Origin of the sequence: Telmatospirillum sp. J64-1, assembly GCF_006980715.1 — a bacterium.
Lineage (GTDB): Bacteria > Pseudomonadota > Alphaproteobacteria > Rhodospirillales > Magnetospirillaceae > Oleiliquidispirillum > Oleiliquidispirillum nitrogeniifigens.
Genome location: NZ_SBHN01000010.1, coordinates 448 through 54,063, shown reverse-complemented (window position 1 = coordinate 54,063; position 53,616 = coordinate 448). Strand labels below are relative to the sequence as shown.

At 63.9% G+C, this 53,616-nt stretch carries 66 protein-coding genes, 1 tRNA gene and 1 pseudogene (1 of these 68 only partly in view); 12 read left to right on the top strand and 56 right to left on the bottom strand.

Features of this window, described 5'->3' with window-relative positions; genetic code table 11:
* Positions 1-831: the 5' portion of an MEDS domain-containing protein gene (locus EPD66_RS11215; RefSeq protein WP_142848598.1), read on the bottom strand. The gene continues 501 nt to the left of window position 1, outside the view; the window shows 831 of its 1,332 coding nt (coding positions 1-831); the start codon lies at positions 829-831; the stop codon falls past the left edge of the window.
* Between the two features lie 78 nt (positions 832-909).
* Between EPD66_RS11215 and EPD66_RS11210 the strand changes: the two genes are divergently transcribed.
* Complete coding sequence (locus tag EPD66_RS11210) at positions 910-1,281, top strand: response regulator (RefSeq protein ID WP_185961366.1); 372 nt, start codon at positions 910-912, stop codon at positions 1,279-1,281.
* A gap of 9 nt (positions 1,282-1,290) precedes the next feature.
* Here EPD66_RS11210 and EPD66_RS11205 read toward each other — a convergent pair whose 3' ends face one another.
* Positions 1,291-2,208: a LysR family transcriptional regulator gene (locus tag EPD66_RS11205; protein WP_142848596.1), complete on the bottom strand. Its 918-nt coding sequence runs from the start codon at positions 2,206-2,208 to the stop codon at positions 1,291-1,293.
* A 103-nt stretch (positions 2,209-2,311) separates the two neighbouring features.
* Here EPD66_RS11205 and EPD66_RS11200 point away from each other — a divergent pair, with 103 nt between their 5' ends.
* Both EPD66_RS11200 and EPD66_RS11195 read left to right on the top strand, forming a co-directional pair.
* Positions 2,312-3,058 carry a class III extradiol ring-cleavage dioxygenase gene (locus EPD66_RS11200; RefSeq protein WP_142848595.1) on the top strand — a complete coding sequence of 249 codons (747 nt, stop codon included), beginning with the start codon at positions 2,312-2,314 and terminating at the stop codon, positions 3,056-3,058.
* Between the two features lie 10 nt (positions 3,059-3,068).
* Positions 3,069-3,608 (top strand): dihydrofolate reductase family protein, encoded by a 540-nt coding sequence (locus EPD66_RS11195; RefSeq protein WP_142848594.1) that lies wholly within the window; start codon positions 3,069-3,071, stop codon positions 3,606-3,608.
* A 156-nt stretch (positions 3,609-3,764) separates the two neighbouring features.
* Here the strand turns inward: EPD66_RS11195 and EPD66_RS11190 are convergent, their stop codons facing one another.
* Both EPD66_RS11190 and EPD66_RS11185 read right to left on the bottom strand, forming a co-directional pair.
* Positions 3,765-4,235: a DNA polymerase III subunit chi gene (locus EPD66_RS11190; protein WP_142848593.1), complete on the bottom strand. Its 471-nt coding sequence runs from the start codon at positions 4,233-4,235 to the stop codon at positions 3,765-3,767.
* 10 nt (positions 4,236-4,245) lie between these two features.
* Positions 4,246-4,638 carry an acyl-CoA thioesterase gene (locus tag EPD66_RS11185; RefSeq protein WP_142848592.1) on the bottom strand — a complete coding sequence of 131 codons (393 nt, stop codon included), beginning with the start codon at positions 4,636-4,638 and terminating at the stop codon, positions 4,246-4,248.
* 622 nt (positions 4,639-5,260) lie between these two features.
* Here EPD66_RS11185 and dctP point away from each other — a divergent pair.
* From dctP to EPD66_RS11170, 3 genes are read left to right on the top strand one after another with little or no spacing between them, the layout of a single operon-like run.
* Positions 5,261-6,289, top strand: a complete 1,029-nt coding sequence (gene dctP, locus EPD66_RS11180; protein WP_185961365.1) for a TRAP transporter substrate-binding protein DctP — start codon at positions 5,261-5,263, stop codon at positions 6,287-6,289.
* 52 nt (positions 6,290-6,341) lie between these two features.
* Complete coding sequence (locus EPD66_RS11175) at positions 6,342-6,854, top strand: TRAP transporter small permease (protein WP_142848590.1); 513 nt, start codon at positions 6,342-6,344, stop codon at positions 6,852-6,854.
* A 1-nt stretch (position 6,855) separates the two neighbouring features.
* Positions 6,856-8,166, top strand: coding sequence for a TRAP transporter large permease (locus tag EPD66_RS11170; RefSeq protein ID WP_142848589.1), 1,311 nt, complete (start codon positions 6,856-6,858; stop codon positions 8,164-8,166).
* 106 nt (positions 8,167-8,272) lie between these two features.
* Here EPD66_RS11170 and EPD66_RS11165 read toward each other — a convergent pair whose 3' ends face one another.
* Complete coding sequence (locus EPD66_RS11165) at positions 8,273-9,244, bottom strand: asparaginase (RefSeq protein WP_221930960.1); 972 nt, start codon at positions 9,242-9,244, stop codon at positions 8,273-8,275.
* Positions 9,245-9,505: 261 nt separating this feature from the next.
* On the opposite strand from EPD66_RS11165, the gene EPD66_RS11160 reads away from it, so the two are divergent.
* Entirely contained in the window at positions 9,506-10,171 is a 666-nt protein-coding gene (locus tag EPD66_RS11160) for a GntR family transcriptional regulator (RefSeq protein WP_185961364.1), read from the top strand.
* 142 nt (positions 10,172-10,313) lie between these two features.
* On the opposite strand, the gene EPD66_RS11155 is transcribed toward EPD66_RS11160, so the two are convergent.
* From EPD66_RS11155 to EPD66_RS11130, 6 genes are all read right to left on the bottom strand, one after another.
* Positions 10,314-11,564: a Xaa-Pro peptidase family protein gene (locus EPD66_RS11155; protein ID WP_142848586.1), complete on the bottom strand. Its 1,251-nt coding sequence runs from the start codon at positions 11,562-11,564 to the stop codon at positions 10,314-10,316.
* 89 nt (positions 11,565-11,653) lie between these two features.
* Positions 11,654-12,811, bottom strand: coding sequence for a CaiB/BaiF CoA-transferase family protein (locus EPD66_RS11150; RefSeq protein WP_142848585.1), 1,158 nt, complete (start codon positions 12,809-12,811; stop codon positions 11,654-11,656).
* Positions 12,812-12,924: 113 nt separating this feature from the next.
* Positions 12,925-15,213 carry an ATP-dependent Clp protease ATP-binding subunit ClpA gene (clpA, locus tag EPD66_RS11145; protein WP_142848584.1) on the bottom strand — a complete coding sequence of 763 codons (2,289 nt, stop codon included), beginning with the start codon at positions 15,211-15,213 and terminating at the stop codon, positions 12,925-12,927.
* 6 nt (positions 15,214-15,219) lie between these two features.
* The gene (clpS, locus tag EPD66_RS11140) at positions 15,220-15,552 is read right to left on the bottom strand and encodes an ATP-dependent Clp protease adapter ClpS (RefSeq protein ID WP_142848583.1); all 333 of its coding nucleotides are present in this window, start codon (positions 15,550-15,552) and stop codon (positions 15,220-15,222) included.
* A 236-nt stretch (positions 15,553-15,788) separates the two neighbouring features.
* Positions 15,789-16,286: a phasin family protein gene (locus EPD66_RS11135; RefSeq protein WP_142848582.1), complete on the bottom strand. Its 498-nt coding sequence runs from the start codon at positions 16,284-16,286 to the stop codon at positions 15,789-15,791.
* A gap of 207 nt (positions 16,287-16,493) precedes the next feature.
* Positions 16,494-17,180: a hypothetical protein gene (locus EPD66_RS11130; protein WP_142848581.1), complete on the bottom strand. Its 687-nt coding sequence runs from the start codon at positions 17,178-17,180 to the stop codon at positions 16,494-16,496.
* A gap of 276 nt (positions 17,181-17,456) precedes the next feature.
* Here EPD66_RS11130 and EPD66_RS11125 point away from each other — a divergent pair, with 276 nt between their 5' ends.
* A complete protein-coding gene (locus tag EPD66_RS11125; RefSeq protein WP_255448449.1) occupies positions 17,457-18,662 on the top strand; it encodes a D-alanyl-D-alanine carboxypeptidase in 1,206 nt (401 codons plus the stop codon).
* A 79-nt stretch (positions 18,663-18,741) separates the two neighbouring features.
* Here the strand turns inward: EPD66_RS11125 and EPD66_RS11120 are convergent, their stop codons facing one another.
* The 7 genes and pseudogenes from EPD66_RS11120 to EPD66_RS11090 form a co-directional block, all read right to left on the bottom strand.
* Positions 18,742-19,257 carry an Hpt domain-containing protein gene (locus EPD66_RS11120; protein ID WP_142848580.1) on the bottom strand — a complete coding sequence of 172 codons (516 nt, stop codon included), beginning with the start codon at positions 19,255-19,257 and terminating at the stop codon, positions 18,742-18,744.
* A 106-nt stretch (positions 19,258-19,363) separates the two neighbouring features.
* Positions 19,364-19,936 carry a response regulator gene (locus tag EPD66_RS11115; protein WP_142848579.1) on the bottom strand — a complete coding sequence of 191 codons (573 nt, stop codon included), beginning with the start codon at positions 19,934-19,936 and terminating at the stop codon, positions 19,364-19,366.
* Between the two features lie 134 nt (positions 19,937-20,070).
* The gene (locus tag EPD66_RS11110; RefSeq protein ID WP_142848578.1) at positions 20,071-20,673 is read right to left on the bottom strand and encodes a 2-hydroxychromene-2-carboxylate isomerase; all 603 of its coding nucleotides are present in this window, start codon (positions 20,671-20,673) and stop codon (positions 20,071-20,073) included.
* A 36-nt stretch (positions 20,674-20,709) separates the two neighbouring features.
* Positions 20,710-21,327: a carbonic anhydrase gene (locus EPD66_RS11105; protein ID WP_142848577.1), complete on the bottom strand. Its 618-nt coding sequence runs from the start codon at positions 21,325-21,327 to the stop codon at positions 20,710-20,712.
* 86 nt (positions 21,328-21,413) lie between these two features.
* Positions 21,414-21,794, bottom strand: a complete 381-nt coding sequence (locus EPD66_RS11100) for a RidA family protein (protein WP_142848576.1) — start codon at positions 21,792-21,794, stop codon at positions 21,414-21,416.
* Positions 21,795-21,799: 5 nt separating this feature from the next.
* A pseudogene (locus EPD66_RS11095) lies at positions 21,800-21,955 on the bottom strand (acetyl-CoA C-acetyltransferase); the annotation flags it as partial.
* 353 nt (positions 21,956-22,308) lie between these two features.
* Positions 22,309-23,472, bottom strand: coding sequence for an isovaleryl-CoA dehydrogenase (locus EPD66_RS11090; RefSeq protein WP_142848575.1), 1,164 nt, complete (start codon positions 23,470-23,472; stop codon positions 22,309-22,311).
* A gap of 173 nt (positions 23,473-23,645) precedes the next feature.
* On the opposite strand from EPD66_RS11090, the gene EPD66_RS11085 reads away from it, so the two are divergent.
* Positions 23,646-25,046, top strand: a complete 1,401-nt coding sequence (locus tag EPD66_RS11085) for a hypothetical protein (protein WP_142848574.1) — start codon at positions 23,646-23,648, stop codon at positions 25,044-25,046.
* Positions 25,047-25,073: 27 nt separating this feature from the next.
* Here the strand turns inward: EPD66_RS11085 and EPD66_RS11080 are convergent, their stop codons facing one another.
* The 4 genes from EPD66_RS11080 to EPD66_RS11065 all read right to left on the bottom strand — a co-directional run bounded on the left by EPD66_RS11080 (position 25,074) and on the right by EPD66_RS11065 (position 29,362).
* Positions 25,074-25,460 carry a MerR family DNA-binding transcriptional regulator gene (locus EPD66_RS11080; protein ID WP_142848573.1) on the bottom strand — a complete coding sequence of 129 codons (387 nt, stop codon included), beginning with the start codon at positions 25,458-25,460 and terminating at the stop codon, positions 25,074-25,076.
* A 23-nt stretch (positions 25,461-25,483) separates the two neighbouring features.
* A complete protein-coding gene (gene mgtE / locus EPD66_RS11075) occupies positions 25,484-26,872 on the bottom strand; it encodes a magnesium transporter (protein ID WP_255448448.1) in 1,389 nt (462 codons plus the stop codon).
* A gap of 4 nt (positions 26,873-26,876) precedes the next feature.
* Positions 26,877-29,159, bottom strand: coding sequence for an NADP-dependent malic enzyme (locus EPD66_RS11070; RefSeq protein ID WP_142848571.1), 2,283 nt, complete (start codon positions 29,157-29,159; stop codon positions 26,877-26,879).
* Between the two features lie 116 nt (positions 29,160-29,275).
* Positions 29,276-29,362, bottom strand: a tRNA-Leu gene (locus EPD66_RS11065).
* A gap of 94 nt (positions 29,363-29,456) precedes the next feature.
* Here EPD66_RS11065 and lipB point away from each other — a divergent pair.
* Both lipB and EPD66_RS11055 read left to right on the top strand, forming a co-directional pair.
* Positions 29,457-30,113: a lipoyl(octanoyl) transferase LipB gene (gene lipB, locus EPD66_RS11060; RefSeq protein ID WP_142848570.1), complete on the top strand. Its 657-nt coding sequence runs from the start codon at positions 29,457-29,459 to the stop codon at positions 30,111-30,113.
* 262 nt (positions 30,114-30,375) lie between these two features.
* Positions 30,376-31,308, top strand: a complete 933-nt coding sequence (locus EPD66_RS11055) for a diguanylate cyclase (protein WP_185961362.1) — start codon at positions 30,376-30,378, stop codon at positions 31,306-31,308.
* Positions 31,309-31,321: 13 nt separating this feature from the next.
* On the opposite strand, the gene EPD66_RS11050 is transcribed toward EPD66_RS11055, so the two are convergent.
* Complete coding sequence (locus EPD66_RS11050) at positions 31,322-31,606, bottom strand: acylphosphatase (RefSeq protein WP_142848568.1); 285 nt, start codon at positions 31,604-31,606, stop codon at positions 31,322-31,324.
* Positions 31,607-31,889: 283 nt separating this feature from the next.
* Here EPD66_RS11050 and EPD66_RS11045 point away from each other — a divergent pair, with 283 nt between their 5' ends.
* Positions 31,890-32,303, top strand: a complete 414-nt coding sequence (locus EPD66_RS11045) for a GxxExxY protein (protein WP_142848567.1) — start codon at positions 31,890-31,892, stop codon at positions 32,301-32,303.
* 161 nt (positions 32,304-32,464) lie between these two features.
* Here EPD66_RS11045 and EPD66_RS11040 read toward each other — a convergent pair whose 3' ends face one another.
* The 33 genes from EPD66_RS11040 to rpsJ form a co-directional block, all read right to left on the bottom strand.
* Positions 32,465-33,160: an ATP12 family chaperone protein gene (locus tag EPD66_RS11040; RefSeq protein WP_370511877.1), complete on the bottom strand. Its 696-nt coding sequence runs from the start codon at positions 33,158-33,160 to the stop codon at positions 32,465-32,467.
* On the bottom strand, positions 33,157-34,665 hold the full coding sequence (locus EPD66_RS11035) for an AsmA family protein (RefSeq protein ID WP_142848566.1): 1,509 nt from the start codon (positions 34,663-34,665) through the stop codon (positions 33,157-33,159). Before EPD66_RS11035 ends, EPD66_RS11040 begins: the two co-directional genes overlap by 4 nt.
* Complete coding sequence (locus EPD66_RS11030; protein WP_142848565.1) at positions 34,644-35,357, bottom strand: HAD family hydrolase; 714 nt, start codon at positions 35,355-35,357, stop codon at positions 34,644-34,646. Before EPD66_RS11030 ends, EPD66_RS11035 begins: the two co-directional genes overlap by 22 nt.
* A gap of 187 nt (positions 35,358-35,544) precedes the next feature.
* Positions 35,545-36,537: an RluA family pseudouridine synthase gene (locus EPD66_RS11025; RefSeq protein WP_142848564.1), complete on the bottom strand. Its 993-nt coding sequence runs from the start codon at positions 36,535-36,537 to the stop codon at positions 35,545-35,547.
* Between the two features lie 58 nt (positions 36,538-36,595).
* Positions 36,596-37,906 carry a replication-associated recombination protein A gene (locus tag EPD66_RS11020; protein WP_142848563.1) on the bottom strand — a complete coding sequence of 437 codons (1,311 nt, stop codon included), beginning with the start codon at positions 37,904-37,906 and terminating at the stop codon, positions 36,596-36,598.
* On the bottom strand, positions 37,903-39,327 hold the full coding sequence (locus EPD66_RS11015; RefSeq protein ID WP_142848562.1) for a DegQ family serine endoprotease: 1,425 nt from the start codon (positions 39,325-39,327) through the stop codon (positions 37,903-37,905). Before EPD66_RS11015 ends, EPD66_RS11020 begins: the two co-directional genes overlap by 4 nt.
* 134 nt (positions 39,328-39,461) lie before the next feature.
* Complete coding sequence (gene rplQ, locus EPD66_RS11010) at positions 39,462-39,881, bottom strand: 50S ribosomal protein L17 (protein ID WP_142848561.1); 420 nt, start codon at positions 39,879-39,881, stop codon at positions 39,462-39,464.
* Between the two features lie 157 nt (positions 39,882-40,038).
* Entirely contained in the window at positions 40,039-41,055 is a 1,017-nt protein-coding gene (locus EPD66_RS11005; RefSeq protein WP_142848560.1) for a DNA-directed RNA polymerase subunit alpha, read from the bottom strand.
* Between the two features lie 113 nt (positions 41,056-41,168).
* Positions 41,169-41,561, bottom strand: a complete 393-nt coding sequence (rpsK, locus tag EPD66_RS11000) for a 30S ribosomal protein S11 (protein ID WP_142848559.1) — start codon at positions 41,559-41,561, stop codon at positions 41,169-41,171.
* Positions 41,562-41,577: 16 nt separating this feature from the next.
* Positions 41,578-41,955 carry a 30S ribosomal protein S13 gene (rpsM, locus tag EPD66_RS10995; RefSeq protein WP_142848558.1) on the bottom strand — a complete coding sequence of 126 codons (378 nt, stop codon included), beginning with the start codon at positions 41,953-41,955 and terminating at the stop codon, positions 41,578-41,580.
* 95 nt (positions 41,956-42,050) lie between these two features.
* A complete protein-coding gene (locus EPD66_RS10990) occupies positions 42,051-42,710 on the bottom strand; it encodes an adenylate kinase (protein WP_142848557.1) in 660 nt (219 codons plus the stop codon).
* A 1-nt stretch (position 42,711) separates the two neighbouring features.
* Positions 42,712-44,061, bottom strand: a complete 1,350-nt coding sequence (gene secY / locus EPD66_RS10985; RefSeq protein ID WP_142848556.1) for a preprotein translocase subunit SecY — start codon at positions 44,059-44,061, stop codon at positions 42,712-42,714.
* Positions 44,062-44,104: 43 nt separating this feature from the next.
* Positions 44,105-44,584: a 50S ribosomal protein L15 gene (gene rplO / locus EPD66_RS10980; protein WP_142848555.1), complete on the bottom strand. Its 480-nt coding sequence runs from the start codon at positions 44,582-44,584 to the stop codon at positions 44,105-44,107.
* 41 nt (positions 44,585-44,625) lie between these two features.
* Positions 44,626-44,808, bottom strand: a complete 183-nt coding sequence (gene rpmD / locus EPD66_RS10975) for a 50S ribosomal protein L30 (protein ID WP_142848554.1) — start codon at positions 44,806-44,808, stop codon at positions 44,626-44,628.
* 6 nt (positions 44,809-44,814) lie between these two features.
* On the bottom strand, positions 44,815-45,438 hold the full coding sequence (gene rpsE / locus EPD66_RS10970) for a 30S ribosomal protein S5 (RefSeq protein ID WP_142848553.1): 624 nt from the start codon (positions 45,436-45,438) through the stop codon (positions 44,815-44,817).
* A gap of 12 nt (positions 45,439-45,450) precedes the next feature.
* Positions 45,451-45,813, bottom strand: a complete 363-nt coding sequence (gene rplR, locus EPD66_RS10965; RefSeq protein ID WP_142848552.1) for a 50S ribosomal protein L18 — start codon at positions 45,811-45,813, stop codon at positions 45,451-45,453.
* 11 nt (positions 45,814-45,824) lie between these two features.
* Positions 45,825-46,358, bottom strand: a complete 534-nt coding sequence (rplF, locus tag EPD66_RS10960) for a 50S ribosomal protein L6 (protein WP_142848551.1) — start codon at positions 46,356-46,358, stop codon at positions 45,825-45,827.
* A gap of 10 nt (positions 46,359-46,368) precedes the next feature.
* Positions 46,369-46,764 (bottom strand): 30S ribosomal protein S8, encoded by a 396-nt coding sequence (gene rpsH, locus EPD66_RS10955; protein ID WP_142848550.1) that lies wholly within the window; start codon positions 46,762-46,764, stop codon positions 46,369-46,371.
* Between the two features lie 15 nt (positions 46,765-46,779).
* Entirely contained in the window at positions 46,780-47,085 is a 306-nt protein-coding gene (gene rpsN / locus EPD66_RS10950) for a 30S ribosomal protein S14 (protein WP_142848549.1), read from the bottom strand.
* A 19-nt stretch (positions 47,086-47,104) separates the two neighbouring features.
* Positions 47,105-47,644, bottom strand: coding sequence for a 50S ribosomal protein L5 (gene rplE / locus EPD66_RS10945; protein ID WP_142848548.1), 540 nt, complete (start codon positions 47,642-47,644; stop codon positions 47,105-47,107).
* Positions 47,645-47,658: 14 nt separating this feature from the next.
* Positions 47,659-47,976: a 50S ribosomal protein L24 gene (gene rplX, locus EPD66_RS10940; RefSeq protein ID WP_142848547.1), complete on the bottom strand. Its 318-nt coding sequence runs from the start codon at positions 47,974-47,976 to the stop codon at positions 47,659-47,661.
* Positions 47,976-48,344 (bottom strand): 50S ribosomal protein L14, encoded by a 369-nt coding sequence (gene rplN / locus EPD66_RS10935; RefSeq protein WP_142848546.1) that lies wholly within the window; start codon positions 48,342-48,344, stop codon positions 47,976-47,978. Before rplN ends, rplX begins: the two co-directional genes overlap by 1 nt.
* 53 nt (positions 48,345-48,397) lie before the next feature.
* Entirely contained in the window at positions 48,398-48,637 is a 240-nt protein-coding gene (gene rpsQ / locus EPD66_RS10930) for a 30S ribosomal protein S17 (protein ID WP_142848545.1), read from the bottom strand.
* Between the two features lie 13 nt (positions 48,638-48,650).
* Positions 48,651-48,848 (bottom strand): 50S ribosomal protein L29, encoded by a 198-nt coding sequence (rpmC, locus tag EPD66_RS10925; protein ID WP_142848682.1) that lies wholly within the window; start codon positions 48,846-48,848, stop codon positions 48,651-48,653.
* A gap of 2 nt (positions 48,849-48,850) precedes the next feature.
* Positions 48,851-49,270, bottom strand: coding sequence for a 50S ribosomal protein L16 (rplP, locus tag EPD66_RS10920; RefSeq protein WP_142848544.1), 420 nt, complete (start codon positions 49,268-49,270; stop codon positions 48,851-48,853).
* 24 nt (positions 49,271-49,294) lie between these two features.
* Positions 49,295-49,972, bottom strand: coding sequence for a 30S ribosomal protein S3 (gene rpsC, locus EPD66_RS10915; protein ID WP_142848543.1), 678 nt, complete (start codon positions 49,970-49,972; stop codon positions 49,295-49,297).
* A complete protein-coding gene (gene rplV, locus EPD66_RS10910; protein ID WP_142848542.1) occupies positions 49,972-50,352 on the bottom strand; it encodes a 50S ribosomal protein L22 in 381 nt (126 codons plus the stop codon). Before rplV ends, rpsC begins: the two co-directional genes overlap by 1 nt.
* A gap of 2 nt (positions 50,353-50,354) precedes the next feature.
* Positions 50,355-50,633: a 30S ribosomal protein S19 gene (gene rpsS, locus EPD66_RS10905; protein ID WP_142848541.1), complete on the bottom strand. Its 279-nt coding sequence runs from the start codon at positions 50,631-50,633 to the stop codon at positions 50,355-50,357.
* 13 nt (positions 50,634-50,646) lie between these two features.
* Complete coding sequence (gene rplB / locus EPD66_RS10900) at positions 50,647-51,477, bottom strand: 50S ribosomal protein L2 (RefSeq protein ID WP_142848540.1); 831 nt, start codon at positions 51,475-51,477, stop codon at positions 50,647-50,649.
* Positions 51,478-51,481: 4 nt separating this feature from the next.
* Positions 51,482-51,790 (bottom strand): 50S ribosomal protein L23, encoded by a 309-nt coding sequence (locus EPD66_RS10895; protein WP_142848539.1) that lies wholly within the window; start codon positions 51,788-51,790, stop codon positions 51,482-51,484.
* Complete coding sequence (gene rplD, locus EPD66_RS10890) at positions 51,787-52,407, bottom strand: 50S ribosomal protein L4 (protein WP_142848538.1); 621 nt, start codon at positions 52,405-52,407, stop codon at positions 51,787-51,789. Before rplD ends, EPD66_RS10895 begins: the two co-directional genes overlap by 4 nt.
* Positions 52,408-52,413: 6 nt before the next feature.
* Entirely contained in the window at positions 52,414-53,145 is a 732-nt protein-coding gene (gene rplC / locus EPD66_RS10885; RefSeq protein WP_142848537.1) for a 50S ribosomal protein L3, read from the bottom strand.
* 10 nt (positions 53,146-53,155) lie between these two features.
* On the bottom strand, positions 53,156-53,464 hold the full coding sequence (gene rpsJ, locus EPD66_RS10880) for a 30S ribosomal protein S10 (protein ID WP_142848536.1): 309 nt from the start codon (positions 53,462-53,464) through the stop codon (positions 53,156-53,158).
* Positions 53,465-53,616 lie beyond the last annotated feature (152 nt).

Sequence of the window (53,616 nt, the reverse complement as noted above, 5' to 3'; positions counted from 1 at the left end):
CTTGAGGGACAGGTCGGAGGAACGCAAGGCCTTCAGGGTCAGCAGGCTGGTGATGACCTGAAGATTGTTCTTCACCCGATGATGCACTTCCCGCAGCAGCACGTCCTTGTCGGCCAGGGCGCGGCGCAGGGAATCGGTGGTCCGCTGCAACTCGCCGAGGGCCGCGGTCAGGTCGGCGGTACGTTCCTCGACCCTTAATTCCAACTCCTCGTTGGCGCGACGCAGCTCTTCCTTGGCCCGCTTCAGCGAACCGTTCTCGATCAGCGCCCAGTCGCCATGGCGGCGGGCCAGGGCGAATTCGTGGTTCTGCACCACGTCCATCACGTTGCCGGCGCTGCTCTTGCTCAGGCAATAGCTGCACAAGGCGATCAGGCGATGATCGCAGAAGCAATCATTGACCTTCGATTCGTATTGGGCGAAGGAATCCCAGTCGTCCGGCGTCAGGAAATAGAGATTGCCGGTCAGGCGGAAGCCGTCATAACCGCTGTTGATGGCGCTTTCCTTGCGCTGGATCCAGCCGTCGATGACTTCCTCGGCCGTCATCGTCCCGGAACGGGTGTACCATTCCTTGTGATCGATGATCTCGATCTGCCCCTTGCGGATACGCGCATCGGCATCCGGCACCGCATTGCGCAGGGCAGCCTCGGCCTCGGTGGCATTGAACGGCGGAGCCGTGACCCAGAGGCATTGCTCATTTCCCTCGAGCCCCGCCTTGAAATAAGGGACAAGGGTATCCACTAAGTCTTCCGCCGTGTCATAAAATTGGCAGAAATGGCTGCCCCAGGGAATCATCCCGATGGCCCCAATGCCGCTATTGGTCAAGTGGCTCATGACAGTCTCCTGTGTAAGGGACTATATTAAAGCGGTCCAAGGCCGCATCCTATCATCCGTATGGGGTAGCTCATCACTGTGCCGAAACGCATACTCATAGTTGAAGACGAAGCCATCGTTGCATTCACGAACGCGACAATGGCGGAACTTCTTGGTTACGAAGTCGTGGGACCGGCACAGAGTTGCAGCGAGGCATTGGCTGCCGCAAAAGTTTCTCCCCCGGATTTGGCCTTGGTCGATATCCGGATCAAGGGCGACGTGGACGGCATCGGAACCGCCCTGCGGCTGCGGGATCTCTGCGATTGCAAGATCGTCTTCGTGACCGGCCAGGGCGACAGCCAGACGCGCCAGCGGGCCGAGGCGATCCATCCATCCGGCTATCTGCAGAAGCCCTTCTCTCCCGAGCAATTCGAGAACGCTATTTCCCAGGCCTTTCTCTCCGGCCCGTGATCTCCAGCCCTATCCCAGTCCCTCCTCCCAATAAGGCTTCGGACCGAAGCGTTCGACCAGGAAGTCGATGAAGCTGCGCAACTTTGCCGCGACCGGGCGGCCGGGGGGATAGAGGGCGTAGACTGCATTTTCCCGGCACGGAAAGCCGCGCAGGATCTGCTTCAGCCGTCCCTGGCGCAGATGCTCGACGACCAGGAAGGTCGGCTGCAGCACGATACCCAGGCCGCGCACCGCCGCCTCCGCCAGGGCGTCGCCGTTATTGGCACGCAGGCTGCCGGTGATGGGGACCTGCACTTCCTGGCCGGTGGCCGGATCGAGAAAGACCCAGCTGTCGCGCAGGCTGGACAGGGAATATCCCAGGCAGTCATGGCCGCGCAGTTCCTCGGGCCGTCCGGGCTCGCCCCGGCGCGCGAGGTAATCGGGCGAGGCGCAGACGGCCAGGCGCGAAGGGGCCAGGCGGCGGGCCACCAAGGCGGAATCCTTCAGCGCGCCGATGCGGATGGCCAGGTCGTATCCTTCCTCCACCACATCGACCAGGCGGTCGTTCAAGGTCATGTCGATGCGTACCTGGGGATAGTGTGCCAGGTAATCCGCCACAGCCGGAGCCAGATGCAGGAAACCGAAGGACATCGGCGCATTGACCTTCAGCAGGCCGCGCGGTTCGGCATGCATGGCGCCGACCAGCCGTTCGGCCTCTTCCATTCCCGCCACCAGCTCGGCGCAGCGCTCGTAATAGGCCGCGCCGATCTCGGTCAGGCTGAGGCGGCGGGTAGTGCGGTTGAGCAACCTTGCCCCCAGCCGGTCCTCCAGTGCCGCCACATGCTTGCTGACCATGGCCCGCGACATGTCCAGCACCCGGGCCGCCGCCGCGAAGCCGCCCTCCTCCACCACCCGCACGAAGACGGCCATGCTCGTCGCCCGGTCCATGCCCATCCTCCCATTGTCAACTCAGCGTAATCAATCTGCCCGGCCCTTGGGGGATTATCAATCCCGCAGGCTTGCGCCATGTTAAGGACAGGAGGTCGCCGTCATGTCCCTGCCCACGCTTTTCATCTCCCACGGCTCGCCGATGCTGCTGATCGAGGACAGCCCGGCCCACCGCTTCCTGGCCGGACTGGGCCGCGACCTGCCGCGCCCGTCCGCCATCCTGGTGGCCTCGGCCCATTGGGCCACCCCTTCCCCCGCCGTGTCGGCGGCGGCACTGCCCGAGACGATCCATGATTTCAGGGGCTTCCCGCGCGAACTCTACGACGCCCGCTATCCCGCTCCCGGCGCGCCGGAACTGGCGGCCAAGGCGGCGGCCTTGCTGGAGGCCGGGCTGGACGAAGGACGCGGCCTCGACCATGGCGCCTGGATTCCGCTGGCGCTGGCCTGGCCTGAGGCCGATATCCCGGTGCTGCAGGTCTCGCTCCAGCCGCATCTCGGCCCGGCCCATCACCTGGAACTAGGGCACCGCCTGAAGCCCTTGCGCGACGAGGGGGTGCTGATCCTGGCCTCAGGCGCGCTGACTCATAATCTGCGGGATTACTTCACCGGCGGCGATGGCGGCGGTTGGGTCGAGGACTTTTCCACCTGGATCGGCGACGCCGTCGAGCAGGGCCGGGTCGAGGATCTGCTGGACTATCGCCGCCGCGCCCCCTGGGCCGAACGCAACCATCCGACCGAGGAGCATCTTCTGCCGCTCTTCCTCGCCCTGGGGGCCGCCTCGGGTCCGGGCCGGATCATTCATCGCAGCCGAGACAAATCCTTGGCCATGGACTCCTTCCGATTCGACTGAGACCACCCATATGATGGGCATCATGATCGGCCCCTGCTTCACCGTCTATATCGCCGCCAGCCTGGACGGCTTCATCGCCACCCCCGACGGCAATGTCGGCTGGCTGGACTCTTTCGAAACCGAGGATTACGGCTTCGAGGACTTCCTCGCCAAGATGGACGCCATCGTCATGGGCCGGACCACCTATGATCAGGTTCTGGGCTTCGGCTGGCCCTATGGCGACAAGCCTTGCTACATCCTGACGTCGCAGCCCCTGGGCCCCGGTGCCCCGCCGGGCGTCGAGGCCGCCGGCGACGCCGCCTTGCTGGCCAAGCATCTGCAAGACTGCCGGAACGTCTGGGTCGCGGGCGGCGCCAAGACCATCCGCGCCTTCCGCGATGCCGATGCCGTGGACCGGATCGAACTCTTCGTCATGCCCATCCTGCTGGGCGACGGCATCCGCCTCTTCCCCACCGCCCCGCACAGCGAAAAGCTGACCCTGGAAGAAAGCAAGACCTATGACAACGGCGCGGTGAAGCTGACCTATCGCGTCAAGGTGAGGGGCATCTGAGTCCCGGTTTTTGAGACACGGATGGACGGGCCATGCTTCGAGACGCCCCTGCGGGGCTCCTCAGCATGGGGTCTGTTTTGCTGATAAAGCTAATGAATTAGCCTCGTGCCTTAAGGAGCCACCTTGGCGGCGTCTCGAAGGACGAGGCGCACCCGCCTATTCTTCCCCCGCCTTGACCCGCGCCTTCTCGACCCAGCCGCCGCGTTCGGTCTGCTGGAAATAGGTCAGGTCGTGGCCGGCGGCCTTCCAGCGGGCCCAGCGCTGGCGGGCTGCCTGGACGGCGGCCTCGTCATTACCGTCGAACAGATCGAGGCAGCGGACGAAATCGCCGATCCGGTCCGAGGACATGCCGTCGGTCAGCACCAGCACGTCGGCGCCGTTGGGATTGTCGTCGGTCATGCCCAGCCAGATCGGCTGGGCCTCGGCATTGCCGTCCTTGGCGCTGCCATGCGGCAGCCAGGAAGCCGGATCATAGGTCCAGAGCAGGTGGTTGAGATAATCCACCCGCTCGGACGACCCGGCCACCACCACCGCTCGATGCCCCGCCGCCAGCACCTTCTCGAGAAGCTGCGGCAGGGCCTTGTCCAGCGGCCATAATTGCAGATGGTAGAAACCGACTCGGGTCATGGACGCGGGATCATTCGGCTTCGGCCTCGACCGGCACCGGGCGCGGACGGCGGTTCTCGTCGATGGCGACGAAGGTGAAGGTGGCCTCGGTCACACGCTGGGCCTCTTCCGAAAAGCGGCTGCGCCGCCAGGCGCAGACCCGGATCTTCATCGAGGTCCGGCCGACCTGAAGGATGTCGGCGAACAGGCTGACCTCATCGCCGACGATGACCGGGTGATGAAAGACGATCCCGTCGACGGCTACCGTGGCGCAGCGCCCCCGGGCCCGCCGGGCCGCCGCATTGCCGGCGGCAAGGTCCATCTGCGCCATCAGCCAGCCGCCGAAGATGTCTCCGGCGGGATTGGTGTCGGCGGGCATGGCGACGGTTCGGATGGTCGCATCACGAGACGGCAAGGCAGCCATCTTTCAATCCTTCTGAATAACTGCACGGGCGGCAAACGTTATCGCTCTTGCCGCGCCCCGTACAGAGGGATTGACGCTAGGCAGGGCCAGACGCTCATCCTCTCTCCGGCGGCCGCGCCGAAACTTTTTTCCCGCACGCGCCGCAGCGAAAACCACCCCGCTCAGCCTGTCCAAATTTTATGCACTCATGAAATTTCCCGAGTTATGACAAATTCTTAGGCAACTTATCTCCACCAAGGCACTCCCTGTCAAACAAAGTTTCGCAAAACTGATTTTTTTGCGCATGAAGATCAAACATGCGAAAAAATCTTGACACATGATTTCCTGACGGTTCTCCTGAGGTGGATCAGGTCACGCAACTGGGGAGAAATATGGTCCAGGTGCAGCCCAGAGAATGTGAAGTCCGCCCAGGAACAGCACGCAATAACCGTGCCGCCGGGCAACACTGTGCAGCAATTCGCGCCGGTGTTTTCTCTGGACGTACCGGCGCCTCTCGTCATTTTTTCTCAAGAAAACTGGTGAGGCGTCAGTCACCGCCTGCAGCACCGGCTGCCAATACATGCCGGGCCGCAACCCAAAGCTGAGAGAGTTACGTCACCAGAGCCAAAGGAGCAGCAATTTCATGCTTAGCAACGTCAGGAAAAAAGCACTGCGTATGGTCGGAATAGCCAGCCTCGGGGCGGCCACCTTGACGGGAGGCGCAAGCTTCGCGGCACCGGCCAGCGCTGAAGAAGTTGTGCTCAGGACGGCGACCGCCCTGCCGCGCCACCACGATCTGGCGAAGAGTTTCCTCGACCTGTTCGTCGAGAGGGTCAACGAAGTCGGCAAGGGCGTCGTCCGCCTCGACTATATCGGCGGCCCGGAAGTGACGCCGTCCGACCGCGCCGCCCAGGCCGTGCAGCGCGGCGTGATCGACCTGCTCTATACGCCGTCTGCCTATCATTCGGGCATCGTGCCTCAGGGATCGGCGCTCATCGCCACCAACCTGACCCCGATGGAAGTACGCGAGAATGGCGGCTTCGACCTTCTCGCCCCCCATTGGGAACAGAGGCTCAATTCCAAGCTGCTGGCCTGGAGCGAGACCGGCGCGCAATATCACCTCTATACCAAGACCGAACCGCCGCTGAAGGATGGCGTCTTCGATCTTTCCGGTTTCCGCATGCGCAGCACCGGTGCCTATCGCCCGATCCTGGAAAGCCTGGACGCCACCCCCGTCCAGATTCCCGCCGGCGACGTCCTCACCGGCCTGGAACGCGGCGTCATCGACGGCTTCGGCTGGCCGACCGTCGGCCTTGCGCCGCTGGGTCTGGCCGGTGTCGCGAAATACCGCCTCGACCCGCCCTTCTATCACCAGGCCGCCCTCGTCCTGATCAACCTGGATACCTGGAACAAGCTTCCCGAAGCCGCCCAGAACGTCCTCAACGAAGTCGCGCTGGAATACGAGCGCACCTCCATCGACCGCATGATCGAGGTCGGCGCGGAAGATGCCGCCGCCGTCCAGGCCGCGGGCATCACTCCCCTGACGCTCGATGAGGAAGGCGCCCGCGCTTATCTCAGCATCGCCTACGAATCCATGTGGGACCGGGTCCGCGAACAGCTCGGCGAGGAAGAAACCGCCGCCCTGCGCGAAAAGCTCTACCAACCCGATTGATCCCATCCAGGGCGTGCCGCCCGACAGAATTCACAAGGATTGAGGTGATCGAATGAAAATCGTGGCGGCAGCCTATGATGTTCTGGTCGCTGCGCTGGCGGTTCTCGCCGGCGTAGCCATCATGCTGGCGTTCGTGCTGATCGTGTTCGAGGTAAGCCTGCGCGGGCTGGGTATCAGGCCCCCGGCCTTCCCCAGCGCCATGGTGGAGTATCTTCTTCTCTACTTCGCCCTTCTGCCGGCGCCCTATCTCGTCCGCAAGAAGGGGCATGTCTATATCGATGCGATCGTCGTCCGGGTTCCGGCCGGGCTGCGGCGTGTCCTGGAATACTTCTCCTACATCACCTGCATCGGCATTTGTCTTCTCTTTGCCTATATCGGCTATCTTCTTGCCGCCGACGCCATCCGCTTCTCGATGATCGACCAGCGGGCGATCGACCTTCCGCTTTACCTGCTCTATCTGCCCTTCCCGATCGTCTTCACGATGGTGGCGATAGAATTCGCCCGGTTCCTCTTCGGCTCCGAAACCATGTACGTCCCCGCCACGCAGCCCAAGGAGAGCCTGTAAGATGGAATGGTACGCAGCCGGAGGCCTCCTCATCGGCACCGTGGTCTGCCTGATGGCGCTGGGCGTTCCCGTCGCCATCGCCTTCATGGCCACCAACGTCATCGGCACCCTCTTCTTCATCGGCAGCTTCAACGGATTGCTGCAGGCCGTCGACAATTCGACGGTGCTGATCACGAGCTTCCAACTCGTCCCCGTGCCCATGTTCATCCTCATGGGGTCGCTGTTCTTCTATTCCGGCCTGGCCGTCCGCGTCTTTGACGCCTTGGACAAGCTGTTCGGCCGCATCCCCGGCCGCCTCTGCTTCCTGACCGTGGCCGGCGGCACCACCTTCTCGACCCTGACCGGGTCGAGCATGGCCAATACCGCCATGCTGGGATCGCTGCTGGTTCCGGAAATGGAACGCCGGGGCTATGCCAAGAAAATGTCCATCGGCCCGATCCTCGGCACCGGCGGCCTCGCCATGTTGATTCCGCCTTCGACGCTGGGCGTGCTGCTGGCCAGCATCGCCGGGGTCGATGTCGGCCGCCTGCTGATCGCGGGCATCATTCCCGGCCTACTGCTGGCCCTGCTCTATGTCGGCATGATCTCGCTGCAGGTCTGGCGCGATCCCTCCTGCGCCCCGCCCTACGACCTGGAACCGACGCCGCTTCGCGAGAAGCTCCTCGGCCTGGTGATGAGCGTGCTGCCCATGGGCGTGGTGGTCGCCATGGTCGTCGGCTTCATCATCTTCGGCATCGCCACGCCGACCGAAGCCGCCGCTTTCGGCGTGCTGGGCGTGCTGATCCTGGCCGCGCTTTTCCGTGTACTGACCTTCAAGGTCCTGTTCGAGTCCCTGCTGTCGACGGTGAAGGTCGCCGGCATGGTGTTCTTCATCATCATGAACTCGAACGTGTTCAGCCAGCTCCTGGCCTTCTCGGGCGCCAGCTCGGGAATGATCGGCTGGGTGACCGGCTTCGACATTCCGGTCACCGTCGTCCTGCTGGCGATGTTCGCGGTCCTGCTTCTGCTCGGCATGTTCATGGACCCGGTGTCCATGATGCTGATCTCGGTGCCGGTCTTCTTCCCGCTGGCCCTGACCTTCGGGGTCGATCCGGCCTGGTTCGCGATCTTCATGCTTCTCGCGCTCGAGATGAGCCAGACGACGCCGCCCTTCGGGCTGTTGCTTTACATCATGCTAGGCGTATCACCGAAAGGCACCACGCTCTACCAGGTCGCCACCGCCGCCTTGCCTTACCTCTTCTGCGACGCGGTGCTGGTCGGACTGATACTGGCATTCCCGATGCTGGTCCTATGGCTGCCCGGCTTCATGTAGCCGCCAGAAAGGAACAAAGCGCATAAGCACAAAAAAGACCGGGCCGCCCAATCATGAGCGGCCCAGTTTTTCTGCGAAATAAGGACGGGTGCCAGAACGTCCTGGATCAGGCAGAGAGGAAATGTTCGCGAATTTCGTTCACGCCAAGGCCGCGCCCCAGCAGCAATTGCAGCAGCAGGCGCGCCTTCACCGGGCCGAGGTCGCCCGCCGGGATCGCCCCCTTGGCAATCAGGTCCGTTTCCGAACCGGCGAAGCCATAGGTATTGGTGAAGACCGGACCGGCCATGACGCGTGAGGACAGCACCACGGGCATCCGTGCCGCCAGGGCTTCGATCTTCGGGGCCAGCACCTGCGGGACATGGCCCGCCCCCATCGCGGCGACGACCGCCCCGCCGAATCCCAGGGACGGCAACGCATCGAGCAATTCCCCCTGGTCCCCCAGGCCGATGGTCAGCAAGGCGACCGGCGGACAGGCCGCTGCCATCCCCTCCGGCAAGGCTGCCTTGCGGAAGGGCGGCACGTGGAACGTCACCCGTCCTTCCGTGACGCAGCCGACCGCTCCCAGCGGAGACGATTGGAAGGCCGAGGTCAGGCCCGTATCCCCCTTGCGGACGAAGCGGGCGGCATGGATCTCGTCGTTCAGGACCACCAGCGTGCCCCGCCCGCCTGCTGCCCCACTTGCGGCCACCGCCACGGCTGCCAAAATATTCGCGGGTCCGTCCGCGCCCGGGCTGGAGGCCCCGCGCATGGCGCCGGTGACCACCACCGGCCGGGACGAACGCACCAGATGGTCGAGGACGAAGGCCGTCTCCTCGATCGTATCCGTCCCCTGCACCACCACGGCGCCGTCATATTCACCGGACGCCAACGCCTTTTCCAGCATCTCCGCGACCCGCGACAGGATGTCGAGGGTCAGGGAAGCGCCCGGCAACTGGAAGGGCGAATCCGCCGTGATGGCGGCCAGCCTGTCCAGCCCCTCGACGGAACGGACGAGATCGGCGGCGGTCAGGGTCGGCACGATGCCCTTTTCCGCCGAGGGCATCATGGTGATCGTGCCGCCGAGGGACAGGACGAGCACTGACGGCTTCACTTTGGAGTTACTAGGCATCCTAAGTTCCTTTTCTGATTTAATTCTTTGTCTCAGTGCGATAGACATCCCGTCATCGCATTGCCGTTGTTTCACTGGGTTTTCGTCGGCAGGCCGCGCTTGCGCGGAATGCGATGTAGACGCGAATTTCCGTCTTGGACTGCACCAAGCGGCGTCTAGAATACAGACGGCTCCGGGGAGGAGCCGCCGTGACAGGAGTGGGGTTTGATGCTTGGAGCACGAGGAAGTCAGATGCCCGTGGGCCTTTCCGTAGCGCCGAAGACGCTGACCGAAGAGGTTCTGGGCAAGCTGCGCGCCGATCTGCTGCGCTGCCGGTTCGAACCGGGCGCGCGCCTGACCTTGGAATCCCTGAAGGAGATCTACGACGTCGGCTTCAGCCCCCTGCGCGAGGCGCTGATGCGGCTGGCCGCCGATGGACTTGTCGTGCGGGAAGGTCACAAGGGCTTCCGCGTCGCCCCCGTGTCGAAACAGGACCTGGCCCAGGCGGTCGGCGCCCGGCTGGCGCTGGAGGAGATCCTGCTGCGCGATGCCATCGCCAATGGCGATGCCATGTGGGAAGCCAACATCATCTCCAATTTTCATGTTCTGTCCAAGACGCCCATCGTTCAGGAGCCGACCGAGCAGCTCGACAACTGGCTGGCCTGCCACAAAGCCTTCCACCGCTCGCTCGTCGCGGCGGCCACCAACGACATCCTCATGGATTTCTGGCTCGTCACCTTCGACCTGACGGAAAGATATCGGCGCCTGACGGGCGGCAATCCCCGCGATGCGGACACCGAACATGCCGCGCTGGTCGATGCCATCATCAACCGGAAGACGGAGCTGGCTTGCGAACTGACCCGCGAGCATATTGAGAAGACCTATGAACTGATCGTCTCCCTGCGGGAAGAGAACTGAGCCGAAGGCGGAAAAATGCCGCTCTCCCTGAAGGAAGGGAGAGCGGCATGCGGTACGGTCTCCTGCCTGGAGAAAATGAGACGGCACCGCACAAACAAAGCGCCGCAGCGGAACCCGATGTTCCGCCGCGGCCTTTTTCTTGTCAGACCACGATCATTTCCGGGGACAGGGGCAGCCCGGTCAGTTCCTCGGGGCCGTCCTTGGTGATCAGGATGGTACGGCCGAGCATCAGGCCGGTATCCTTCTTCCAATTGGGATTGTAGACATCGGACGCCGTGGCGAAGACCATGTTCTCCTGGAACTCCAGCGTCGGAATGCGCGCATAGGCGTGTTCCTCCCAGGCACCGGCGCTGCCGCCATACATGGTGCTGGGGAATTCGGGCGAAGCCAGGCCATGGCCATGCAGCCCGCATTCGACCGAGCCGAAGCCGGCATCGATGATCGGCTTGCGGAAGCCGAGAACGGCGTCGGAGAAGGGACGGCCGAGCTGCATGCCGGCGATCCCGGCCTTCTGGGATTCGACGCAGACGCGATGGATCTCGGCGAATTCCTTGCGCGGCTCGCCCAGCGAGACGGAGACTTCGGCGCCCGTCAGATAGCCTTCGAAGCGGGCGTGATATTCGCAGATGACGATGTCGCCCGCTTCCAGGCGCCGGTCGGTCGCCGGCGGACGCTTGCCATGGGGCGGCGGAAAGGCGCCCGAGCTCATCCAGATCATCTCCTCTTCGCCCCCGGCGCTCAGCGAGGCATGGAGCATGTTGGCGAAGACCTCGTATTCGCGCACGCCGGGACGGGCGGTCTCGACCATGGCCTGGGCCATGGCATTGGCGAGTTCCGCCGAACGCCGCAGCATGGCGATCTCTTCCTCGCCCTTGATCATGCGGGTCTGTTCCAGCAGCCAGCCGGCCTCGACGAAACGGGCATTGGGCAGATGATCGCGGATGGTCGAGAATTGCTGATAGGGCACCACCTCGGGGATCACGCGCGGGCGGGTTTCGCCGAAGCCGACAATGCCGATGGCGGCATTCTGGTATCCGCGGTCCTTCAGCGTCTTCACGATATCCTGGGTGGTCTGCTGACCGGCGCGCACATCGCCGATCCATCCCCCGGCCAGCGCCCCCCAGGGCGTCACGTCATGCGGAAAACCGGACCAGATGACCGGGTCGCCATCAAGCGGGAACAGCAGGCAGCCCGGCGCGACGCGGCCGGAGATATAGCGATTGTTGGCAAGACCCGCCTGCCATTTCGATTCGTTGCCCCAGACAAGCAGGGCATCCAGGCCCGCCAAGTCCATCCGCCATCTGATCTGGCGCCACCGCCGGTCCCTCTCGGCATCGGAAAACCGCGTCAGAGCGGGAGCAAGATCGTTTTCGGACAGGTGGGATAAGGTCATCGGTGGCCCTCCATGTAGAAGCTTAGTCTAGGGCTACGCTCTCCTCATTTTCGAGTCAAGGTCAGATTTGCGAAACTAAGACATCTTTGTCATGATTCTCTTCGGCTATCGCGCGGAAGCCCCCCGGGGACCGAGGGCTTCCCCCACGCCGCCAGCACCGTCTCGACCGCCACCTTTTCCATCGGACGGCGCGGCGGCGGGGGCTGGGAATCGAACAGGGCGGGCAGCAGGATTTCCGCGAAGGGATCGGGGCCGTCGGCCACCTTGACCAGACCGCGTTCCCGCACATGGGGATGGTCGGGGACGTCGGCGGGATCGATCACCGGCTCGAAGCAGCAATCCGCCGGGCCCAGCAGGTCGTCCCATTCCTGGAGGCTGCGACCGGCGAATATCTCCTCCAGCTCGGCGATCAGGGCGGTCTGGGGGAAGGGATCGGCATGGCGGGGCAGCAGGTCGGGGCGTTCGACGGCCTTGCAGAAGGCGGCCCAGAACTTCTCCTCCATGGGGGCGAAGGCGGCGAAGCGGCCGTCCTTGGTGCGATAGATCCGATACCAGGCGGCGGCACCGTTGAGCAAATCGCCTTCGCGGGTCACCGCCTCGCCGGGGCGCCGCCCCAGGGTCAGCGGCATGTATTGCCAGGCCAAGGCGGCTTCGAACAGGCTGACATCGATGCTGCCCCCCTGCCCCGTCACGCCCCGGCGCACCAGCGCGGCCAGGATGGCGACCAGGGCCTGCATGGCCCCGGCATGGTCGGCCAAGGGCGGGAAATTCATCATCGGACGCTCGCGCGGCCCCGTCAGCGCCAGCCCGCCCGACAGCGCGATATAGGTCAGGTCATGACCCGAACGCAGACGGAACGGCCCCGTCTGGCCGTATCCCGACATGGCGCAATGGACCAGCCGGGGATTGATCTCCCGCAGGCGTGCGGCGCCGAAGCCCAGCCGTTCCAGCACGCCGGGACGGAAACTTTCCAGCAGCACGTCGGCCCCGCGCACCAGTTCCTCCAGGGCGGCCTTGCCCGCCTCGGACTTCAGGTCCAGCGTCACCACCTGCTTGTTGCGGTTGAGCAGCTTGTAAAAAGGCGAGACCCCGTCGGAATCGAAAGGCGGCTGGCCGCGCAGGGGATCGCCCGCCGGGGCTTCGATCTTGACCACCTCCGCCCCCAGGTCGGACAGCATCAGCGTGGCGAAGGGGCCGGGAATATAGATGCTGAGGTCAAGCACGCGCAGGCCGTCGAGGCACATCATCGCCTTCTTTCCTTCCCGTCATCGTCAAAGAAAAAGAGGGTCAAAGAAAAAGGGCGCCGGTCCGGACCGGCGCCCTGTCAGGGTCTGATGTCATGGATATGCGGTCAAGCTGGCTATTCGACCATTTCCGGTTCGTGACGGCGGGTGCCGCCTTCCATGTATTCGAAGGCCAGGGCGCCGTTCTCGACCCGCACCTTGACGATGCCGCCATTGGCCAGACGGCCGAACAGCAGCTCTTCCGCCAGCGGCTTCTTGATGTGTTCCTGGATCACGCGGCCCAGCGGGCGGGCGCCATAGGCGCGGTCGTAGCCCTTGGTCGCCAGCCAGCCGCGGGCCTCGTCGGTCAGCTCGATCTGCACGTCGCGGTCGCCGAGCTGGGTTTCCAGCTGCATGATGAACTTGTCCACCACCCGGCTGACGATTTCCTGCGTCAGGTTGCCGAAGGGGATGATGGCGTCCAGACGGTTGCGGAATTCGGGCGTGAACATGCGTTCCACCGCCTCCTTATCGTCGCCTTCGCGGGTTTCGCGCTCGAAGCCGATGGCCGGCTTGGCAAGTTCCGCCGCGCCCGCATTGGTCGTCATGATCAGGATGACGTTGCGGAAGTCGACATTCTTGCCGTTATGGTCGGTCAGCTTGCCGTGGTCCATCACCTGCAGCAGGATGTTGAACAGGTCGGGATGGGCCTTCTCGATTTCGTCGAGCAGCAGCACCGCATGGGGATGCTGGTCGATGGCATCGGTCAGCATGCCGCCCTGGTCGAAGCCCACATAGCCCGGCGGCGCGCCGATCAGGCGCGAGACGGAGTGGCGCTCCATGTATTCCGACATGTCGAAGCGGACCAGTTCGATGCCCATGATCCGGGCGAGCTGGCGGGCCACTTCGGTCTTGCCGACGCCGGTCGGACCGGAGAACAGGTAGCAGCCGATCGGCTTCTCGGGCTCGCGCAGGCCGGCACGGGACAGCTTGATGGCGCTGGACAGGGCCTCGATGGCCTTGTTCTGGCCGAAGACCATGGTCTTCAGGTCGCGTTCCAGGTTCTTCAGCGCATCCATGTCGTTGGCCGAGACGCTCTTGGGAGGAATGCGGGCGATCTTCGCCACGATGTCTTCCACGTCGCGCACGGTCACGGTCTTGCGGCGCTTGCTTTCGGGCAGCAGCATGCGGGCCGCGCCGACCTCGTCGATCACGTCGATGGCCTTATCGGGAAGCTTGCGGTCACCGATATACTTGGCCGACAGTTCCACCGCCGCGCGGATGGCATCGACCGTGTATTTGACGTTGTGGTGCTTCTCGTAATAGGGCTTCAGGCCGTGCAGGATCTTCACCGCATCGTCGATCGACGGCTCGTTGACGTCGATCTTCTGGAAGCGGCGGACCAAGGCGCGGTCCTTCTCGAAGTAGTTGCGGTATTCCTTGTAGGTGGTCGAGCCGACGCAGCGCAGGGAACCCGATGCCAAGGCCGGCTTGAGCAGGTTCGAGGCATCCATCGAGCCGCCCGAGGTCGCCCCGGCGCCGATCACCGTATGGATCTCGTCGATGAACAGGACCGCACCTTCATAGGATTCCAGTTCCGAGACGACCGCCTTCAGGCGTTCCTCGAAATCGCCGCGATAGCGGGTGCCGGCCAACAGCGCGCCCATGTCGAGGGAGAAGATGGTGGCGTTCTTCAGCACCTCGGGCACTTCGCCGTTGACGATGCGGCGCGCCAGGCCCTCCGCGATGGCGGTCTTGCCGACGCCCGGCTCGCCCACATAAAGCGGGTTGTTCTTCGAGCGGCGGCAGAGGATCTGGATGGTACGCTCCACCTCATGGTCACGGCCGATAAGGGGATCGATCTTTCCCTGCTGCGCCTTCTTGTTGAGGTTGATGCAGTAGGCGCTCAGTGCTTCATGGCCTTTCTTCACGACCTTCTCCGCCTGTGCATCCTCGTCGGCACCGTGGACAGGCCGGGACTGGCTGCGCCCGGGGGTCTTGGCGATGCCGTGAGAGATATAGTTGACCGCATCGAGCCTGGTCATGTCCTGCAGCTGCAGGAAATAGACCGCATGCGACTCGCGTTCGGAGAACAGGGCGACAATCACGTTGGCGCCGGTAACCTCTTCGCGCCCGGACGACTGGACATGGATGGCGGCGCGTTGGACGACCCGTTGAAAGCCCGCCGTGGGCTTGGGATCGGTGGCGCGGGCCGAGACCAGGTCGGACAGGCCGCTGTCGATGAAATCGGTGAGGTCCCGTCGTAAGCGATCGAGGTCGACGTTGCACGCACGCAACACGGCCATCGCGTCCTGGTCCTCGGTGAGTGCGAGGAGCAGATGCTCAAGGGTCGCGTATTCGTGGTGACGCTCACTAGCCAGCGCCAGAGCGCGGTGGAGGCTTTGTTCGAGGTTACGCGACAGCATAGGCAGCTATTCCTTTTCTATGGTGCACTGAAGCGGATGCTGATTCTGGCGCGCCAGGTCCATGACCTGGGTCACCTTCGTCTCCGCCACTTCGTATGTGTACACGCCGCAAACTCCGACTCCGCGCTGATGGACGTGCAGCATGATCTGCGTCGCCTCGTCACGGTTCTTGCCAAAGAAGCGTTCGAGCACGTGAACGACGAACTCCATAGGCGTGTAGTCGTCATTCAACATGAGAACTTTGTACATGGACGGCTTCTTCGTTTTCGGGCGAGTCTTGATGACCACGCCAGTATTCGTACCGTCCTCGTTTCTTTTATCAGGCTCGTTATCGCTCATAGGCTTCAGACGCTCGGTGTCGCTAATCGGAACACGCTTATCATATTGGGTTCCGGCGGAGGTGGAAAAGTCCCCTCTTTGCGGGATTGACAGATCTTCGGTCCTACAGCCGAACAGGCAGAGCCGGAAGACCAACGGAACGGCAAAAAGACGAATGGCCCGGAAGCGGATGCTTCCGGGCCATTCTAGGCCTAAGCCGGCCTTACACAAACCAGTGTTTGTGTTCTCGCCGCCAATCAGCGCTGATAGAGCTTCTCGGTAACGGCGCTGACGCGGCTGTTGATCGGAGCAAGGGCTTCCTCGGCGAGCTTGGTGCTCATTTCCGAGAGCTTGGTGCTTTCGGCCAGCAGCTTGTCGATGCTGTTCTTGGCCAGGCTGCTCTGCAGGTCCATCAATTCCTTGAGGGTCTTCGCGCTCATCATCTGCTTGGAGGCGGAGACGCTCTCCTCGATATTGGCCTGGGTCATGCCGACCATGGTCTTGCTCAGGTCCTGCAGGCCCTTGGCGAGGATGCTGCCGGACTTGGAAACGGCTTCCATGTTGTCGCGGCTGAACTGGATCATGTCCTCGTAGCTCTTGAAGGGCGAGGACTGAATCAGGTTGTCGAAGGACTGGCGGCTGGCTGCGACCACCTCTTCCATCTGCTTGGTGACTTGGGCCACGGCCTGCTGCGCGGTGGCGACGGCATCGGGGGTGGGAGTCTCGACAGGGGTCTTGGCTTTGGCGGTGGTCATTGAAAGCGCTCCTTGGTCTTCGCTCTGGTCGGCCTCAGGAACCCACGCAGCCGCCAAGCACACGAGCTGACGGCCGGTCTCCTGCAATGCTGCGTTGCAGCGCAACGGAGCATGCTCGCAAAGTCCCTTCTCCGTCAAGGAGAATGGTGCAATGCAGCATTAAGATATAGGGCATCCCCCATACGGAATAGGGTTATCTCCTTTCCCTCAAGGAATACCGGCCAATCCGTTGGTCCCCACCGTCAAAGTGAACAGGACCCGCGAGTCCTGCGGCGTCTCCCGCATCCAGGCCGGAACGGTGGCTTGCGGCGGACGGAAGGCGACGCCGGTGACGTCCAGCGCCAGCAGGGCCGCGTCGAGCGTCATGCGCTCGTAGCGTTCGGAGGGGTAGAGCCAGGCGGTGAAATGATACTGACCCTGGTGGCAGGCGGCGGCCGTCCAGAAATGCCGCTCGCTTTCCAGATGCAGCCCCACCGGCGGCGGCGCGAACATGCCGCTTTCGGCGAAGGCGGAAATCAGCGTGGCATATTGTGCGTCGCTCAGTTCGACCACCTCGCGGGTGCCGCGCCACGGCCCCATCAGGTCGCCGGTGGTCCAGCCCTCGCTCAGGTCGACACCGCCGCCGCGCACTTCCTGGATCAGGCGCCGCGGCCCCTCGCGGCCGATCTCGTAGACCCTAACCTGTTCTTCATAGTCTCCGTTGTATATCACCCGGTAGCGGTCGGGCTGGCCGGCACCGCAGGCATCGCGGATATCGTTGCCCTGCACGAAGGTGAACCAAGTCACGCGCCGGCTGACGGGATCGTCCATCCCGGGCTGGTAGGTACAGCCGGCCGCCAAAGCGGACAAGACGACGCCGAAAGTGACATTTTTAAGAAATTCGTAGGTTTTCATGGGCGTAAATCCCCTGCTTCCGGCCAAGTTCGAGAATAACGGGCCAGGCCTGATGGGCTAGATAATTCGAGGCTTCCTTGCCGGGCGGTCATATCCGGAAAACAGCCCGCAGGAACGGAAGCGATGTGGACACCCAACGGGATTTTCTCTATCTTACCCTTGATTTCCAGGAACATTTCTTTCTTTCCACCCCTAGGTCCGACACTTCGACGAGCCCAAGGCGATTCTATGCTTGATCCGATGGCCGCCGTATCCAAACTGATTGCCATATTCTTGATGGCCGCGACGATTTTCCTGTCGGTCGCCCTGCCTCAGGCGCAGGCTCAATCCCGGCCTCAATATGCACATCTGGTTATGGATTACGAAACCGGCGAGGTGTTGTCGGCGTCCAATCCCGATACTCCGATCTTCCCGGCTTCGCTGACGAAGGTCATGACGCTTTATTTGCTGTTCGATGCTTTGGACAAGGGGCAGTTGAAGCTCAACCAGCGGCTGACGGTCTCGCGTCACGCCGCCGGCATGGTGCCGTCGAAGCTGGGGCTCAATCCGGGCGAAACCATCGCCGTGCAGGACCTGATCGGCTCGCTGGTCACCCGTTCCGCCAACGACATGGCGGTGGTCGCCGCCGAGGCGCTGGGCGGCACCGAAGCCAAGTTCGCCGAGATGATGACCAAGCGCGCCCGCGAGCTGGGCATGCGCCGCACCACCTTCCGCAACGCCTCGGGCCTGCCCAACGCCCAGCAGAAGAGCACGGCGCGCGACATGGCGACCCTGGCCCGCGCCCTGATCCGCGACCACGGCAAATACTACCATTTCTTCTCCAGCCGCTCGTTCCAGTACCAGGGCCGCTCCTATCAGAGCCACAACCGCCTGATGCTGAACTATGAAGGCGCCGACGGCATCAAGACCGGCTATATCCATGCCTCCGGCTTCAACCTCATGTCCTCGGCCGTGCGCGACGGACGGCGCGTGATCGGCGTGATCTTCGGCGGCCAGACCGCCCAGAGCCGCGACAAGGCCATGGCCCGCCTGCTCGACGAGGGCTTCGCCCGCCTGCGCGGCGTCGAACGGATGGAAATGGTCTCCGCGCCGCGCAAGGACGACCCCCTGGCCTCGGCCACCGTGGCCGCGCAGATCGGCCTGAAGCCCGCCTTGGCCGACCTCAAGACGCCCCAGCCCGCCGCCGTCGCGGCCGCCAACGAGAACATTCTCGGCATCGGCGATGCCGACGAAAGCTCCTGGGGCATCCAGGTCGGCGCCTTCTCGCAATACGACCCGGCCAACAACGCGGTCAACGCCGCCGTCCGCCGCCTGGGCGAAACCATCGCCAATGGCCGCGCCTCGGTGATTCCCGTCACCACCGGCGGCGCCACCCTCTTCCGCGCCCGCGTCATCGGCATCACCGAGGACCAGGCCCGCGCCGCCTGCAAGCTGCTGGAAAGCGACAAGCAAAGCTGCCAGTTGGTCCGCCCCGCCGCCTGACCGGCTCGGCCCCTGACAAGAAAAAGCCCTGCTTCGGTTGAAGCAGGGCTTTTTTGTTGAGCAGAACAAGAAGGCCTGTTCAGCCCTCTTCGGCGGCCTTCTTGCGCTTGAGGTACTTTTCCACCACCAAGGCGAGACCGGCGACCATCTTCTGGCCTTCGGCGCCGCCATCGCCTTCGCGGCGTTCGGCGATGATCAAGCGCAGGGCATCGAGATGGACCTTGACCACGGCCAGTTCGGACTTGCCGGTGACGACCAATTCCTCCGCCGCTTCGATGAAGCGACAGAGATGGTTCCCAACCTGGGTCATCAGGTGATAGTCGAAGCTGCCGCCCTGGCCCTTGATGTCGTGGGCGATGCGGAAGATCTCGCGCAGATTATCCCGCGGATCGCCCTGCCCGGCCAGCGCCCGGTCATAGACCTCCTGAAGCTTGACCAGGTCGTCCTGCACCCATTCCAGGTAGCTGCCCTTGAGCCCCGCGATGACCGCCTCGGCCTTTTCCAGGGCGTCCAGATCGACGCCGCCCGGGCCGTAGGTCACCTTGCTCTTCAAGGTATTCGGGGGCCGGATGATCTCGTGTTCGTCGCCGCTCATGTCAGGCTGGTCTCCCATATAACCCGAATGTTATCGCGGCTTTTCCGCACCAACGCAAGCCTGCAGCCCTGGGCGCCGGAAGAGCCGGACGCGACCGGCTCGCTGCTCAGCCGAACAGGGCGTCCAGTTCGGCCTGGGTCAGCCCGGTTTCCTGGCTGGAACTCTCGGCGGCCGGCGTCGAGGCGGCGGCGGCGCTGTTCTTGCGGCGCTCGCGGCCCTTGTAATCCATTTCCTTGCGGCGGCGGTCGGGGCCGAAATAGGTCGCCGTGCGGATGAAGGGACGCGGCTTCTCGATGATCGAACGGATGCGGGAATAGAGCCCCTTGGCCGAGATGGGCTTGGCCAGGAATTCATGCACGCCGGCATCGCGGGCCTCGACCACCCGGTGCATTTCCGTATGGCCGGTCAGCATGATGATGGCGGCGAAGGGATTGGGGCTGTCCTTGCCGGTCCGCACCAGCCGGACGAAGTCCAGCCCGTCGAGCGGCGACATGTTCCAGTCGCAGATGATGATATCGGCGGGGAAATGGCGCAATTCCTTGAACGCGTCGGCGCCATCGGCGGCTTCCAACACATTCTTGGACCCCAAGGCGTGCAGGATCGTCTTCACCAATGCACGCATGTGCTTGTTGTCGTCGACGACCAGGAAGTTCAAGCGTTCCAGGTTATAGCCGGTCATGGAGCGTCAGCTTCCCTCCAGGCGGAAATTCGCCTTACCACAATGCCCCTCCCCACTTTGGGTGAGGCATCCGTTATATCCGCTTCCATGCATTCCCGAAACGGGAAACTTCCGCAGCAGTACCCGGAGAAGCGTTACCAGCCGCCGGTTTCCAGCCAGCGCTCGATCTCTTCCAGCCGGTCATTCCCCCAGAACGGCTCGTCGTCGACGAAGAAGAAGGGCGAGCCATAGGCGCCGCGCTCCAAGGCCCGCTCGGTTTCCGCCTTCAGCCTATCCTTCCAGACCGGGGCGGTGACAGCGGCCAGGAAGTCATCGCGGGCGATGCCCAGGGCCTCGGCCTCGGGAACGACGACTTCGGGCTTGTCCATGGGCCGCCCCTCGCCGAAAGCGGCGTGATAGACGCGCTTGGCGAAGGCCTTGGCGCGGTCGGGATCGGTCGAGGCGATCCAGTAAAAGCCCCGGCTGGCGGCCAGGGCGATGAAGGGAAAGGGCTCGGCCATCTTGAACGGCACCTTCCAGCGCCGCGCCAGCCGGTTCCAGTCATGCAGGGCATAGGTGCCGCGCATGGGCTGGTTCAGCAACGGAACCTGTCCGGTGCTCTTGAAGGCCGCACCGATCATGAAGGGGCGCCAAGCGACCGACCGGCCGTGGCGCGCCGCGATCTCGTCGATCCGATGCGAGGCGAAATAGCCATAGGGGGACGAGAAGTCGAAATAGAAATCGATGGCTTGAGCCATTCTGTTTCCTCCCTGCGATGTAATGAAGCCCACGCCTTACAGCAGGGGCGTGAACTCCTCGGTGAAGCGGTCGTAGCCCCACAGCATCCCTTCATCCAGTTCCCAATACCAGCCGTGGAGCGAGATCTTGCCTTCCTCCACCATCTCGGCCAGCCAAGGGAAGGTCAACAGGTTGTCCATGGAAATGCGGATCCCCTTCATCTCGGCCAGCCGGTTATGGCCGTCGGTGCATTCGGTGCAGCCATCCCGCAGGATCGACATCCAGGGCGCGATGAAGTCGCGCTCGCGCGAAACCGCCTCCATGTTGTTGACCAAGGCGTTGATGCCGCCGCAGCGCGAATGGCCCAACACAATCACATGCCTGACCTTCAGGTCGCGCACTCCGAATTCCAGCGCCGCCGAGGTGCCGTGATAGGAGCCGTCGGGCTGGTAGGGCGGCACCAGATTGGCGACGTTGCGCACCACGAACAATTCCCCCGGCTCCACATTCATCAGGATAGCGGGATCGACGCGGGAATCGGAACAGGCGATGACCATCACTTCGGGCCGCTGCCCCGACTGGATCAGGCTGCGGATACGTTCCGGCCGCTGCTGGTAGTAGACGGCCTGGAAGGCGCGTGCGCCGGCGACCAGGCGCTTCAAGGGATCCACCATGGGCTCCGTCCTCTGTAACATCGCCGGGAGAGACTATCCCTTCCTCCCGGCGATCATAAAGCATTCCGTCCGGAAAACCTGCCCGGTCAGCCCTGGCGCTTCAGCGCGGTGACTTCGATCTCGACCTTCATGCGAGGATCGACGAGACCGCAGACGACGGTGGTATTGGCGGGCTTGATGCCCTTGAAATGCTTGCCGCAGATGGGGGCGACCTTCTGGAAATCTCCGGCTTCGGTGATGTAGACCACGGTGCGGACGACATCGGCCAGGCTGGCGCCGGCCTGTTCCAAGGCAGCGGCGATGGTGGCGAAGGCCTGTTCGGCCTGCTCTTCCACGCTGTCGGCGATCTCGCCATTGGCGAAGCCGCTGGTACCGGCGACGAAGACCCAGTCGCCCTGGACCACGGCGCGGGAATAGCCCGCGACTTCTTCGAAGGGCGAGCCGGAGGAGATGAGACGGCGGGTCATTTCTGCTATTCGATCCTTTCGAGTGCAATGGCTGTGGCTTCGCCACCCCCAATGCAGAGTGATGCAACACCCCGTTTCATACCGTATTTCTCCAGCGCCGCAAGCAGCGTCACCACGATCCGTGCCCCCGACGCACCGATCGGATACCCAAGCGCGCAGGCGAACGGGGGCACTTTGTTGCAGATACCTGTCGTTCCAGCCCCTCGGTACGGAAACAGGCGGAGGGAAGGTAAAACAAGACACAGATGAACACAGATAGACACAGATGAAAGTAATCACCTTCCCGGTTTTTTTCGGGAGAAGAGGAGGAGGATTTTCAGAAACCCAAAGCTCATTCCGATTCCAAATCCCATCTGTGTCGATCCGTGTTCATCTGTGTCTCTTAAATAAAACTTATCAAAGGAACGCGGAAAGGACGGAACGAAAAAGGCCAGCTTTCCAGCGGGCCTTTGAGTATCGTCAAACTATTTTCCTCGTCACTCCCGCGAAAGCGGGAGCCCATGAGATCCCGCACTCACGCCGTTTCCTTGAACAATTCCCGCCCGATCAGCATGCGGCGGATTTCGCTGGTGCCCGCGCCGATTTCGTAGAGCTTCGCGTCGCGCAGCAGGCGGCCGGTGGGCATGTCGTTGATATAGCCGTTGCCGCCCAGGCATTGGATCGCCTCCAGCGCCATCCAGGTGGCCTTCTCCGCCGCATAGAGGATCGCCCCGGCGGCGTCCTTGCGGGTGGTTTCGCCCCGGTCGCAGGCCTTGGCGACGGCATAGACATAGGCGCGGCAGGCGCTCAGCGTGGTGTACATGTCCGCCAGCTTGCCCTGCATCAGCTGGAATTCGCCGATGGGCTGGCCGAACTGGCGGCGTTCATGGACATAGGGCAGCACCACGTCGAGGCAGGCCTGCATGATTCCCAGCGGCCCGCCGGCCAGGACGGCACGCTCGAAGTCCAGGCCGCTCATCAGGACGTTGACGCCCTGCCCTTCCCGCCCCAGCACATTCTCGGCGGGCACCTCGCAATCGGCGAAGACCAATTCGCCGGTGTTCGAGCCGCGCATGCCCAGCTTGTCCAGCTTCTGCGCCACCGAGAAACCCGCCATGCCCTTCTCGACGATGAAGGCGGTGATGCCGCGCGGCCCGGCCTGGGGGTCCGTCTTGGCATAGACCACCAGCGTGTCGGCATCGGGACCGTTGGTAATCCACATCTTGGTGCCGTTCAGCACATAGCGGTCGCCCTTGCGCTCGGCGCGCAGCTTCATCGACACCACATCCGACCCGGCATCGGGTTCCGACATGGCCAGGGCGCCCACATGCTCGCCGCCGATCAGCTTGGGCAGGTAGCGCTCCTTCTGCGCGGGCGTGCCGTGACGGCTGATCTGGTTGACGCAGAGATTGGAATGAGCGCCATAGGACAGCCCCACCGACGCCGAGGCGCGGCTGATCTCCTCCATGGCGATGACATGTTCCAGATAGCCCATGGCCGCCCCGCCATATTCCTCGGGCGCGGTAATGCCCAGCACGCCGAGATCGCCCATCTTGCGCCACAGATCGGCGGGAAAATCGTTCACCCGGTCGATCTCGGCGGCACGGGGGGCGATTTCGGCCTGGGCGAAGCGCTGCACCGACTCGCGCAGCATCTGGGCATTTTCGCCGATATCGAAATTCAACATGGGAATGCGCATTCCGGGACTCCCTCGCCTGCCTGTTTTCTTTCAGATGGAGATTTCCCCCGCCTTTTTGACCCACCTCCAGTCTATATTGACGTTTACGTAAACGTAAGGCGACAGAATCTTGATCTTTACGTTCAGGCGCAGCAGACTGCCTCCATGGTGATCCCCTCCGCTGCCCAAGACTGATGGCGCATCCCCTGGAAATTGCTTTCGACGAAATGTCCGGCGATGGCGTTTTCCTGCGCCTTCTCCCCGGATTCCTGCGCCGTTTCGGCCGGTCGCAGGCCCTGCGCCTGCGCCGTCTGCGCGAGGCCCGCATCCTGCGCGTCGCACGGAATATCTATCCCTCTCTGCAAGCCCTGGAAGAAGCCACCATCCCGCCCGAGCAGCGCGTCCTGGCCGGGCAGGATTTCGAGGCGGTGCTGCGGGACCATCGCGCCATCGAACGCGGCCTAACCCTGTTCGAGGCGGCTTGGCAGAGCGGCCTGACCCGCATCATTCCCAAAGCCGGCACCAAGCCCCTGGCCTATAACGACAAGCGCAGCCTGCTAGGGGCCTGCGGCATGAGCCTCCAGGCGGTCGAGCAGTATTTCCTGCACCGCGCCATGACCCATATCTTCGCCGAGAATCCCAAGGCGCTGGAGAAGCTGAGCAAATTCGCCCAGGACCGCACCTCGCTGCCGCGCATGCGCATGCTGGCCTCGATGGATTCGCTGGCGATCGACGAATTGCAGCGCGGCCTGGGCCGCCGCTTCGCCGAGATCATGTCGGCCAAGAACGAGGATTATCTGGCCGCCCTGCGCCACTTCAAGGCCTTCCATGTGCGCGAGCTGCGCAAGCTGCTGCTCGGCGACTTCGCGCTGATCCTCGACTGGCAGCCCGACTTCATCACCGCCGTCATCGATTCCTTCCAATGCGTCGAGCAGTTCCGGGACCTGGGCGAGTGCTTCCTCGACCTGAAGACGCCGGAAATGATCCGGGCGCTGGGACGCTGGGAAAAGCGCGACATCACCGACAAGATCAACGCCCAGCGCGTGAAAGCGGGCAAGTCGAAGCTGAAGGGGCGCCGCTTCGAGACCGATATCGGCGCCATGCGCAAGATCATGGGCATGAAGTTCTCGACCATGTTCGAGCGGGACGAGAACATCATCGACGCTTTCGGCCAATGGGCCCGCCTGATCCGGCAGACGGAAGGCCAGGAGAAGACGGACCTGATCGATCAGGTCCAGATCTTCACCAAGCGCTATCTCGGCTTCACCACCTGGGAGATGATGGACGCCCTGACCATGATCAACCGCGAAGGCCGGGAATGCCTGAGCTTCGTCGAGGCCAATGCCATCCTGGAAGGGCTATGGATGAAGAACGGGCTGGGCTCCGCCTTCTTCGACGGCCCCTTCCAGACGCCGCAGGCCGCCGACGCCGTGCGCGGCCTGGTCAGCGATTATTTCGAGATGAAGCATCGGGGCTCGATCAAGGGCAGCACCGAGATCACCAAGATCATTGTCAATTCCGACCTGTTCGACCGCCGCATCGTCCCCCTGATCCGCCTCAAGAGGGCGGCACAGGAGGCACAGGAGAAGGTATAGAAGCCGTCTTCGGCCTCTCTCGAAGTCCTATTTCCCGTCCTTCTGCGCCAGGAGGTCGGTGCACTGCCTTTCCAGGCTATCCAACTCCGCCAGGATGACGGCGATATCCTCCAATTGCTGGCGCAGGGCCTGGCGGCGCGCCTGGATCTTGGCGACGACCAGGCGCAATTGTTCCGTCTCGCCGCCTTGCTCGGCGTCATAGAGGTCGAGGACTTCCCTGCATTCGCCCAGCGAGAAACCCAGCCGCTTGCCGCGCATGATCAGCTTCAGCCGCACCCGGTCGCGCGCGGAATAGAGGCGCTTCTGCCCCTCGCGGCGCGGGGAAAGCAGGCCCTGATCCTCATAGAAGCGGATGGTCCGCGTGGTGATGCCGAATTCCCGTGCCAGATCGGCGATGGAATAGGTCTTGCCCATGATGGCCCGGGGCTCCCCCGCCCCTAGACCAGGAACAGGGTCGCCAAGCCCAGGAAGGCGAAGAAGCCCAGCACATCCGTGGTGGTGGTGAGGAAGGGCCCGGCAGCCAGGGCCGGGTCGATCTTCAGGCGGTTCAGCGTCAGCGGAATCACCGTTCCCGCCATGCCCGCCCAAAGCATGTTGAAGATCATGGCAGCGGCCAGGACCATGCCCAGGTCCATCCGCCCGAACCACAGGAAGGCGATGCTTCCCATGATGGCCGCGAAGACCAGGCCGTTCATGCCGCCGACGGCCAGTTCCTTGGCCACCACCCGCCCTACATTGCCGTGCCCCAGTTCCTTGGTCGCCAGGGCCCGCACGGTGACCGTCACCACCTGCATGCCGGCATTGCCGCCCATGGCGGCGACGATGGGCATCAGGACGGCCAGGGCGACGATCTGTTCGATAGTCGCCTCGAAATGGGAAATCACATAGGAGGCAAGGATGGTATTGCACAAGGTGATCACCAGCCAGCGGATGCGCCGCATGGCCGTGGTGGTCGCCGGCGCGAACAGGTCGGTATCGCCGACACCGGCCAGCCGCAGCATGTCGTCGGCGGCTTCCTCGTCGATGACGTCCACCACGTCGTCAATGGTGATCACACCCACCAGCCGCCCGGCGGGATCGACCACCGGGGCCGAAACCAAGTCCTGCTGGCGGAACAGGAAGGCCACTTCCTCCTGGTCGGTGGTGACGCCGACGGTAGGCAGGTCGCCCTCCATGATCTCGCGCAGGCGGACCGGGCGGCGGGCCCGCACCAGCTTCGCCAGTCCGATCTTGCCCACCGGGCGGTGGCGCGGATCGACCACGAAGATATCGTAGAACTCGTCCGGGACCTGCTGGCTGGCGCGCAGATAGTCGATGGTCTCGCCCACCGTCCAATAGGCGGGCACGGCCACCAGTTCGCGCGCCATCAGACGCCCGGCGGAATATTCCGGGTAGGCGAGGCCCTGGAGCAGGATGGTCTGGGTATCGGGCGGCAGCGACTCGAGGACCCGCCGCTGCTCCTCCTCGTCCAACTGGTCCAGCAGCCAGACGGCATCGTCCGAATCCAGCTCCTGGATGGCATTGGCCAGATTGGCGAAGCCCAGATAATCGATGATCTCGTCGCGCAGGGTCTCGTCGAGCTCGATCAGGATCTCGGGCTCGAAATCGGGACGCAGGGCCTCGACAAGCTGGCGGCGCTCTTCGGGACTGAGACGCTCGAAAAGGTCCGCCGCATCGGAATAATGCAGCGGCAAGGCCAATTGGCGCGCGCTTTCCGGATCTCCGCGCTCCAGGGCGTCGGAGACGGCGACCACGCATTCATGCGAAAGACCGTAGAAGTCTTCCTGCTGCTGCGTTTCGTGCTGTTGGCCTTCCCGCTGCTCCAAGGGCTCAGTCCTTGCCGGCTTGATGCATCTGCGCATCCACGGCGGCAAGAGCCGTCATGTTGACGATGCCGCGCACGGTCACCGAAGGCGTCAGGATATGGGCCGGCTTGTCCACCCCCATCAGGATCGGACCGACCGAGGTGCCGTCCCCCAGCACCTTCAGCAGGTTGAAGGCGATGTTGGCGGCATCCAGCGTCGGCATGACCAGCAGGTTGGCCTGCCCCTTCAGCGTCGAATCGGGGAAGATGCGTTTGCGGATCTCCTCGGACAGGGCCGCGTCGGCATGCATTTCGCCGTCGATTTCCAGGTTCGGATCGGCTTGGCGAATCAGGCCCAGGGCCTCGCGCACGCGCTGGGCCGAGGCCGTCTGGCGGTTGCCGAAATTGGCATGGGACAGCAGGGCGACCTTCGGCACGATCCCGAAACGCCGCACTTCTTCGGCAGCCATGAGGGTCATTTCGCACATCTGCTGCGGGGTCGGTTCCGGCGTGACATAGGTGTCGCACAGGAAATAGGTGCCCTTCTGCAGGATGAGAAGGTTCATGGCCGAAGGCGCCTTCACCCCCTCCTTCAGCCCGATCACGTCCAGGACGTGGCTGAGCTGACGGTCGTAACGGCCGATCGTACCGCAGAGCATGGCGTCGGCCTCGCCCCTTCTCAGCATCAGCGCGGCGATGACCGTATTGCGGGTGCGGACCACCGTGCGGGCATAGTCGGGCGACACGCCCTGGCGGGCCATGATCGAGTAGTACAGGCGCCAATATTCGTTGAAGCGCGGATCGTCCTGGGGATCGACCAGTTCGAAATCCTCGCCGATGCGCAGGTTCAGGTCCAGATCGGCGATGCGCTTGGCGACCACTTCGCGGCGGCCGACCAGGATGGGATAGGCCAGGCCTTCGGTGACCACGGTCTGGGTGGCGTGCAGCACGCGGCGGCTTTCGCCATCGGCATAGACGATGCGCTTGCGGTCCTGGCGCGCCTGCTCGAAGACCGGCTTCATCACCAGGCCAGAGCGGAAGACGAACTGGCCCAGGCGCTCCTTATAGGCGGCGAAGTCCTCGATGGGCAGGGTCGCCACGCCGGTATCCATGGCCGCCTTGGCCACGGCCGGAGCGATTGCCAGGATCAGGCGCGGATCGAAGGGCTTGGGGATCACATAATCCGGCCCCAGGCGCAATTGCTGGCCGCCATAGACCGAGGAAACGCGGTCGTCGGGCGGCGAGAAGGCCAGTTCGGCCAGCGCCTTGACGGCGGCCAGCTTCATTTCCTCGTTGATCGCCGTCGCGCCGACATCCAGCGCGCCGCGGAAGATATAGGGGAAGACCAGGACGTTGTTGACCTGGTTGGGATAGTCCGACCGCCCGGTGGCGATGATGGCGTCGGGACGCACCTCCCGCACTTCCTCGGGCATGATTTCCGGGGTCGGGTTGGCCAGGGCCATGATGACCGGCTTGTCGGCCATCTTGCGCACCATCTCGACGGACAGGACGCGCGGGGCCGACAGGCCCAGGAAGACGTCGGCGCCTTCGATCACGTCGGCCAGCACACGGCCTTCGGTTTCCTGGGCGAAGGCTTCCTTGTACTCGTCCATCAGCTCGGTGCGGCCCTTGTAGACCACGCCGACGATGTCGCAGACGGTGATGTTCTCGCGCTTGACGCCGAGCGCGATCAGCAGATTGAGGCAGGCCAGGGCGGCGGCGCCGGCACCGGCAGCGACCAGCTTGATCTCGTCGAGCTTCTTGCCCACCACGCGCATGGCATTGTAGACGGCCGCGCCGACGACGATGGCCGTACCGTGCTGGTCGTCATGCATGACCGGGATGTTCATGCGTTCCTTCAGGCGCCGCTCGACCTCGAAGCATTCGGGGGCCTTGATATCTTCGAGATTGATACCGCCGAAGGTCGGTTCCAGGCTGGCGATGATATCGACCAGCTTGTCCGGGTCCGTTTCGTCGATCTCGATGTCGAAGACGTCGATGCCGGCGAATTTCTTGAACAGGACGCCCTTGCCCTCCATTACCGGCTTCGACGCCAGCGGGCCGATATTCCCCAGGCCGAGGACGGCGGTGCCGTTGGAGATCACCCCCACCAGATTGCCGCGCGAGGTAACGCTGGCGGCTTCCTTGGGGTCGGCGACGATGGCTTCGCAGGCAGCCGCGACACCCGGGCTGTAGGCCAGCGCAAGGTCGCGCTGGGTCGTCATCGGCTTGGTGGCGACGACACTGATCTTACCGGGCGTGGGAAAACGGTGATACTCAAGCGCATTGTCGCGCAGCTCATCGGACATGGCCGCGACCTCCCCTGTCAGGTGATGGGCTCGGAGACTAGCACGACGGTCTGAAGCCGCCGAGTGAAAGACAAACGAAAAGGCCCGCAGCATCCGCCTACGGGCCTTTTAATCGTTGGTGCGGTCGAGAAGACTCGAACTTCCACGGGAGTTACCCCACAGCGACCTCAACGCTGCGCGTCTACCAATTCCGCCACGACCGCATATCGATTAGGCTCGCCGTTCAAACTGCTTGCCTTCGAGGTCCAGGGGAAATAGCAAATTGGCAGGTGCAGATCAAGCGTGGTGTTGCAAGAAATGAAAACTTCTGTGGAATGGCAGGTCAGCGATAGCCTGGTCCCCTATCCCGAGGCCATCGAGGCCATGGAAAAGCGGGTCAAGGCCATCCGCGACGAGGGCGCGCCGGAATGCATCTGGCTGCTGGAACATCCTCCCCTCTACACCGCCGGGACCAGCGCCCAGTCCTCCGATCTGCTGACGCCCAACCGTTTTCCGGTCTATGCCACCGGACGCGGCGGCCAGTACACCTATCACGGGCCGGGCCAGCGCGTGGCCTATGTGATGCTCGACCTCAAGCAGCGCGGCGCCGATATCCGCTGCTTCGTCCACGATCTGGAGGAATGGGTGATCCGGGCGCTCGCCCGCTTCAACGTCAAGGGCGAACGGCGCGAGGGCCGCGTCGGCATCTGGGTGGTGCGCGAGGGTGGGCGCGAGGACAAGATCGCCGCCATCGGCGTGCGCGTGCGGCGCTGGGTGACCTTCCATGGCATCGCCATCAACGTGGAACCCGATCTGGAGCATTTCTCCGGCATCGTGCCCTGCGGCATCAGCGCCCATGGCGTCACCTCGCTGTGGGACCTGGGGCTGACGCCGACCATGGAAGAGGTCGATTGCGCCCTGATCGCGGCCTTCGACGAGGTTTTCGGCACCGTGCAGGAACGGGCCTGCGAGTAATCTTTCCGCCCCCTCTTTCGATGTTCGGCTTTTCGCCTTTCGCCTCGCCCCTTCAAAAGTAAAAAATGTTAAGATTCTGCGTAAAAGTTTTCCTATCCATTAGATGTCCCGGTGCATCCGGCGAACCCCTCCCCCAGAGGGGTTAGTCCGGCTCGCCTTTCCTTTATCTCTTTATTGACGGACGGCGCATGTGGATTTCATGGGATACTCCTCTCATGAAGACAGCGGCCTGCCTGCCCACTGCCGTCGAAAGAGAGGAAGCGTGAAACCGGTCAACACCCAGCTGGCGATCCAGTATCTGGAGAAGGTGTCGAACGAACATCTGGCGTGGCTGAAGCAAATCCATTGCGCCCTGATGTTCCACTGCATCCCGCTGCGACCGCTCGACGCCCTGCCGCAAGCCGTCGAGGACTGGGTGGGCACGGCATTGGAAGGCGGCATCCCGCATGGCCGCCGCCAGGCCTGGAACCGGCTGAAGGCGGCGCACCGCAGGCTGGACAAGCATGTGGAGGCGCTGCGCCTGGTCAGCCTGAAGGGCGGGCGGATCGAAGCGGGCGACTATCTGGCCTTCATGGGATCGGTCGAGGGCTATCAGGCGGCCCTGCGCGACCTGCAGGCCCTGGCCCGCCAGATCCTGGCCGAGACGGACCCGCTGACCAGCGTGCGGAACCGCCAGGGCATGATGCGCGACCTGCGCCGGGAATGGACCCGGGCCATGCGCACCGGCCAGCCCTGCTGCATCGCCCTGGCCGACATCGACTTCTTCAAGAACGTCAACGACACCTATGGCCACCGCGCCGGCGACAAGGTCCTCAGCCTCGCCGCCCGCTTCTTCATGCGCCGCCTGCGGCCCTACGACATGGTCTATCGCTATGGCGGCGAGGAATTCCTGTTCTGCCTGCCCAATACCGACGCGGCCACCGCACGCCGGGTGCTCGACCGCTTGCGCGGCCTGATGGGCCGCCTGCCCGTCACCTTCGAGGACGGCCGCCGCACCACGATCACCGTCTCCATCGGCGTCTGCCAACTGGACCCGGGGAGTTCGGTCGAGGAAAGCATCGAGACGGCGGACCAGATGCTCTATTCCGCCAAGCGCTCGGGCCGCAACTGCGTCCGCGTCGCCGGCCCGACCGAGGAACTGGATTCCCTGAACTGCCGGCTCCGCGCCCAGAACGGCCGGGCGCTGCATCAGTAAGGCAAGGGAAACCTTAGACCGTCGCCCGCTGTTCGAAATCCGTGCCGTCGTAAGCTTCGGCGGGATTGACGGTCACGGCGCTGACCCGGGCGGCAGGCGGCCCCTCCCGGCATGCCGCCAGCATGGCATCGACAGCGGCGGAACTGCCTTGGAACAGGGCCTCGACACTGCCGTCGCTGCGATTCCGCACCCAACCGGACAGCCCCAGCTTGCGGGCCTCGCCCACGGTCCAGGCGCGATACCACACACCCTGCACCCGCCCTTCGATCCGCACATGAACGGTCTTCGTCTCCGACATACCCAACCTCTCTTCGTCCTCCCTCCCTTATAGCAGAAACGCCCCGCCTTGCCGGAGCGTTCTTGCCGTGCGGCAATGACGACATCCCATCCTTCAAGACAGGCGGGAGAATTGTCCTGTCGGCACCTCCGAGAACAATTTATTGGTGTTTTCGCGCTGTGATGGCAGAGAAGAGGAACCACAAAGACACCAAGGCACAAAGAAGACAAAGCGTTCCGCCTCGGCTCCTAGGAATACAATTCCTTGGTGCCTCGGAGACATGGCGTGAAGGAGCGACGACGGGATGAGCCACCAAGACACGAAGGCTCCAAGAGAGCCGGTCAGCGCCGAACTCGATACCTTGGCCCGCCAGGTTGTCGATGCGGCCTTCAAGGTGCATACGGCGCTCGGCCCCGGCCTCCTCGAATCCGTCTACGAGACCTGCCTCTGCCACGAACTCGGCAAACGCAGTCTGAAGGTAGCGCGCCAAGTCGGCGTGCCGGTCTTCTATGACGGCCTGCGTATCGAAGCTGGCTTTCGTGTCGATCTTCTGGTGGAGGATGCCCTGATCGTCGAGATCAAGGCCGCCGAGATGCATAATCGCCTCTTCGAAGCGCAGTTGCTGACCTATCTCAAGCTGACCGGCCTCCGCCTCGGCCTGCTGATCAACTTCGGCGTCCCCCAAATCAAGCACGGCATCCGCCGCTTCATTCTCTGACCTTTAATGCCTGGAGGAGATTGGAGGGAACACCAAGAGGGCGCATCACTCCGCCGCGCGCCCTAGGGAACCCTTCCTTGGTGCCTTCGTGTCTTGGTGGTTCCTCTTCTTGGCCACCAAGACACTCGGGTAGAGGCTCCAAAACCAAGCCTGAGAAGAAATCAGAGCAAAGACAGGAAGCGCGCTGCACCGTGGACGTCGGCTTCCAGGGCGGCGCGGCGGCGGGTGGCTTCGGGGTCTTCGCCCCATTGCTCGATCTGCCAGGTCTCGTCCACCTGCGAGACGGCGAAGGCTTCGGCGGCGGAGAGGCGGCCTTCGACCAGGGCCAGGGCGATGATCAGGGATCCCGCCGCCGCCGTTGCCGACTGCAGGGCCGAGAGCTGCCAGTTGTCATAGGCCAGCACCACCTGGCGCAGGCTGTCGATGGCTTCGGGGGATTGCTCGACGGGAATGATGCCCCGCGTCACCGCCATCTGCACGCCCCAGCGTGCCGCCACCCAATCCAGCAAGGGCTGCCACAGGATATCCTGGCGCTTGATCAATTCCTGCGGCTGGTCGGCGCGATAGCACAGCAGATCGGTGCCGGCATATTTCATCAGTTGGCCGATGATCTCGTCCTTCTGCGCCTCGATACGGTCAAGCGCGGTGCTCGCCAATTGCATGCAGGGCATGGTTTCGGGCGCGACCTCCTGGGCCTGGGCGCCCCATTCCTCGGCGATGGCTTCGGCCAGGCCGCGGCTGGGCAGGGTCAGGGGCTGCCCCATGGGCGTGCGCACGGACCGCCCGTCCAGGGTGACGGCGAATCCGCCTTCCGCCTCGGCCACACCGGCTTGCTTGTAGAAACGCTTGATCTTCAATTCCCCAAGGTTCCCTTCATCGAGTTGATGTCGCTTCTCTCCGACAGGGCCGTTGCCTCCAGCTCAAGGAGGGTCAGCAGGCCGTCGCGCAGCGACAATCTGAACAGCGCCCGTTGCGCCGACATATCCGCCACCACCAGCTGCTCGGTGCTCACCGCCAGATCGGCATCCAGGCCACGCAGGCTTTCCACCGGCACAGGGTCCCCCGCCACCAGCCGTCCCAGAGCGGTTCCGTCAACGACCGGCCGGCTTCCCTCGCCGCCCACTTCCGCCGACCGGGAAGGACGGCGCAGGAAGTCTGCGGTATCGATCAGCGGCGCGGTGAAATCGCCCACCAGCCGCGGCTTCTCCTCCGACAGGTCCAGCAGCGCGCTTCCCGTCATCGTGGTGGAGCCGAGGCCCAGCTTCAGCTCGCCCAGCCGCCAACCCTCCGGCGCTCCGGTCACGCGAGTGGACAGCTTGATCGGGCCGACCGCCGGCAAGGGACTGCCCGCCAGGGCGGAAAGACGCGAGAGGTCGGTGGTCTCGAAGCTGAAGGTCATGTCCAGGCCGGTCAGGTCCGCGACGTCGGCCACCGCCCCTTTCACCGACAGCGTCCCCAGATCCCGCTTACCGAGGGCACCGTCTATTTCGACGATCTGCCAGGCATTTTCCGGCCGCTGCACGCGGAAGGAGGAACGGAACGGGCCGGACTGGGGCAGGTCGTAGCCCGCGATGCGGGCGGCTTCGGACAGTTCCGTGCCCTCGAAGGTCATGCGCAGGTCAACGCCGCGCAAGGCCGCCATGTCGGCGATTCCCCCGTCGGCGGCCAGGATCAAGCCGCCGCTATTGAGCCGCAGCTTGACCGGGAACGGCCTGGATTGATGATGCAGATCGTTCGAGGAGCCCAGTACCCCGCTGCCGTCGAAGCGCCGCCCCTCGATGCTTCCCACCACGGTCAGGGCCACCGGCGCGGTGGCGGCATCGGTTTCCATGGTCAAGCGTTCGATGACCGCATTGCGGAAGGTGGCGCCGTCGCGATAGGCGATATTGGCCTTTTCAATCCGCAGCCGCTCGAAACGGAAGCTGGGCAGCGGCGCCTCGGCGCGGGGTTCCGCGCCTTCCGGATCGATGGCGCTGACCTCCCAATTGCCCCGCCCCTGCGCGTCGCGCTCCAGCAGCAAATCGGGTTCGACCACCACCAGACGGCGGATCTGCACCTCGCCGCCCAGCAGCGGCAGCAGCGAGACATGCGCCTCGATCCGCTTGGCACGCGCCATCACCGGCTGCGAGCCCCATTCCGCATTGGCAAGGCTGACATCGGTGGCGACGATGGTCGGCGTCAGCGACATCTCAAGCTGCAACGGGCCGCCGATCACCAATTCCCGCCCGGTCGCCGCCTCGACCTCGCGCACCAGCAACGCCCGATATTCGTCCACGTCGAAGGATTTCACAGCGGCCACCATGGCCACCGTCAAGGCGACCAGGGCCAGTGCGGCAATCTTTACGATCGTGCCGAAACGCATTCCTCTTCGCCTTCCCGCTCTGAACCGATCAGGCCGGGCAGCAGGCCCGGCAGGTGCCCGTAGTCTTCCACCAGCACATGAGCACCGGCGGCACGCAATTCGGAGGCGGCATGGTAGCCCCAGGCCACGCCCACGGCCCCTGTCCCGGCCGAGCGGGCCATCTGCATGTCGAAGGTGGTGTCGCCGATCATGACGCTGTTGGCCGTCTCGGCGCCCGCTTCCTCGACCGCACGCAGCAGCATGCCGGGATGGGGCTTGCCGGGATTGCCGTCCGCCGTCTGCAGCGACACGAAGATGCCCTCCAGGCCGTGGCGCTCGATCATGGCATCCAGGCCGCGCCGGGTCTTGCCCGTCGCCACCGCTAGCAGCCAGCCCTCATCCTCCAGCCGCGCCAGAGCCTCGCGCGCGCCGGGAAAAAGCGGTTCGTGATGATCGGGCGCCTGGCGCAGGGTGAAGAAGGCATCCTTGTAGGCATGCGCCACCTTCAGATGTTCCTCCGGCGAAGCCTCGGGCATCAGCGTGGCCACCGCCTCGACCAGCGACAGGCCGATGATCCGCCGCACCGCCTCGGGCCGCGGGTCCGCATAGCCATGGGCACGCCAGGCTTCGGTCATCGCCGCGATGATATTGTGCTGGCTGTCGATCAGGGTGCCATCCACGTCGAAGACGGCGAGACGAAGCGAAACTGTCATGAAATCAATGCTGAAATTGAGGGCCAGGGCAGTTTAACCCAGGCGCAGGGGCCAGACCACACCAAAGGCCGGCGGCCTACCAAAGATGTGCTTGCAGCGGGGGAGCAAGGGTTTTGCCGGGCCCTGCCCTGCACCCGCCAGGAGCCTCGCGCTCCTGACGGATCCGGTCCATGCTCGGAAACAGGCGTTACTCTTCCTCGAACGCCTCGAAGGGCCTGCCCGCCTGGGCCTCGTCGAAGCCGAAGAAGGAGAAGCTGGTGCGGAAATGTTCGGGGATCGGCGCGACGACCTCCAGCATGCCCTTGCCCTTGGGGTGGGGCATGCGCAGGGCGCGGGCATGCAGGTGCATCTTGCGGCTGACGCCGGTACCGGTGACGAAGGCTTCGGTGCCGCCATATTTGCCATCGCCGATGATCGGCGTGCCGAGCAGCACGCAATGGGCGCGAAGTTGATGAGTGCGGCCGGTACGCGGCTCCATCTCCAGCCAGGCGGCGCGGCGCAGCACGGAATCGACGACGCGATACCAGGTGACGGCGCGCTTGCCCTCGTCCTCGTCCACCGCGACCTTCTCGCCCAGGCGGCCCGGCAGCTTGGCCAGGGGCGCATCGATGCGGCCCTGGCGCAGCTTCGGCACACCGGCGACCAGCGCCCAATAGCATTTGCGGGCCGCGCGCGAACGGAACTCCGCCGCCAGCTTCGCCGCCGCCCCCGCCGTGCGGCCCAGCAGCAGCACGCCCGAAGTATCCTTGTCCAGGCGATGGACCAGGCGCGGACGCTCGCCGTCGAAGCGCAGGGCGTCGAGCATGGCGTCGAGATGCTTTTCCATATTGGTGCCGCCCTGCACCGCCAGCCCCGGCGGCTTGTTCAGCGCGATCACCCACTCGTCCATGTAGAGGATGGCATGACGCAGGGCCTCGGCCTCCTTGTCCGTGACCTGCCGGGGCGCCTTGGGCCGGGGAGTGCCCTCCTCGCGCGCGGGCAGCGGCGGCACGCGCACCTGCTGGCCCGCTTCCAGGCGCTGTTCGGCCTTGGCGCGCTTGCCGTCCACGCGGACCTGCCCGGTGCGCAGCAGCTTCTGCAAGGCGCCATGGCCCAGTTCGGGGAAACGGCGCTTGAACCAGCGGTCAAGGCGGGTATCGGCCTCGTCGTCGGAAACGGTCAGGGTTTGGACCGAAGTCACTGCAAAACTCCAAGAAGAAGGATCATGCCGGTTTCCGGGACCGGCGATCGGCTGACATTCACGGCTCTCCCTTCCCGCCGCCCTTGCTCTGGCGCAGCTTGTCCCAATAGCTCAGGCGCTTGAGGATCTCGCGCTCGAAGCCGCGTTCGCGCGGTTCGTAGAAGCGGCGGCGCTTCATCTCTTCGGGGAAATAATCCTGGCCGGAGAAGCCGTCTTCGGTGTCGTGGTCGTAGATATAGCCCTTGCCGTAGCCGATGTCGCGCATCAGCTTGGTCGGCGCGTTGAGGATATGTTTCGGCGGGGCCAGCGAGCCGGTTTCCTTGGCCGCACGCATGGCCGCCTTGTAGGCCGTGTAGCTGGCATTGGACTTGGGCGCGGTGCCCAGATAGATGACCAGTTGCGCCAGGGCCAGTTCGCCCTCGGGGCTGCCCAGGCGTTCATAGATGTCCCAGGCGGCCAGGGCCTGGACGGCGGCATTGGGATCGGCCAGGCCGATATCCTCGACGGCGAAGCGCGCCAGGCGGCGGGCGATGTAGCGCGGGTCTTCGCCCCCGGCCAGCATGCGGGCCATCCAGTAGAGGGCCGCGTCGGTGTCCGAGCCGCGCAGGGATTTGTGCAGGGCGCTGATCAGGTTGTAATGGCTTTCCTGGCCCTTGTCGTAGATCGGCGCGCGCTTCTGCACTAGATCGGCCAGGGCCGCCGGGTCCAGCGGCTCGCCGGGCTTGGCCAGCTCCAGCACCGCCTCGGCCAGATTGAGCAAATAGCGTCCGTCACCGTCGGCCATGGCCCGCAAGGCGGCGCGGGCCTCCTCGGTCAGCGGCAGGGGCTTCCCCCCCTCGGTCTCGGCCCGGACCAGCAGCTTCTCCAGCGCCGCGTCGTCCAGGCGATGGAGCACCATCACCCGGCAGCGCGACAGCAGCGCCGGATTCAGCTCGAAAGACGGATTCTCGGTCGTCGCCCCGACCAGCACCACCGTCCCGTCCTCGACATAGGGCAGGAAACCGTCCTGCTGGGCGCGGTTGAAACGATGGATCTCGTCAATGAACAACAAGGTCCCCTGCCCGCCCTGGCGGCGCTTGGCCGCAGCGTCGAAGACCTTGCGCAGATCGGCCACGCCCGAGAAGACGGCCGAAAGCGGCTCGAAGGCCAGGTCGGAATGTTCCGCCAGCAGCCGGGCAAGGGTGGTCTTGCCGCAGCCCGGCGGCCCCCACAGGATGATCGAATGCAGCTTGCGCGCCGCCACCATGCGCCCGAGCGGGCCGTCGGGCCCGACCAGATGGTCCTGCCCGACCACCTGGTCCAGGCGCTGCGGACGCAGCAGGTCGGCCAGCGGGCGGGCGCCGGCCGCATCTTCGAAGAGACTCCTCACCCGCCCACCGTCAGGCTGAAGACCTCGCCCTCGCGGCGCATGGTGATCTTCCAGGCATCCCTGGCCGTACTCAGCGCCCGGCGCAGATCGGCCACCGTGTTCACCGGCGCGTCGTTGATGCGCAGGATGATGTCGCCGGGGCGGAATTGCAGGCGTGCCGCCACCGTTCCCCGGGCGATGCGGGTGATGATCACGCCCTGTTCGATCGTCTGCAGCCCCAGTTCCTCGGCCAAAGCTGGGTTCAGATTGGCGACGACGGTTCCCGAGAAGGGATTGCGCCCCTTGATCTCGGTCATGTCGCGCGGCGGATTATCGGGCGGCGCCACCAGCTTGACCTGCAGCACCCGCTCCCTGCCCTGACGCAGCACCGTCAGCGCCGCATCCTCTCCGACCGGCAAGGTCGCCAGACGGAAGCGCAGGGATTCCGGATCGCTGATCTCCCGTCCGTTCACCGCCACCACCACGTCGCCAACCTGCATGCCCGCCTTCTCGGCGGGGCCGCCGGGATAAAGGCCGTTGATCAGCACGCCCATCGGACGCTTCAGGTCCAGGGCGCTGACCATCTCGCTGGTGATGTCCTGCCCCGTCGCCCCCAGCCAGGGACGCACCACCTTGCCGTCCTCGGTGATGCCCGCGATGACCGCCTTGACCATCGGCGTGGGAATCGCGAAGCCGATGCCGTTGGAGCCGCCATTGCGGGTATAGATGGCGGTGTTGATGCCGACGAGATTGCCGTTCATGTCCACCAGCGCGCCGCCGGAATTGCCGGGATTGATCGCCGCGTCGGTCTGGATGAAGGAGCGGAAGTCGCCGACACCGATGGAGGTACGGGCCACCGCCGAGACGATGCCGCTGGTCACGGTCTGGCCGACGCCGAAGGGATTGCCGATGGCCAGGACCAGATCGCCCACTTCCAGTTGGTCGGAATCGCCGATGGGCAGGACCGGCAGGGTCTCGCCGCGCGTGTTGATGCGCAGCACCGCTAGGTCGGTCCGTTCGTCCGAGCCGACGAGCTGCGCCTCGAATTCGCGACGGTCGCTCAGCACCACGGTGATCTCGTCCGACCCTGCGACCACGTGATGGTTGGTCACCACCAGCCCGTCCCCGTTGACGATGACGCCCGAACCGAGCGAGCGCTGGATACGGTCCTCGGGAATGCCCATGGGCATGCGGTCGCCGAAGAAATGGCGGAAGAAGGGATCGTTGAACAGCGGCGACAGCGGCTGGGCCGTCCGCACCACCTTGCGGGTATAGATGTTGACGACGGCCGGCATGGCCCGCTTGGCCACCGGGGCGAAGGACAGCTTGATCTGCTCGCTCGACTGCGGCACCTGCTGCGCCCAGGCTGCGGGCACGGCGAGTAGCACCATACAGAACGCGAACAGAAGCGCCCTAACAGGATGCAGCGATGGGATGGTCATGAGCCAGTCTTTCGCCTTTGCGGCATGTTGCGGCACGGGAACTCTAACTCTTAGGTAAGATATTCTAGCACCTGAAAAAGCAAGAGGCAGCCACAAGGGCTGCCTCTCGTCCGTCAAAAGCGGTGAAGGGGCGCTTAGGCCTCTTCCTGCTCCTCGGCGGTCTGGACCGGACCCGAATCCTGGCCCTTGGCGGCCGGGTCGCGGTCGACCAGCTCGATCACGCCCATGGCCGCGGCATCGCCATAGCGGAAGCCGGCCTTCAGAACGCGGGTGTAACCACCCTGACGTTCCTTGTAACGCTCGGCCAGGGTCGAGAACAGCTTCTGGACCACCTTGTCGTCACGCAGCATGGCGTAGGCCTGGCGGCGGGCGTGCAGGTCGCCGCGCTTGCCCAGGGTGATCAGCTTCTCGGCGATCGGACGCAGGTCCTTGGCCTTCGGCAGGGTGGTGGTGATCTGCTCGTGCTTGAGCAGGGCGACAGCCATGTTGGCGAACATCGCCTTGCGGTGGGACGAGGTGCGGTTCAGCTTGCGACCGCTCATACCGTGACGCATCTGCGTATCTCCTGGGCTTGGCCTCGCGCGCGAGACCGATTGGGCTGTTCCGCCGCCGCAGCCGACCGGGTCCTTGACCTGGGCTGAACTACGCTAGGTACGGCAGAAGCGGCCCCCGACCATCGGGGGCCGACTTTGCAGGAACCGAGGAAAGGGCTCAGTAGGGCTCTTCGAGCTTCTTGGCCAGTTCTTCGATGTTTTCCGGCGGCCAGTTCGGGATTTCCATGCCCAGATGCAGGCCCATCTGCGACAGCACTTCCTTGATCTCGTTCAAGGACTTGCGGCCGAAATTGGGGGTGCGCAGCATCTCGGCCTCGGTCTTCTGGACCAGGTCGCCGATATAGATGATGTTGTCGTTCTTCAGGCAGTTCGCCGAGCGGACCGACAGTTCCAGCTCGTCCACCTTGCGCAGCAGGTTCTTGTTGAAGGGCAGTTCGTCCTTCTTCTCTTCCTCTGCGACGGTCTGCGGCTCCTCGAAATTGATGAAGAGCTGCAGCTGGTCCTGCAGGATGCGGGCGGCCAGGGCCACTGCATCTTCGGGCGAGACCGAGCCGTTGGTGGCGATAGTCATCGACAGCTTATCATAGTCGGTGACCTGGCCGACGCGGGTGTTCTCAACCTTGTAGGCGACCTTGCGGACCGGCGAGAAGATGGCGTCGATCGGGATCAGGCCGATCGGGCTGTCTTCGGGGCGGTTCTGCGAAGCCGGGACATAGCCCTTGCCGGTCTCGACCGTCAGCTCCATGTTCAGGGTCGCGCCCTGGTCCAGGGTGCAGATGACCAGATCCGGGTCCATGATCTCGATGTCATGGCCGGCATCGATCATGCCCGCCTTGACTTCGCCGGGGCCGGTCGCACGCAGGGTCATGCGCTTGGGACCCTCGCCATGCATGCGCAGGCCCATGGTCTTGATGTTGAGGATGATGTCGGTGACATCCTCGCGCACGCCGGGGATCGAGGAGAACTCGTGCAGCACGCCATCGATCTGGATAGCGGTCACGGCGGCGCCCTGCAGCGACGACAGCAGAACACGACGAAGGGCGTTGCCCAGGGTCATGCCGAAGCCGCGCTCGAGGGGATCAGCCACAACGATGGCGACGCGTTGCGGATCGTCGCCCGGCTCAATGCTGAGCTTGTTGGGCTTGATCAGTTCCTGCCAGTTTTTCTGAATCACGAGCGGGGACCTCATGCCAGGGACGGATGAAAGAAGGTTATCCGTCATGTTGGTACGCGGCTACGCCGCCAGCCTCGGGGACTGGCGGCGTGCCTGGCAAAACTGCAGCCGTATCAGACGCGGCGACGCTTGCGCGGACGGCAGCCGTTATGCGGGATCGGAGTGACATCGCGGATCGAGGTGATGGCGAAACCCACCGCCTGGAGCGCACGAAGCGCCGATTCGCGGCCCGAACCGGGGCCCTTGACCTCGACTTCGAGGGTACGCATGCCGTGTTCCATTGCCTTGCGGCCCGCGTCTTCGGCGGCGACCTGCGCGGCATAGGGAGTCGACTTGCGCGAGCCCTTGAAGCCCTGCATCCCCGACGAGGACCAGGAGATGGTGTTCCCCTGGGCGTCGGTGATGGTGATCATGGTGTTGTTGAACGTGGAGTTCACATGCGCCACGCCCGAAGTGATGTTCTTACGTTCGCGCTTACGGGGGCGCTGAGCAGCTGCCTTGGCCATTGCCGTCTCTTATCCTTTAACGACCAGCTTTCTTCTTGCCGGCGATGGGCTTGGCCGGACCCTTGCGGGTGCGCGCATTGGTATGCGTACGCTGACCACGGACCGGCAGACCACGACGATGGCGCAGGCCGCGATAGCAACCCAGGTCCATCAGACGCTTAATGTTCATGGCCACTTCGCGACGCAGGTCGCCTTCGACCTGATATTCGCGGTCAATGACCTCGCGGATCCGCAACACTTCCTCATCGGAAAGCTGGTTCACGCGACGTTCTTCGGTGATGCCGACCTTATCACAGATTTCCACGGCCTTCTTGGGGCCGATGCCATGGATATAGGTCAGCGCGATCTTCACCCGCTTGTTGGTCGGGATGTTAACGCCAGCAATACGCGCCAAAGCTGGTTACTCCTTTAACAAAAAAGATAGCGTCCGGACTTTCACGGCCGCCGGCGAACCGAAGGTGGGGGATTATAGGAAAAATCCCCCGCGAGTCAACCGACGTTGGCCGTCTGGAGGATTTCCTCCAGCTTCCGCGTCACTTCGTCGATTGGCAGAGTGCCGTCCACGACCCGCAACTTCCCCTTTTCCTCGTAATAAGGCAGCAGGGGCGCCGTCTGGGCATGGTAGGCATTCAAGCGTGCCGTGACCGTTTCGGCGTTGTCGTCGGCGCGGCGCGAGAATTCGGTGCCGCCGCAGACGTCGCAGACGCCGTCGGTCTTGGGACGCTGGAACTTGTCATGGTAGCCCGCGCCGCACTTGGCGCAGGTGAACCGGCCGGTGATGCGCTCGACGATCCTTTCGTCGGGCACACGGATCTCGATGGCGAAGTCCAGGTTCAGGCCCTTGTCCGCAAGCAGGCGGTCCAGGGCCTCGGCCTGGGGGATGGTGCGCGGGAAGCCGTCAAGAATGAAGCCTCCCTTGCAATCAGGCTGTTCGATGCGTTCGGCGATCATGCCGATGATGATATCGTCGGAAACCAGCTGGCCGGCATCCATCACCGACTTGGCCTTCTTGCCCAACTCGCTGCCCGCCGCGATGGCGGCGCGCAGCATGTCGCCGGTGGACAGCTGGACCAAGCCGAAGCGGTCCTGCAGACGCTTAGCCTGCGTGCCCTTTCCGCCGCCCGGCGGTCCCAACAGAATCAATCGCATCTTAGCCCCGTCTCCCTCTCAGCTTGGCCTTCTTGATCAGGCCTTCATATTGATGTGCCAACAGATGAGACTGGATCTGTGCCACGGTGTCCAGGGTCACGGTCACCACGATCAGCAGGCTGGTGCCACCGAAATAGAACGGCACGGCATACTGCGAAATCAGGATCTCGGGCAGAACGCAGAGGATGGCCAGGTAAGCAGCCCCCACGACGGTCAGCCTCGTCAGCACATGATCCAGGTACTCTGCGGTGTTCTTGCCCGGACGGATGCCCGGGACAAAGCCGCCATGCTTCTTGAGGTTATCAGCCGTATCCGCAGGATTGAAGACGACTGCCGTATAGAAGAAGGCAAAGAACACGATCAAGGACACATAGATCGCAAGATATAGCGGCTGACCACGGCCCATGAAGGCCATCACGGTGTTCAGCCATTCCGGACCGACGCCGCCGCCGGCCGAGAAGCTGGCCACGGTCACCGGGAGAAGCAGCAGCGAGCCCGCGAAGATCGGCGGAATGACGCCGGCCGTGTTGAGCTTCAGCGGCAGATGGGTGCTCTCGCCGCCATACATCTTCTGCCCGACCTGGCGCTTTGGATATTGCACCAGGATGCGGCGCTGCGCGCGTTCCACATAGACGATCACGGCGATGACCAGCACGACCATGATCAGCAGGCCGACGATCACCAGGGCCGACAGCGCACCGGTGCGGCCCAGTTCCAGCGTACCCACCAGGGCACTGGGAAGCTCGGCGACGATACCGGCGAAAATGATCAGCGAGATGCCGTTGCCCACGCCGCGCGCGGTGATCTGCTCACCCAGCCACATCAGGAACAGCGTACCGCCGACCAGCGTGACCACCGTGGTGAAGCGGAAGAACCAGCCCGGGTCCTGCACGGCAGCACCAGCGGCGCCGCTCAGCCCTTCGAGCCCGATGGCGATGCCATAGGCCTGGAAGGTGGCGATCAGCACCGTCAGGTAACGAGTATATTGATTAATCTTCTTGCGACCGCCCTCGCCCTCCTTCTTCAGCTGTTCGAGCGACGGCACCACGGCCGTCATCAGCTGAACAATGATCGATGCCGAAATATACGGCATGATATTCAGGGCGAAGATCGTCATGCGCGACAGCGCGCCCCCGGCGAACATGTCGAACATGCCGAGGATACCACCGCCGCTCTGCTGGAAGAGTTCCTGCAGAACGGCGGCTTCGATACCCGGCAATGGAATCCACGTGCCCAACCGGTACACCACAAGCGCTGCGAGGGTGAACCAGATCCTTTTCTTCAACTCGGTCGCCTTGGCGAAAACGCCAAAGTTCAGGTTGGCGGCGAGTTGCTCGGCGGCGGAAGCCATGCCTTTCTCCGGATGAAAGTACTTTTTTGTTTATAAAGACCGCTTAGGCCTGAGCCTCGGTCTGCCCGCCGGCCACGACGACCGAACCGCCCGCCTTCTCGACGGCCGCGACGGCCGCCTTGGAAGCGCCGGCGACCTCGATGGTCACCTTGGCGGTCAGTTCGCCCTTGCCCAGCAGACGGACACCGTCCTGCACGTTGCCGACCAGGCCGGCAGCAACCAGGGTTTCGGTGTTGATCGTCTTGGCGGCATCAAGCTTGCCGGCATCGATCGCGGCCTGCAGACGGCCGAGATTGACCACGGCAAAGGACTTCGAGAAGGGATTCTTGAAGCCGCGCTTGGGCAGACGGCGGTAGATGGGCATCTGGCCGCCTTCGAAGCCGTTGATGGCCACGCCGGTACGCGAGGTCTGACCCTTCACGCCACGGCCACCCGTCTTGCCCTTGCCAGAGCCGATGCCGCGGCCGACCCGGAGGCGCTCCTTGCGCGCGCCGGGATTGTCGCGAAGTTCGTTGAGTTTCATCGTTCTGCTTCCTTCAATCCGGCCCTAAGGCCGGAAATTCGTCACTCTTCGACGCGCACCAGGTGCTGCACCTTGCGGATCATGCCGCGCACGGCCGGAGTATCCTCCAGCTCGCGGGTGCGGTGCAGCTTGTTCAGGCCGAGACCGACCAGCGTGGCACGCTGGTCTTCGGTGCGGCCGATGGGGCTGCCGGTCTGGGTGACGCGGATCGTCTTGTTCGCCATGGTGTCTTACTCCCGGGCGGCAGCGGCGGTTTCACCGTCGCGGCGGCTGATGATCTCGCCGACCTTCTTGCCGCGCTTGGCGGCAATGAGACGCGGAGAATAGACGTTCTCCAGCGCGGCGAAGGTCGCCTTGATCATGTTGTGCGGGTTCGAGGTGCCGATGCACTTGGCGACCACGTCCTGCACGCCCATGGTTTCGAAGACGGCGCGCATCGGGCCGCCGGCGATGATGCCGGTACCGGCCGGAGCCGAGCGCAGCACGACGCGGCCGGCGCCGAAGCGGCCGTTGGCATCGTGATGCAGCGTGCGGCCTTCGCGCAGCGCAACGCGGATCATGTTGCGCTTGGCCTGTTCGGTGGCCTTGCGGATGGCCTCGGGGACCTCGCGGGCCTTACCGGTGCCGAAGCCGACGCGGCCCTTGGCGTCACCGACCACGACCAGGGCGGCGAAGGCGAAGCGACGGCCACCCTTCACCACCTTGGCGACGCGGTTGATGTGAACCAGCTTGTCGACGAATTCGTTTTCCTCGCGCTCGCGGGGAGCGCCCTCGCGCTGGCCGCGGGGACGGTCGCCGTCCCGCTGGCCCCGCTGGCCTCGCGGCCCACGCTCGGTGTTCGGAGTACGTGCCATAATCCTATCCCCTTAGAACGAGAGGCCGCCTTCACGCGCGGCGTCGGCCAGGGCCTTGACCCGGCCGTGGTAGATGTAACCGCCGCGGTCGAAGACCACTTCCTTGATGCCGGCCTTGACGGCCCGGTCTGCGATCAGCGCGCCCACCTTGGCGGCGGCGGCCTTGTCGGCACCGGTCTTCAGGGCCTCGCGCAGTTCCTTCTCGACCGTCGAAGCGGCGGCCAGGGTCACACCCTGGGCGTCGTCGATGATCTGCGCGTAAATATGCTTGCCCGAGCGGAACACGGACAAACGCGGACGACCGCTTGACTTCTTGCGAAGGGCGGCGCGGGTGCGCACCTTGCGGCGCTCGAAGAGCTCTGATCTGGACAACATTGCGTTCAGCCCTACTTCTTCTTGCCTTCCTTGCGGAGGATCGTCTCCGTGGAATATTTCACGCCCTTGCCCTTATAGGGCTCGGGACCACGGAAAGCGCGGATCTCCGCAGCGACCTGACCCACCACCTGCTTATCGGAGCCGGTGACGGAGATCGAGGTAGGCTTTTCGGTCTTGATGGTGACGCCCTGGGGCACCTGGTAATTGATGTCGTGGCTGTAGCCCAGCTGCAGGTTCAGGACCTGACCCTGCGCAGCGGCACGATAGCCGACGCCATTGATATCCAGGTTGATGGTGAAGCCTTCGCTCACGCCCTTGACCATGTTGGCGACGATGGCGCGGGTGGTTCCCCACATCATGCGCGCACGCTTGGTCTCGTTGCGAGGCTCGACCCAGAGCTTGTCACCCTCGACGCGAACGCCGATGTCATCGGCGACACGAAGGGCTTTCTCGCCCAGCTTGCCCTTCACGGACAGGTCCTGTCCATTCAGGTTGACGGTGACGCCGGAGGGCACCACCACGGGATATTTACCGACTCGCGACATGGAGGCCCCCTTAGAACACCTTGCAGAGGACTTCACCGCCGACATTGGCGGCGCGGGCCTCTGCATCGGACATCACGCCGCGCGGAGTCGACAGGATCGAGATGCCCAGGCCGTTGCCGACCTTGCCCAGATCCTTGATCTTCGAATACACGCGGCGGCCGGGCGTGGACACGCGGGCGATCTCGCGGATCACCGGCTGGCCTTCGTGGTACTTGAGCTCGATGGCGAGCTCTTCCACGCCGGCGCGGACGGTGTTGCGAGTGTAGCCGCGGATATAGCCCTCGCGCTTGAGGACCTCCAGCACATTGGCACGCAGGTTGGAAGCGGGCGAAGTCACGTTGGACTTGCGGGCGCGCTGACCGTTACGAATGCGGGTCAGCATATCGCCGAGAGGATCGGTCATCATCTGTGGCGATCTCCCTTACCAGCTCGACTTGACCATGCCGGGGATCTGGCCCTGCGAGGCCAGGTCACGCAGCATGACGCGCGCCAGCTTGAACTTGCGATAGGTCGCCCGCGGACGACCGGTCACTTCACAGCGGTTGCGAATGCGGTTCTTGGCGGAATTGCGCGGCAGTTCCGCCAGCTTCAGAGCAGCTTCAAAGCGCTCTTCCGGCGACACTTCGCGATTCATCACCGCTTCCTTCAGGCGGGCGCGGCGATTGGCATACTGCTTCGCCATGCGCTCCCGCTTCTTGTTGCGCTCGACGGCGCTGGTCTTAGCCATGTCAGAAATCTCCTGCGCGTCAGTTCGCGAACGGCATGTCGAAGGCCTTCAGCAGCGCCTTGGCTTCTTCGTCGGTCTTGGCGGTCGTGACGAACACGATGTCCATACCGCGAATGCTGTCGACCTTGTCGTAGTTGATCTCGGGGAACACGAGCTGTTCCTTGAGACCCATGTTGTAGTTGCCACGGCCGTCAAAAGCCTTGCCGTTGATGCCGCGGAAGTCGCGGACGCGCGGCAGGGCGATGTTCACCAGACGGTCGAGGAACTCGTACATGCGGTCGCTCCGCAGCGTCACCTTGCAGCCCACGACCTGGCCCTCACGCAGCTTGAAGCCGGCAATCGACTTCTTGGCGCGGGTGACCACGGGCTTCTGACCGGAAATGGCGGTCAGATCGGCGATGGCGGCCTCGATCTTCTTCGAATCCTGCGCGGCTTCACCCACGCCCATGTTGATCACGATCTTTTCGATGCGCGGAACCTGCATGGGGTTGGCGTAGTTGAACTGCTGCTGCAGGGCCGGTTTCACGACCTTTACGTAATGCTCTTGCAAGCGTGCCATGATTCTCAAGCCTCTCAGCGATCGATGACTTCGCCGGACCGGCGCGCCACGCGCACCTTGCGGCCGTCTTCCAGCGTCTTGTGGCCGACGCGGGTCGGACGGTCGTCCTTCGGGTCGATATGCGCGACATTGGAGACGTGGAGCGGCGCCTCCTTTTCGATGATGCCGCCCTGGGAGGCGGCGGTCGCGCGCTGATGACGCTTGACGAGGTTGACACCCGAGACGATCACCCGGTTTTCGCTGGGGATGGCCTGGATCACCTCACCACGCTTGCCCTTGTCCTTCCCGGTGATCACGACGACGCGATCACCCTTCTTCACATGCATGGCCATTACAGCACCTCGGGCGCCAGCGAAATGATCTTCATATACTTCTTCGCGCGCAGCTCGCGGGTCACGGGCCCGAAGATACGGGTCCCGATCGGCTCGCCCTGCTTGTTGATCAGGACGGCGGCATTGCGGTCGAAGCGGATGGCACTTCCGTCGGGACGACGGATTTCCTTCGCCGTGCGCACGATGACAGCACGGTGGACGTCGCCCTTCTTGACGCGACCACGCGGGATCGCCTCCTTGACGGACACGACGATGATGTCACCAACGGACGCGACGGTCCGATGGGACCCACCGAGTACCTTGATGCACTGCACCCGGCGGGCGCCCGAATTGTCGGCTACGTCCAGGTTGGTTTGCATCTGGATCATATTAACTTTTCCTTATGCAAGGGACCTTCGGCCTTTGGCCGAAGCCGTGGGTTTTACGCCACTGGCTCCGACAAGACCACCCAGTTCTTATTCTTCGAGATGGGACGGCATTCCTCGATACGGACCCAGTCACCAGCTTTGAAGGAATTATTTTCGTCGTGGGCGTGATATTTCTTCGAACGACGGATGAACTTCTTATAGAGCGGGTGCATAACGCGACGTTCGACGCGCACCACCACGGTCTTGTCCATTTTGTCGCTGACGACCACGCCCTGCAGAATGCGCTTCGGCATCTCTCAAGCTCTCCTACGCGGTACGGCTGCGTTCGCCGAGGATGGTCTTGACGCTCGCGATTTCGCGGCGCACCTGACGGACCCGGGCGGTGTTCTCAAGCTGGCCGCTGGCCTTCTGGAAGCGCAGGTTGAACTGCTCCTTCTTCAGGTCCAGCAGCTGCTCGTTCAACTGATCGGTGCTCTTGGCACGGAGATCGGCGGCGTTGCTCATCATCAGGCCTCCAGACCGGTACGGGTGATGAACTTGCACTTGATCGGCAGCTTGGCAGCCGCCAGCTCGAAGCCGCGACGGGCCAGTTCTTCCGGCACGCCGTCCACTTCAAACATGACGCGGCCGGGCTTGACCTTGGCCACCCAATATTCCGGCGAACCCTTACCGGAGCCCATGCGGACTTCGGCCGGCTTGGTCGAGACCGGCACATCGGGGAAAATACGGATCCACACGCGGCCCTGACGCTTCAGGTGACGGGTCAGGGCACGACGGGCCGCTTCGATCTGGCGCGCGGTGACGCGCTCGGGCTCCAGCGCCTTCAGGCCGAAGGCGCCGAAGTTCAGGTCCGTTCCGCCCTTGGCCACACCATGGATGCGGCCCTTGTGCTGCTTGCGGAACTTCGTGCGTTTGGGACTAAGCATGGCTTTCCACGTTCTTCCTAGGGATTAGCGGGCCGGCTGCTGATCCTGGGCGCGCTTGTCCTGCGCCATCGGATCGTGGGCCATGATCTCGCCCTTGAAGATCCACACCTTGACACCGCAGGTGCCGTAGGTGGTCTTCGCGGTACCAACGCCGTAATCGACATCGGCACGCAGGGTGTGCAGCGGCACGCGGCCTTCGCGGTACCACTCCATGCGCGCGATTTCGGCGCCGCCGAGACGGCCGGAGCAGTTGATACGAATGCCCTGGGCGCCCAGACGCATGGCCGACTGGACGGCCCGCTTCATGGCGCGGCGGAAAGCCACGCGGCGCTCGAGCTGCTGAGCGATGCTTTCGGCAACCAGCTGGGCGTCGAGTTCCGGCTTGCGGATTTCGACGATGTTCAGGTTGACCTCGCTGCCGGTCATCTTCGACAGCTTGCGGCGCAGCACTTCGATATCCGCACCCTTCTTGCCGATCACCACGCCCGGACGGGCGGTATGGATGGTGATGCGGGCCTTCTTGGCGGGACGCTCGATGACGATGCGCGACACGCCGGCCTGGTGCAGACGCTTCTTCAGGAAGTTGCGCAGTTCCAGGTCTTCGTGCAGCAGCTTGGAATAATCGGCGTCAGCGAACCAGCGGGAATCCCAGGTACGGTTGATCCCCAGACGCAGGCCGATCGGATTGACTTTCTGACCCATCAGGCGTTCTCCTCGCGCTCGCGCACCACGACCGTCAGGTTGCTGAACGGCTTGACGATCTTACCAACGCGGCCACGGGCGCGGGCACGCCAGCGCTTCATGACCATGGCCTTGCCCACATAGGCTTCGGCGACGAACAGACGATCGACGTCGAGCTGGTGGTTGTTTTCGGCATTGGCGATGGCCGATTGCAGCACCTTCTTGACGTCCTGCGCCACGCGGCGCTTCGAGAAGGTCAGCTGCGCCACGGCGGCATCGGCGCGCAAGCCGCGGATCGATTCCGCGACCAGGTTCAGTTTCTGCGGGCTAACCCGGATGGTCGAGGCGAAGGCGCTCGCCTCGTTGTCGGCCAGGACCCGCGGGAGCGGTTTCTTGCTCATTGCTACTTCCTCTTCGCCTTCTTGTCGGCGGCATGGCCGTAGTACGTGCGGGTCGGCGAGAATTCGCCGAACTTATGGCCGACCATGTTTTCGGTGACCAGCACCGGGATGAATTTGTGGCCGTTGTACACGCCGAACGTCAGGCCGACGAAATGCGGCATGATGGTGGAGCGGCGCGACCAGATCTTGATCACTTCATTACGGCCGCTCGCACGGGTCTTCTCCGCCTTCTTCATGACGAAGGCGTCCACGAACGGGCCTTTCCAGACGGAACGAGCCATCGGCTGCCCCTCCTTACTTGTTCACGTGACGACGGCGCATAATCAATGCATCCGTCTTCTTGTTGCTGCGCGTCTTCTTGCCCTTGGTCGGCTTGCCCCACGGCGTGACCGGGTGGCGGCCGCCCGAGGTGCGACCCTCACCACCACCATGGGGGTGGTCGATCGGGTTCATGGCGACACCGCGAACGGAGGGACGACGGCCGAGCCAGCGGCTGCGGCCGGCCTTGCCCAGGCTGACGTTCTGCTGATCGGGGTTGGACACGGCACCGACGGTGGCCATGCACTCGCCGCGCACCATGCGCACTTCGCCCGAAGCCAGACGGAGCTGGGCATAGCCCTGGTCCTTACCCACGAGCTGGGCGTAGGAACCGGCGGAACGGGCGATCTGGCCACCCTTGCCGGCCTTCAGCTCGACGTTATGCACGATCGTACCGACCGGCATGTTCTTCATCGGCATGGCGTTGCCGGGCTTGATGTCGGCGCGGTCACCGGACACCACCACGTCGCCCACGGCCAAGCGCTGCGGCGCCAGGATGTAGGCAAGCTCGCCGTCCTCGTAACGGATCAGGGCGATGAAGGCGGTACGGTTCGGATCGTATTCCAAACGCTCGACCGTGGCGGGCACGTCGAACTTGGTGCGCTTGAAGTCGATCAGGCGGTAACGGCGCTTGTGCCCGCCGCCACGCCAGCGGACGGTGATCCGGCCCATGTTGTTACGGCCGCCCTTCTGGCGCAGGCCTTCGGTCAGGGACTTGACCGGCTTGCCCTTCCAGAGGTCGGTGCGGTCGACGAGGACCAGCTGGCGCTGGCCCGGCGTCGTCGGCTTGTAATTCTTCAGTGCCATCGGATCAGATTCCCGTCGTCACGTCGATGGAATGGCCTTCGGCGAGCGTGACCATTGCCTTCTTGTAGTCGTTGCGCTTGCCCACGCGACCACGGAAACGCTTGGTCTTGCCGAGCTGGCGCAGCGTGTTCACAGCCTTGACCTTCACGCCGAAGATGCCTTCGATCGCAGCCTTGATTTCGGGCTTGCTGGCATCCAGCGGCACGCGGAAGGTGACCTGGTTGTGCTCGGAACCCATGGTCGCCTTTTCGGTGATCACGGGGGCGCGGACGAGATCGTACATCCGCTCTTTGCTGACGGTGACCTTGGTCATTTCAGTCGAGCCTCCAGGGCTTCCACCGCGTCCTTGGTCAGGACCAGGGTGTCGCGGCGCAGGATGTCGTACACATTGGCGCCCTGCTGAGGCAGGACATCGACATGCGGCAGGTTCTGCGAAGCGCGCGCGAAGTTGATGTTCACCTCGGTGCCGTCGATGACCAGGACCGAGTTCCAGCCCAGGGTCGCGAAGCGGCCGGCCAGTTCCTTGGTCTTGGGGGCATCGAGGCGGGCTGCGTCGAGGATCACTAGCTTGCCGTCGGCGGCCTTGGCCGACAGAGCGGTCTTCAGCGCCAGCTTGCGGACCTTCTTGGGCAGGTCATGGGCATGGGAGCGCACCACCGGACCGAAGACGGTCGCACCGCCGCGGAACTGCGGGCTGCGCAGCGAACCCTGGCGAGCGCGACCGGTGCCCTTCTGCTTGTAGGGCTTCTTGGTCGTGCCAGAGATCTCGCTGATGATCTTGGTCTTGTGGGTGCCGGCCTGGCGCTTCGCCAGCTGCCAGTTCACCATGCGGAACAGGATGTCGGTGCGAACCGGCAGACCGAACACGTCCTCGGCCAGGTCGATCGAGCCGACGGTCTGATTGTCGAGGCTAATGACGTCGAGTTTCATCGCCACTTATTCCTTCTGCTCGTCGGCGGCGGACTCGGCCGGAGCGGAGTCGGCGGCGGCCGGAGCGGACTTCAGCGCAGCCGGGAACGGGACGCCGTCGGGAAGCTTGCGCTTCACGGCATCACGGACCAGCACGTAGGAGCCCTCGGCGCCGGGAACCGAACCCTTGACCAGGATCAGGCCGCGCTCGGCATCGGTCGACACCACCGTCAAATTCTGCGTGGTCACGCGAACGTCACCCATGTGGCCGGCCATCTTCTTACCCTTGAAGACCTTGCCGGGATCCTGGCGCTGACCGGTCGAGCCGTGCGAACGGTGCGACACGGACACGCCATGGGTGGCTTCCAGGCCGCGGAAGTTGTGGCGCTTCATGCCACCCGCGAAACCTTTACCGATGGTCGTGCCGGTGACGTCGACGTACTGGCCGGCGACGAAATGATCGGCGGAAAGCTCGGCGCCGACTTCCAGCAAGGCGTCGGGCGAGACGCGGAATTCGACCACCTTGGCCTTGGGCTCGACCTTCGCATTGGCGAAGGTGGCGCGCTGGGCCTTGTTGACGTTCTTGACCTTGGCCTTGCCGTAGCCAAGCTGCACGGCGGTGTAGCCGTCTTTGTCCTCAGAGCGGGTCGAGACCACCTGAACGGTGTCAACCTTCAGCACGGTGACCGGCACATGGGTGCCGTCCGCGGTGAAGATCCTCGTCATACCGACCTTCTGGGCGATGAGACCGGATCGCATGTGTTTTTCCTTACAACTTGATCTCTACGTCGACGCCGGCGGCGAGATCGAGCTTCATCAGGGCATCCACGGTCTGGGGCGTGGGATCGACGATGTCGAGAACACGCTTGTGGGTGCGGATTTCAAACTGCTCGCGCGACTTCTTGTCGATGTGCGGCGAACGGTTCACGGTGAATTTTTCGATACGCGTCGGCAGCGGAATCGGCCCCCGCACTTGCGCACCGGTCCGCTTCGCGGTGTTCACGATCTCGCGGGTCGACTGGTCGAGCACGCGATGATCGAACGCCTTGAGGCGGATTCGAATGTTTTGGCTTTCCATGACAACTGAGCCCGTTCTCTGCCGAGTTTCGCACCCTCCCCCATGGAAGACGCGACGTCCGGCGGGTCAAAGCATAAAAATCCACAGGCCGACGCCGATAAACGGCGCCGGCCGCAGACTATCCCTTGCGGGTGAAGGCAGGGGTTATAACG

Excerpts from the sequence above, each read along its gene's own strand:
- rpsJ (WP_142848536.1), bottom strand. The coding sequence starts at position 53,464 with ATGGAAAGCCAAAACATTCGAATCCGCCTCAAGGCGTTCGATCATCGC.
- rplE (WP_142848548.1), bottom strand. The coding sequence starts at position 47,644 with ATGGCACGCTTGCAAGAGCATTACGTAAAGGTCGTGAAACCGGCCCTG.
- EPD66_RS11130 (WP_142848581.1), bottom strand. The coding sequence starts at position 17,180 with ATGAAAACCTACGAATTTCTTAAAAATGTCACTTTCGGCGTCGTCTTG.
- rplC (WP_142848537.1), bottom strand. The coding sequence starts at position 53,145 with ATGCGATCCGGTCTCATCGCCCAGAAGGTCGGTATGACGAGGATCTTC.
- EPD66_RS11050 (WP_142848568.1), bottom strand. The coding sequence starts at position 31,606 with ATGTCGGAGACGAAGACCGTTCATGTGCGGATCGAAGGGCGGGTGCAG.
- rpmC (WP_142848682.1), bottom strand. The coding sequence starts at position 48,848 with ATGAGCAACGCCGCCGATCTCCGTGCCAAGAGCACCGATCAGTTGAAC.
- EPD66_RS11135 (WP_142848582.1), bottom strand. The coding sequence starts at position 16,286 with ATGACCACCGCCAAAGCCAAGACCCCTGTCGAGACTCCCACCCCCGAT.
- rpsQ (WP_142848545.1), bottom strand. The coding sequence starts at position 48,637 with ATGCCGAAGCGCATTCTGCAGGGCGTGGTCGTCAGCGACAAAATGGAC.
- rplN (WP_142848546.1), bottom strand. The coding sequence starts at position 48,344 with ATGATCCAGATGCAAACCAACCTGGACGTAGCCGACAATTCGGGCGCC.
- EPD66_RS11080 (WP_142848573.1), bottom strand. The coding sequence starts at position 25,460 with ATGGGCAAGACCTATTCCATCGCCGATCTGGCACGGGAATTCGGCATC.
- EPD66_RS11105 (WP_142848577.1), bottom strand. The coding sequence starts at position 21,327 with ATGGTGGATCCCTTGAAGCGCCTGGTCGCCGGCGCACGCGCCTTCCAG.
- EPD66_RS11195 (WP_142848594.1), top strand. The coding sequence starts at position 3,069 with ATGATGGGCATCATGATCGGCCCCTGCTTCACCGTCTATATCGCCGCC.
- lipB (WP_142848570.1), top strand. The coding sequence starts at position 29,457 with ATGAAAACTTCTGTGGAATGGCAGGTCAGCGATAGCCTGGTCCCCTAT.
- EPD66_RS11070 (WP_142848571.1), bottom strand. The coding sequence starts at position 29,159 with ATGTCCGATGAGCTGCGCGACAATGCGCTTGAGTATCACCGTTTTCCC.
- rplF (WP_142848551.1), bottom strand. The coding sequence starts at position 46,358 with ATGTCGCGAGTCGGTAAATATCCCGTGGTGGTGCCCTCCGGCGTCACC.
- rplV (WP_142848542.1), bottom strand. The coding sequence starts at position 50,352 with ATGAGCAAGAAACCGCTCCCGCGGGTCCTGGCCGACAACGAGGCGAGC.
- EPD66_RS11030 (WP_142848565.1), bottom strand. The coding sequence starts at position 35,357 with ATGACAGTTTCGCTTCGTCTCGCCGTCTTCGACGTGGATGGCACCCTG.
- EPD66_RS11110 (WP_142848578.1), bottom strand. The coding sequence starts at position 20,673 with ATGGCTCAAGCCATCGATTTCTATTTCGACTTCTCGTCCCCCTATGGC.
- EPD66_RS11160 (WP_185961364.1), top strand. The coding sequence starts at position 9,506 with ATGCCCGTGGGCCTTTCCGTAGCGCCGAAGACGCTGACCGAAGAGGTT.
- EPD66_RS11100 (WP_142848576.1), bottom strand. The coding sequence starts at position 21,794 with ATGACCCGCCGTCTCATCTCCTCCGGCTCGCCCTTCGAAGAAGTCGCG.
- rplX (WP_142848547.1), bottom strand. The coding sequence starts at position 47,976 with ATGGCCATGCATGTGAAGAAGGGTGATCGCGTCGTCGTGATCACCGGG.
- clpS (WP_142848583.1), bottom strand. The coding sequence starts at position 15,552 with ATGAGCGATAACGAGCCTGATAAAAGAAACGAGGACGGTACGAATACT.
- rpsE (WP_142848553.1), bottom strand. The coding sequence starts at position 45,438 with ATGGCACGTACTCCGAACACCGAGCGTGGGCCGCGAGGCCAGCGGGGC.
- EPD66_RS11185 (WP_142848592.1), bottom strand. The coding sequence starts at position 4,638 with ATGGCTGCCTTGCCGTCTCGTGATGCGACCATCCGAACCGTCGCCATG.
- EPD66_RS11120 (WP_142848580.1), bottom strand. The coding sequence starts at position 19,257 with ATGAGCGGCGACGAACACGAGATCATCCGGCCCCCGAATACCTTGAAG.
- dctP (WP_185961365.1), top strand. The coding sequence starts at position 5,261 with ATGCTTAGCAACGTCAGGAAAAAAGCACTGCGTATGGTCGGAATAGCC.
- EPD66_RS11190 (WP_142848593.1), bottom strand. The coding sequence starts at position 4,235 with ATGACCCGAGTCGGTTTCTACCATCTGCAATTATGGCCGCTGGACAAG.
- EPD66_RS11205 (WP_142848596.1), bottom strand. The coding sequence starts at position 2,208 with ATGGACCGGGCGACGAGCATGGCCGTCTTCGTGCGGGTGGTGGAGGAG.
- rpsK (WP_142848559.1), bottom strand. The coding sequence starts at position 41,561 with ATGGCCAAGGCAGCTGCTCAGCGCCCCCGTAAGCGCGAACGTAAGAAC.
- EPD66_RS11175 (WP_142848590.1), top strand. The coding sequence starts at position 6,342 with ATGAAAATCGTGGCGGCAGCCTATGATGTTCTGGTCGCTGCGCTGGCG.
- EPD66_RS11125 (WP_255448449.1), top strand. The coding sequence starts at position 17,457 with ATGGCCGCGACGATTTTCCTGTCGGTCGCCCTGCCTCAGGCGCAGGCT.
- EPD66_RS10990 (WP_142848557.1), bottom strand. The coding sequence starts at position 42,710 with ATGCGATTGATTCTGTTGGGACCGCCGGGCGGCGGAAAGGGCACGCAG.
- rplB (WP_142848540.1), bottom strand. The coding sequence starts at position 51,477 with ATGGCACTGAAGAATTACAAGCCGACGACGCCGGGCCAGCGCCAGCTG.
- EPD66_RS11045 (WP_142848567.1), top strand. The coding sequence starts at position 31,890 with ATGAGCCACCAAGACACGAAGGCTCCAAGAGAGCCGGTCAGCGCCGAA.
- EPD66_RS11170 (WP_142848589.1), top strand. The coding sequence starts at position 6,856 with ATGGAATGGTACGCAGCCGGAGGCCTCCTCATCGGCACCGTGGTCTGC.
- rpsH (WP_142848550.1), bottom strand. The coding sequence starts at position 46,764 with ATGATGACCGATCCTCTCGGCGATATGCTGACCCGCATTCGTAACGGT.
- EPD66_RS11090 (WP_142848575.1), bottom strand. The coding sequence starts at position 23,472 with ATGCGCATTCCCATGTTGAATTTCGATATCGGCGAAAATGCCCAGATG.
- rplD (WP_142848538.1), bottom strand. The coding sequence starts at position 52,407 with ATGAAACTCGACGTCATTAGCCTCGACAATCAGACCGTCGGCTCGATC.
- EPD66_RS11035 (WP_142848566.1), bottom strand. The coding sequence starts at position 34,665 with ATGCGTTTCGGCACGATCGTAAAGATTGCCGCACTGGCCCTGGTCGCC.
- rpmD (WP_142848554.1), bottom strand. The coding sequence starts at position 44,808 with ATGGCGAACAAGACGATCCGCGTCACCCAGACCGGCAGCCCCATCGGC.
- rpsC (WP_142848543.1), bottom strand. The coding sequence starts at position 49,972 with ATGGGTCAGAAAGTCAATCCGATCGGCCTGCGTCTGGGGATCAACCGT.
- rpsN (WP_142848549.1), bottom strand. The coding sequence starts at position 47,085 with ATGGCTAAGACCAGCGCCGTCGAGCGCAACAAGAAGCGGGAGCGCATG.
- rpsS (WP_142848541.1), bottom strand. The coding sequence starts at position 50,633 with ATGGCTCGTTCCGTCTGGAAAGGCCCGTTCGTGGACGCCTTCGTCATG.
- rplR (WP_142848552.1), bottom strand. The coding sequence starts at position 45,813 with ATGTTGTCCAGATCAGAGCTCTTCGAGCGCCGCAAGGTGCGCACCCGC.
- EPD66_RS11015 (WP_142848562.1), bottom strand. The coding sequence starts at position 39,327 with ATGACCATCCCATCGCTGCATCCTGTTAGGGCGCTTCTGTTCGCGTTC.
- clpA (WP_142848584.1), bottom strand. The coding sequence starts at position 15,213 with ATGCTGTCGCGTAACCTCGAACAAAGCCTCCACCGCGCTCTGGCGCTG.
- rplP (WP_142848544.1), bottom strand. The coding sequence starts at position 49,270 with ATGCTTAGTCCCAAACGCACGAAGTTCCGCAAGCAGCACAAGGGCCGC.
- EPD66_RS11115 (WP_142848579.1), bottom strand. The coding sequence starts at position 19,936 with ATGACCGGCTATAACCTGGAACGCTTGAACTTCCTGGTCGTCGACGAC.
- EPD66_RS10895 (WP_142848539.1), bottom strand. The coding sequence starts at position 51,790 with ATGACCAAGGTCACCGTCAGCAAAGAGCGGATGTACGATCTCGTCCGC.
- rplQ (WP_142848561.1), bottom strand. The coding sequence starts at position 39,881 with ATGCGTCACGGTATGAGCGGTCGCAAGCTGAACCGCACCTCGTCCCAC.
- EPD66_RS11150 (WP_142848585.1), bottom strand. The coding sequence starts at position 12,811 with ATGATGTGCCTCGACGGCCTGCGCGTGCTTGACCTCAGCATCTATATT.
- EPD66_RS11085 (WP_142848574.1), top strand. The coding sequence starts at position 23,646 with ATGGCGCATCCCCTGGAAATTGCTTTCGACGAAATGTCCGGCGATGGC.
- secY (WP_142848556.1), bottom strand. The coding sequence starts at position 44,061 with ATGGCTTCCGCCGCCGAGCAACTCGCCGCCAACCTGAACTTTGGCGTT.
- rplO (WP_142848555.1), bottom strand. The coding sequence starts at position 44,584 with ATGAAACTCAACGAACTTCGCGACAATCCCGGCGCGCGCAAGGAGCGC.
- EPD66_RS11200 (WP_142848595.1), top strand. The coding sequence starts at position 2,312 with ATGTCCCTGCCCACGCTTTTCATCTCCCACGGCTCGCCGATGCTGCTG.
- EPD66_RS11155 (WP_142848586.1), bottom strand. The coding sequence starts at position 11,564 with ATGACCTTATCCCACCTGTCCGAAAACGATCTTGCTCCCGCTCTGACG.